Origin of the sequence: Thermococcus sp. (genome assembly GCF_027023865.1) — an archaeon.
Classification (GTDB): domain Archaea; phylum Methanobacteriota_B; class Thermococci; order Thermococcales; family Thermococcaceae; genus Thermococcus.
Genome location: NZ_JALVUC010000019.1, coordinates 268,564 through 317,702 on the forward strand (window position 1 = coordinate 268,564; position 49,139 = coordinate 317,702).

The following is a 49,139-nucleotide window of genomic DNA, read 5'->3' on the forward strand; positions in this document are numbered from 1 at the left end:
GCAGAAGCCATCGTCGTCCACCATTCCAAGAAGGGTCGTGTTGACCGGCGGTATCTGGTAGTAACCGTTCTCGTCGGGCAGAACCTTCACGATGGTCTCCCCGGTGTTCGGGTCAATGAGCCTTATGGCGCTTGGCTTCCCTTCACCGATGGCCTTTATCCACGCGCCCTTTTTCGCCCCGATTACTCCCGCGATCTGGCCGGCTCCCACGGTTCTCCCGCCCTCTCTAATGCCCCGGGCGAGGACGCCCCCGGTTCCGACCTGGTAGATCTCGATGATCTCAAGCTCGTAGCCCTTCGTGATGGAGTACATCTTCTCGACCATCTGTGGGACGTCCATCCTGGTCGTCTTCCCGTTTCCGGTGTAGAATAAGTCGCCCCTTGGGCTGTAGAAGGCCTCTATCGACTCGCCGGTGGTGGCGTTCTCCCAGTAAGCCTTCTCGACAGCGCTTATACCGACGGCTGACCTGAGGTTGAGGAGCTCGTAGTACCTCAGTCTGGCGAGGTCGTAGAGCATTGCAGTCCTCTGCCTGGGGTCTGTTTCTTTATCCGCTTTCTTCCTCAGCTCTTCCGCCTTTGCGTCCCAGTTTGAGAACTCACCATCCTTTATCTCGAAGCCGGTCTTCTGGAGCTGGGCCTTCGCATCTCCTATCGCGTTATCGTACTGGCCCACGAGGGCCAGGATTTCCTCATCGGTCGCCCTGGGGGGTTCGGTCGCTGTGCTCTCTGCGGGTGTTCCCGTCGAACTCCCGGTTTCCGGCGACACCGTCCTGGTTACGTTTCCTTGGTCAATACATCCAGATATAAATGCGCCGAGCATCACGACACTTAAAAGCAGGGCAAAGCCCGCCAATTTTTTCGCCTTCATGCTATCACATCTTTTAGCCACGAGATAGCAAAAAATCGAGAAGAACTCGTCAAGTGACTTATAGCCAGGGTTAGGCGAGGATGTTATTAACGGTTATGCTTGCAAAGTGGAAAAAATTAATCAAAAACTGCTTCACCCCTAACCGCGACGAGAACCGTGAAGGCCATCACCAGGGCTATCTCATAGGTCTCTATCAGCGCCACCGACGGCCAGTTTATGAGTGTCCCCATCACCGCCAGCGCGAAGATAAACCCCGAACCGTAGCGAACGGTCTTATCCTTTAAACCCGCCCCGTAGACGAGCATCCCCAGGAAGAACTGGACGAAGAAGTAGGTCGAGACGAAGGAGTGTGGCCTAGTGCCGGCGTGGAAAACCCCTATGAGGGCCAGGAAAAGGGCAGAGATGCTGATGTACGCCCCACCGACCGTCTGGAGCCTGTTCTCCGATGCGAGGATGAGGTAAATGGAGAAGACAAGCATAAACACCGCCGTCAAGATGAGGCCGTAGTTGTATATCCACGGCGAGGTGGCCATTTCGAGTGAACCGAGGTCGCTCAGGGCGTTGTGGAAGAAGGAAAACCACCCGTTACGGCTTATGCTCCAGGCAACGAAGAGCCAGTAGATCAACCCGGCCAGGATTCCGGAGTACTTGAGCGGCCTCAGCGGGACTTTCATTCTTTACACCACCTTTTCAACCTGTCCCTGAATGGAAAGAGAATCCCTCTCCCACGGGACTCCTTCCGTTGAAACCCTGTTGAGGTATATAAACACTGTGTAGTTTTGGGTGTGAACATATATATCTCTTCCTGGACTGAAAAAGGACGGTGTTAGGTATTTCTGGCTGTGGAAGTGTTAACCTGTCTTCTGAGCGCTAGCATTGACAGGCAACCCATTTTCAGATTTCACAGGCCTAATCCCGATTAGTACTATTGGTGTTTGACTGATCTGTCTCAAAAAAAGAAAGCTCAGAGGAGCTCCTCGACGAGCTCCGCGGTGGCGCTTCTTGCCTTGCTCCTCAGTCTCTCAAGGTGACCGCTCAGGGCCTCACCAATGCCGTGGACGAAGAGGCTCATCGCCTCATCACTGTCCAGGCCTCTCGACCGGAGGTAGAAGAGCGCATCTTCATCGAACTGCCTTACAGCCGAGGAGTGGAATGCACTCTCTATCTCTCCGGTGTCGACCTCAAGCATCGGCACGCTCACGCCGAGCGAGCCCTCGTCCATTATGGTTATATGGGACACAACCCCGCTCGATGAGTTCCTGGCGCTCTCAAAGACCTTTGCAACGCCCCTGTGAACTGTCCAGCCGTTTTCGTAGGAGAAGCCGTGAACCCTCGTCTCGCTGGCCGTTTTTTCCCCGTACTGGAGGACGTTGGTGAGGTAGTCGACAGCCGAGCCTATGGCTATCGGCATTCCCCTCAGTATCAGCTCGCTTCCCTTACCCTCAAGGGAGTAGTCCTCGCGGTGGTGGCTCATCTCCCCGGCGCTTATGACGGTAAAGGCCCTGACGCTCGCACCCTCTCCGAGGCTCGCCCTGAGGAGGTAGTGAGAAAGGCCCTCGTGCCTCCCAACGGTCAGGATCTCAAGCTCGGCGTTTCTGGCTTTCAGCTCGACCACGAGGGACTTTGCTCCTTTCCCGGCGAAATCGTAGATTATTATCGGGGCCTTAACGTCCTCGGCCTCGATGATGATGTGGTGGCTGATGAAGGCCCTCCTTGAGAGGTGGGAGGCTATGACGAGGGGCTCCACCAAGTCCCTGGTAATCTTCACCCTGTAGGCCTTTTTAAGGGCATAGAAGTGGAAGCCGAGGATCCTCGACTCCCCCGGCTGGGAGAGGCCGAGCGTCCCTTCGCCCAGTTCGACTCCATCCGGAAGGTCAAAACTCGCTTCGCTTCCCGAGAGGGTTATGTTCCCCCTTATCGGAACCTCCCCTGCTTTTGCTTCGGTTGGAAGCCTGAGCGGTGAGTTCTCCTCGAAGAGCTTCCACTTGGTGTAGCTCTTTATGGTTGGACTGTCGCCGTACTTCTGGTAGGTGAGTTTCTCAAGCGCTTTTCTCTCGATAAGCATCAGCCAACACCCCCTACCTCGCTGAACTCGAGCTCTATGACCTTCTTGAGCACCTCGACGTACTCGAAGGGCAGTCCTTCAAGGATTTCGCTGATGAAGCCGAGGACTATGAGGCTCTTCGCCTCTTCCTCGCTTATTCCCCTGGAGTTCATGTAGAACAGCTTGTCCTCGCCGAGCTTCCCTGTGGTTGCCTCATGGATTATGCTCGCGCTCGGCTCGTCACTCTGGTTGTGCGGGTAGGTGTAGGCCTTGCTCTCCTCGTCGAGGATGAGCGAGTCACAAGATACAGTCGCCGTCGAATTTTTAGCTCCCTTCAAGATCCTCACCAGGCCGCGGTAGATGTTTATCCCGCCGTTGGCACTTATGCTCTTGGAGACTATCTTCGAGCTGGTGTTGGGAGCAAGGTGCCAGGTCTTTGCCCCGGTGTCCTTTAGATACGGCCCGTTGCTCAGCGAGACGACGTACTGGGCTGTCCTCGCTCCCTCGCCCTTCAGGACGCTCGACGGGTAGGTGTAGGTTATGTGGCTCCCTATGCTCCCCTCGATCCACTCGACGTAGGCGTTCTCCTCTATTATCGCCCTCTTGTTGTTGAAGTTTATCACGTTCCTGCTCCAGTTCTGTATGGTGGTGAACTTCACCGTGGCGTTCCTGTGGGCGTAAATCTCGACCATGCCGTCGTGGAAGGAGAAGCCCTTGTACATCGGTGCGCTGCAGCCCTCTATGAAGTGGACGTAGCTCCCCTCGTCCGCTATTAGGAGGGTGTGCTCAAACTGGCCCTCCAACGCGGAGCCTATGACGAAGAAGGCCTCTATCGGGAAGGGCACCCTGACTCCCTTCGGGATGTAGACGAACGCCCCACCGCTCCAGAGGGCGTGGTGTAAAGCTGAAAACTTGTGCTCTCCAGCCGGGAAGACCCTTCCGAAGTAGCGCTTAACGATGTCCGGGTACTTCTGAACCGCTTCCTCCATCGGCACCATTATTATGCTCTTCTTCTCGAACTCCTCCTTGAGCTGAGAGTAGACACTCTCGCTGTCGAAGACCGCCGTAAGGCCCGAGAGGAACCTCTTCTCTATCTCCGGGATGTTGAGCCTCTCAAAGGTCTTCCTGATGTTCTCCGGCAGGTCGTCCCAGTCCTTAACCTCGTTGCCCACCTCGGGCTTTGAGTAGAGGGAGAAACTCTCCAGGTCAAGCTCCTCGATTCCGACCACCCACCTGGGCATCGGGAGCTTCTTGAATAGCTCCAGCGCCTTGAGCCTGTGCCTCAGCATCCACTCGGGCTCGTTCTTTATGCGGGATATTTCCCTGATGACATCCTCGGTGATCTCACCGCGCAGCTCGATTTCCTTGGGGTAGGGGACGGCGGTTCCCAGGATTTCCTCAAGCGAGCCAGCTTTGAGAATCTCCTCAAGCCTTGACTGTTGCACCATTCTCACCCACCGCCGCGAAGCCCTTCTCCTCGATGAGCTTTACAAGCTCCATCCCGCCGGAAACCACCAGTTTGCCCTCCTTGAGCACGTGAACCCTCTGGGGGTTGAGGTACTCCAGTATTCTGCCGTAGTGCGTGATGAGGAGTATCCCGGTGCCCTCTCTATGGAGCCTCGCTATTACCCCGGCTATGACCTTGAGCGAGTCAACATCGACGCCACTGTCCGGCTCGTCGAGAATGAGCAGCTTGGGCTTCACAAGGTACGCCTGGAGCATCTCAAGCTTCTTCCTCTCGCCGCCGGAGAAGCCGACGTTCAGTCCCCTTGAGAGCATCGAGTCCTCAAAGCCGAGCTCCTCGACTGCCTTGAATACCATGTCGTAGGCTTCAACCTCGTCTACGCCCCTGAAGTTCTTCAGAGCCCTCTGGAGGAAGTTTATGACCTTGACCCCCTCGACCTCGACGGGGTGCTGGAAGCTCAGGAAGATTCCCTTCCTGGCCCTCTCCTCGGGCTTTGCCCTGGTTACCTCCTCCCCGTCGAAGATTATCCTGCCCTCCGTGACGATGTACCTCGGATGTCCAGCTATCGTTAAAGCCAGTGTGGACTTTCCTGAACCGTTTGGCCCCATGACGACGTGGAGCTCGCCCGATGCGAGTTCAAAGTCCACTCCCCTGAGGATTTCCTTTTCGGCAACATTAACATGGAGGTTTTCCACTTTCAGCATGAGCATCACCGCTTTTTCTTTACCCGTGTTTGGGTAGAAAAGCACACTTTTAAAACCTTTCTTCACAGATGTGGGTAAAACGGAGCAATGTTCAATCCTTCAGCCCGGCCCCATCGAGAACCTCCAGAACCCTCTGGAACCGCTCAAGCTTCCCGCTCGTAACGACCCTTTCCGGGCGGAACGGGCAGTCGCAGTAGGGGTACTCAAGGAACGCCTGATACGTCCCTATCTTTCTCGCTATCGCCACTATCTCCTCCTTGTCCATGCCGAGGAGGGGCCTGTGAACCGGGAAGCGCACGCTCATCGTCTCGAAATACAGGTTCGAGAGGGTTTGTGAGGCCACCTGTCCGAGGCTGTCTCCGGTTACTATCCCCAGCGCACCCTTCTCCCTCGCTATCTCCGCAGCTCTCCTCAGCATCGCCACCTTGCAGACCACGCACGTCCACTCGCGGAGATGGGCCTTTACCAGGGCCGAGACGTATGGCTTCAGGATCTCAAAGTGGTTCTCCACTATCAGCTCTATCGGCTCAGGGGAGTAGTCCTCAAGTATGTCAACGACCTTCTCGACGACGCTCCTCGCGTTCAGCCCCTGGTCAAAGTGCACCGCGATGACTTCAGCCCCCCTCTTGAGCATGAGGAAGGCGGCAACCGGAGAATCTATGCCCCCGCTCAGCAGGACGACGACTTTGCCCTGCGTCCCAACTGGCAGGCCGCCAACTCCCCTGAGCTTCTCAAGGAAGACGTAGGCCTTCCCGGCTATTATCTCTATCCCGACAACGAGCTCCGGGTTTTTGAGGTCGACCTTCCAGCCGAAGTTCTCAACGATGAAAGCACCTATTTCGCGGTTTACCTCCATAGAGGTCTTGAGGAAGGTCTTGTCGAGCCTCTGGGTCTCAACCTTGAAGCTCTCCGGGTTGAGGCCTTTGAGAACCTCCTTCAGGTAGGCGGGAATCTCCTCGTAGTCCATCTCCCTAGCGGGAGAGACGGAAACCACGCCGGGCACTTTGGCGATTATTCCAGCCGCATCGTCCGGGGCATCGACCAGTATCCGCCCCCTGATTATCTTCGCCCGTCCCTCTATGCCCTTCCTCCTCAGCGCGGCGAGTATGTTGTCCCTGAGCTTCCTCTCGAACTCCCTCCTTTTGCCGCCCTTGATGCCGACCTCGCCGTAGCGCACGATTATCACTTCAACCACCCAGGTAGCGGGCGAAGAAGTTCTTGGCCTCCTTCTCGTCCTCGGCACCGCGGATTACCATTCTGCCCGTCCTGAACACCAGTATCTCGGCGTAGTCGTCCTCGAACTGGATGAACTGGCTCGTCTTCAGGTACTCGATGCCGAGCTTCTCAAACCTCTCCGCAAACTCGTCGAGGTTTATGCTCATGGGTACGGGCGGCGTCACCTGTATCGAGCCGTCGCACATGCGCTCGACCTTTATCCGCTTTTCGAGAAACGTGAGTTCCCTCCTCACACAGGCGGGACAGTCCTCCCTCCTCGGTATCCTGACCTTCTCGAAGTCCATGCTCTTGAGGTCAAAGAAGAACAGTTCGCTCTCGACCTCCTCGCCGAGCAGAATCTTCGCCGCCAGTGCCACCGCCAGCGATGCGGCGAAGCTCGGGAGGTAGCTCATTATCCCGGCTATGGCACAGGTCGGCAAAGGCCTTTCAGGGAGTTTGGGCATCAGACAGCGGAAGCAGGCGGTTTTTCCGGGGATTATCGGCATTATGTTGCCGTAGGTTGCCAGGACACCCACGTAAATCCAGGGCTTGTTGTTCTTGACCGCGTAGTCGTTTATGACCTGCCTCGTGTAGATGTTGTCCGTCCCGTCGATTATTAGGTCAGCTTCGTCTAGGAGACCCACCGTCCCGGGGTTGAGGTCTTCGAAGTGCCCCACGACCCCGAACCGCTCCTTCAGAACCTCAACCTTCGGCTTTCCAACGTCCTCCTTGGTGTATATCGTCCTGGGGAGGTCGCTCTCGTCAACGAAGTCCCTGTCGATAACGATTATCCTCCCGACACCGAGCTTGTGGAGGAAGTAGACCTCCCAGCTGCCCAGCGCGCCGGCTCCGACAACGGCAACGGTGCTCTCGCTCAGCTTTCTCTGTCCCTCGATTCCTATGATCGGGAAGTGCCTTGAAAAGTCCATTTCCACCTGCATGCTCTCACCGGAAACCCTTTCGTTGGAACTCAAAAAAGGCTTTTGAAAACCAAAGGTTCTGGACAGTTCTGGGGAGCGGCGGAAGGATATTAAACCCTCGGGAGAACTTTCCACGGTGGTGGCATGGAGTTCTTTGAAGTTCTGAGAAAGAGACGGAGTGTGAGGCGCTTTCAGGACAGGCCCGTGCCGCGTGAACTCGTGGAAAAGCTGCTTGAGGCTGCCTTTCTCTCGCCGAGTTCCTTCAACAAGAGGCCCTGGCACTTCATCGTTGTGGACGATGGAGAGAAGCTCAAGGCCCTCTCGGAGGCCAAGCTGGGGGCTTCGGGTCTGGCCACCGCGCCGCTGGTGATCGTTGTGACCGCGGACGAAGGCCGGAGCGACGTCTGGGTAGAGGACGCCAGCATAGCGGCGGAGCACATACAGCTGGCTGCCTTTGACATCGGACTCTCGGCATTCTGGGTTCAGATAAGGAACAGAATGCACGATGAAAGCAAAACCGCTGAGGATTACGTGAAGGAGCTTTTGGGAATTCCCGAAAACTACCGCGTGCTCTGCATAATCGGGGTTGGCTACCCAGCGGAGAAAAAGCCGCCCCGGGAAAACGTCACCGAGTGGGGGAAGGTGAGCCTCAACGGGTTTGGAAGGGAGTTCAGGAGGGGGGAGGATGAAGCTTAAGCTCCTGACGATTTTTCTCCTCCTTCTGCTTCTCTCCCCTCTGGTGCTCGCGGATGAAGAGGAGAACGAGTATGAAGCGGGTTATGGAGGCCTTGCAGAGGCAGGGGTTGCGCTCATAGCCGTCGGTGTTACCTACTACGCCCTAACAAAGAGGAAGATGATGATAGTCCACAGAAAATCGGGTGAATGGGGCTTTGAGATAAAACCGGAGCAGCCCTATCTGACGGTTCTCGGGCCCATCACCCCCATGGAGATACACCACGCGCTTACAGTGGCCGGTTCGCTCCTTGCATTCGTCCACTTCGTCTCGTGCGGGGTATACAGCGGTGCCGCGGGCCTCAGCGGTCTCGGAATGGGCATCACCCTCGTGGTACTCAACGTGAGCGGCTTCATTGGGAGATACATCTATAGAAGGATTGCCAAGGCAGTTCGGAGGCACGAGAAGAAGACCGCTCTGCTCTTTGTTCGGGCCCTCAGCTACTGGAAGGCCATACACATCGCAACAACGCTGCTCTTCGTGCTCTTCCTTGTGATACACATCGCGGCGGTTGATTAGCGGCCGGGGATTCGTCTATTGACGACAATTAACACGTCATTAACCGAAAAACTTTTAAGGGCGGCATTTAATTGTAATCGGTGAGCCGCATGAAAGTTCTCGTGATAATCTCAAGCGGTGATGAGAGGGCACTGCCGGGCTTTATGTGGTCTGTCAACGCGCTAAAATACGGCTGGGTCGAAGACGTTGAGGTCATTCTCTTCGGCCCGGTAGAGGAAGCCATAGCAAGAGGGGACGAGCGCTTCGTCTCGTGGATCGAAAAGCTCAGAGAGCTTGGAAAGCTGCCGGTTGCCTGCAAAAGAATAGCTGAGGAGGAGAGCTTTGAAGTCTCGCTCCAGAGGTATGCAAGGGTCGAGTATGTCGGGAGGATAATAGCCGACAGGCTCAAAGAGGGCTACGTTCCGATGACATTCTGATGAAAAAAGCTTCAAAAAAGGCTTTTAACCGCCCTTTCAATCTTTTTTCAGGTGAACCCTGTGAAAAAGGCACTCCTGATTCTCTTCATTCTTGCGTTCTTCTCCGGTGTGGCCACCGCCGCAGAGGTGAGCTACGGAAATCTGTCATTTCACGATGTTTCAAGCGAGAACGGGCTCAATGCTCTGATTAAGTCCCACGAGGGAGCTTACTTCTTCATTTTCTATCACTCCGAGAGCTGTCCCGCCTGTCAGTACATGAAAGAAAGCGTCTTTCCCACCCAAACGGCAGAAAAAGCTCTCAACGGTCTCGTTCTGGTGGCGGTTGATGTCTACAGAGGCAGGGGGATAACAACGCTCCGCTATAGGGTTGATGGCCCAGTCATAGTCATCCAGCCGGGTAACAGCGGTTATTATACGCCGAAAAAGGCCGGTGAGGAGATAAGCGTCGGCGTTCCCGGCACGCCAACAATGGTCATCTTCAAGGCCGAGAAGGGAACTATGGTGCTGAAGGGAGTTGCGGTTGGTGCCCTCAACCCGGATGGGCTGGCGTTCTTCGTTGAAAAGGCGGTTGGGAACAGCAGAATAAGCAGCACAAAGACAGCCAGACCTGAGAGGGCACAGAGGACAGGTGGCCTCAGCCTCGCAGTTCTCCTCCCGATATTCTCAGCCGGTATCGTTAGCGTCTTCTCGCCCTGCGTCCTCCCGGTTATAGTTGGTGCCCTTTCCCTAACATTTGCAAGGAGAAAGGTTGAGGTAGTAATAGCCGGAATGGTGGCTTCCTTCGCCCTTCTCGGTGCCCTCGTCGGGAGCCTTGGGAACTACGCCTCGGGAATACAGGGAGCCCTCTACCTGATTGGAGGGGCTGGCTTCATAGCCATAGGCGCGAGTTTCGTGAGCGAGCGCGTCAGTGCGAGACTTGAAAGGCTCCTCAGCTTTTCCCCCGCCGAGAGGGTTTCCTCCAAAAGAGGCCTCGCCTACGACTTCGCCCTCGGCTCCGCATTGGGAGCGACGTGGCTGGGCTGTATAGCCCCGTACGTGGGATTCGCCGTTATAACCGCCGCCCTGACCGGGGAGACCCTCAAGGGAGTAATCGTTATGGGCACCTACAGCCTCGGGATGGGCCTCACCGTCTACCTCATCACGATGTCGAAGGACCTGGCGGGTGGATAAACAGGAAACTGCTCTCTCGCGGGGTCTCGCTTGGCGGGAAAAGCTCCAGGTGGGAGCTCATCCTGGGGGCTGTCATGATAGTGCTCGGCCTGCTGATGCTCACCGAGGTGACCCCACTCAAACTCTGGAGCAGGCTCTTCGAATCACTCTCACAGCTTTGAGGAGGTGTTTAGATGTTCGGGTACAGGAGAAAGCTTGATATGGGCCTCAAGGAGGCCGAGGAGAAGTTTAAGGCAAAGCTTGAGGAGAGAGCCTACAGGGTCGTGATGGAATTCACGCCGAGCGACGTCGTTAAGGCCAAGCTCGGCGTTGAGATGGAGCCCTACAGGCTGCTCTACGTCTGCAACCCGAAGAAGTTCTACGACATGACCAAGGTCGAGTACGAGATCGGCTCCTTCGCCCCGTGCCCGATGCTCCTTTACGAGAAGGACGGCGAAGTATACATCGCGATAAACACGGCCGAGGACATTGTTGACGTTATCAGGGACGCGCTCGAGGATGTCAAAGCGGCCATTGAGGAGCCTTCATGGTCCTTTCCTTTTATTCTTGCCCCCCTCATAAAAAGGCAAACAAAAGAGAAAGGCTCAGGTAACCCTTTCCAGCCCGTCCTTCCTTATTATGTAGGTATCCTCGTGCTTTATCGCCCCCTCAGGAATCATCAATGGGGGGTGGATGATGCTTAACACCATATTCTCCTGAACCTTTTCAGCCCTCGTCTGCACTATTATCGTCGGCATAGGCGGTTCCTCAACGAGTAACCCAACTCCATGGGTATACCCGGTGAGGTAGGCGTCACCAAAGCCTTTCTCCTTGAAGAAGTCGGCGAGCTTCTTCTCGACTGTGCTCAGAGTTGCCCCGACCTTCGTCTCCTCCAGGGCGAGCTTCAGGGCTTCCTCCTTAACCTCTAGTGCCTTTTTAACCCTCTCCCCCGGGTCTCCGACCACGAAGGTCCTGGCTGTATTGGAGTAGTAGTGGTTCCAGTCCGTCCCTATGACTACCGTTACAACGCCGTTCTCCTTAACCTTAAGATCCCTAAACGGCTCTGCATGAGCCCTGGGTGTGGTTGAGACGTAGACCTTTGGATCCTCGCTCCCGTTGAGCATTAACTCCCTGACGACTTCAGCCGCTATCTCCAGTTCGCTCTTCCCCGGCGCTATTGTTTCTTCCGCGACCTTCATGCCCCTTTGAGCTATCTTTCCAGCCTTCCTGATGTTCTCAAGCTCCCAGCCGTCCTTTATCATCCTCAGACTCATGGTGAGGTTTAGGACGTCAACAACCTCCACAACGGGGTTTAACTTCTTGAAGAGATTGAGGAAGAAGGTATAGGCATCTCTCTCGACGCTGAACTCGTGGCCAACCCTCGTAAAGCCGTTCGTGGCTACCCACGTCACGATTCCGGCCATTAAATCTTCGGCGCGTTGGTATTCCTCTACGTTCTCTACCCAGCTTTTCTCCCTGAAAAGCTCTGCCTCGCCCTTGACGACGTAGACAGTCGGCTCGCCCTCTGCTGGGATGAGAAGGCTTGGGCGGAGCCATTTCGTCCCCGTAAAGTAGATGAAAGTGGAGAGGGTTCTTATAACTGCCCCGTCTATGTCGTTCTCCCTGAGGAGTTCCTGGAAGCGTTCAACCCTTTTCCTGAATATCTCCTCTTTTCCCCTCATTCCAATTCCTCCCAGTCTATCAGTCTCTTTTCACCCTCTATCTTTTTATACGGTGCGATGTCCATCGTCATCTCAAGTGTCCCGATGTATTCGCCCCTCTCATTGAAGAGAGGAACATATTTGATGTAGACGTACTTCTTCCCGAGATGGAGCCAGAAAGTGGCTTCCTTCTTCCTGCCCTCCTTAAAGGCCTGGAGTATCTTGTTCACAATGTAAACACTCTTCGGTGGGTGGCAGAGCTGGACCGGTCTTCCAAGGACTGAGAGCGTTCTGTCGAATATCCTCTCTCCCGGCGAGAAGAACCTCACGCGGTCGTCCTTGTCTATAAAGGTAACGTCCATCGGCAGGGCCTCGAAGATGATCTTAAGCTCCTCGACATTAACGTAGCCTGTCCCGAGGTCTATGTCGCCATCGCGCTTGAGTTCCGTTTTATCAAACTCAAGAGGCTGACCTTTGAGGGCTTCCTGAACTTCCTTCGGGAGGCTCAGTAGCTGTTCTACGCTCAGCTCCGGGTTGATCTCCCATGGGTGGAGCGGTTTAACATCCTCACCGGGATCCCAAGCTGGCGGATCCACCTTATAGTAACCCATCTCGTCCTCCTGCATTCTAATGGCCTTCCACTCGCCGTCGCTTAGCAGGGCCTTGAGTGTTGGGTAGTATATGTTGTTCTCCCTAAAAACCATATCGTTGAGGGCGAAGGATGCCTCGCCGGCTTTGTCCTTGAAGAGCTTAACGAACTCCTCCCAAGGCATTTCGTTCCTCTTCCTCAGGAGTTCGGCAAGGTACTTTATCATAAATCTTACCTCGTCGTGCTTCGTCCAGAGAACGGTGGCCACCGCTGTAATACCCCTCCGTTCAATATATGGAAATGTCAGCATCTCCTCTCGGTTGTAGTGGGTGAAGCCGACTTTTCTGAGGTTGTTGACTATCTCCTCCAGGACACCCAGGATTTCTTCCCTCATGCGCTCGTCATTGGTAGTTGTCAGTGTTCTCGCGTATAGGCTGAGCATTTCGGAGTCCTTCATTATCTCCTTGTTCTCGAGATAGAGGGTCTTGAGTGGGTGGCCGTCCGGCAAATCCCTCTCCTCAAGTTCATCGGTTCCTTTAACTGCCTCCCGGAAAAGCTCAACGTGAATGTCGCACATCTTGGCTATGTCCTTTGCTGAAATCCCCTCTTGGACGAGCTCTTGTTCTATAATAGGTATTTCTAGAGGTGAGATGTTGCTTAGTAACCTTTTGAACTCCTCTTTGAGCTTTTCAACGCTCTCCCCCTCGTGAATCCTCAGTAGGATTTTTTTCAGTTGCTCCTTTTTATACTCCCTGTTGTTGAGTAATTCAGTCATCCTCACCCCTCCTTAACCTTTTTTATAAGGAGATCCGTCAGCCTGAGGAACTCGTTATAATCTCCAGCGCTGGGTCTTGCGTGGATGTCCAGGGTACCTATGAGTTCGAAGTTTAATCCTTTTAACATTTCTAAAAGGGCATCATTACTCTTTCCATACCATCCATGGGAGCCGATCAACAATGCGTATTTAGCTGGTGGTCTAAGTGCTTTTACAAGATACGCCGCATAAACAGCTAGTGGATGGGCCCCTGCAAGGACGGTGGGTGCGGCAAGTACTATTGCCCTGGAATCCACAAGGTCTTTGGCGATATCGCCAATATCAGAACTCACAAGATCATAAACCTCAACCTCTATTCCCTCGGCGATTAAACGATCTGCAAGCTTCCTTGCAATCTCCTCATTGGTCCCATACATACTCACATACACTATGAGCACCTTCTCCTGCGTTTCGCCACGACTCCATTTCTTGTGGGCATCTATTATCCTCTGTGGGTTCCGATATATTGGACCGTGGCTTGGAGCGATCATATCTACATCAAGCCCCTCAATCTTTTGAAGTGCCTTTCTCACCATGGATGAGAACGGCATCATTATCTCACCGAAGTACCGCTGGGCATGGACCATAATATCGGGTACTTCATCATCATAGAGTCCATCCGCGATGTGAGCCCCAAAGAAGTCGCAAGTGAATAGTATCTTGTCTTCTAAGAGATAGGTGAACATCGTCTCAGGCCAATGCAACCAAGGAGCTTCTATAAACCTTAGTGTCTTTCCACCGAGGGAAACTTCGTCGCCTTCTCTAACAATGATTAACCTTTCATCAGGGAGGTCATAGTATGCCTTTGCAATTTCAGCCCCTTTCTTCGTTGTAACCACCGACACCTTCGTGTTTTGCTTCAAGATATAAGGGATAGCACCTGAATGATCAGGTTCTGCATGATTCATGATTATGTAATCTATATCCCCTAAATCAAGGACCTCATTTACTTTTTCTCCCAAGTTACCCTCAAAATCCTTATATACAGTGTCTATGAGGGCAGTTTTCTCATCTCCAACTATTAGATAGGAGTTATAGGATGTCCCTCTAGGTAGGGAGATAAGGGCATCAAAAACCCTCCTGTTCCAATCTTTAGCGCCCACCCAATAAACCTTTGGGGATATCTCGACGGCTTTCATGTTATCATCTCCATGACGAGTGTCATATACACATCTTATAAGTATTGCTGGTCATATTTGCTCAATAAAGTTTATATGCCGTACGTCATACCATAGATCGGTGGTGCAAAATGATGCTCGATGTTAGGGGACTAAAGGCCCCACAACCCGCTGTTATGATAGTCGAGTCCCTCGGAAAGCTGAAAACCGGAGATACACTTGAGGTGCTCGGTGATAAGCCCTTCGTTGATATGATACCGAAGCTTGAAGAAGCTGGTTACTCCATTGATATCAAGGAGATTGGCAATTTCTTCGTGCTCAGGGTTACAAAAACTGAAAACTCGAAGGAGCTTAATGTGGAGGTCAAGGAGTGTGATGATGAACTTGATGAGATAACTGAGGAAACAAACGTGGCCCAGCTATTGAAGGTCTATCCTGAATCCCTCAAGATCCTCGTAAAGTACGGTTTTTCGCCGCTTGAGAACCCCGAAATGAGAAAAACTTTAGCTAAGACAATAACCCTGGAAGGGGCCAAGAGACTCCTCGGGATGAGCGATGACAAATTCAAAGAGATGATGGCGGAGCTTAAGGCCCTTGAAAAACCTTAAATATTCCACCCGTCATAATTGGAACCATGAAGACCAACGCCTTTGAGGTGGCCTCGCGCTACGTCTACCCTTCACTCAGACGAAGGCTCGTTGAGCATCTCCGGGGGAGGGGTTTAAAACAGACTGAGATAGCGAAGCTACTCCACATAACTCAGTCCGCGGTTTCCCGTTATCTTAAGGAAGAACGCGGGAAGACGATAGATGTTTCTGCTTTTCCTGACATTGACAGAAAACTGGAAACGCTTGCCGAGAGGATAATCGCAGAGAGGCCCAGTGAGTACGAGATACACACCGAGCTCGTGAAACTCTCCCTTGAATTCCTTGGCAAAGGTTACGGATGCTCTTTTCATGCGGAGATTGATCCTGAAATAGATCCAAAAAAGTGTGGAGTCTGCCTTGAACTTTTTGGAGAATCTCAATCGAACAACCGCTTGTAGGCGATGTAACCGTATCTTCTAAGTCCATCTCTCGGAATGAACCTCAGCGACGCGGAGTTTATGCAGTAGCGCTTTCCGGTTGGTGTTGGCTCGTTAAAGACGTGGCCTAAGTGGGAATCTGCGAATCTGCTCCTCACTTCCCTTCCGCATAGAAAGCCCTTGCACTCATCAGCCTCGATAACTGCCCATTCTTCAAGCGGTTTGGTAAAGCTCGGCCAGCCCCTCCCCGAATCGTACTTATCGAGCGAGCTGAAGAGCGGCTCCCCCGAAACGATATCCACATAAATACCGTCCTCATAATTATCCCAGTACCCGTTCCTGAAAGGTGATTCAGTGTCGCCAAGCTGGGTCACTCGATACTGGAGTGGCGTTAAGAGGCTTTTAAGTTCCGAATCATCCGGCTTAACATAACCCAGCCAGTAGCGCTCCCTCTCCGGGAAGATTCTGAAGTAACGGTTCTTCTCCCAGGCCTCTTTGATGAAGTCAAGCCTTCCAGAATAGCGCTTGTAGTGTTTGTAGTTTGTCTCAAAGCGGAGGTAATAACTCTGGTGGTAGTCCTCGGCGGGATAGAACTCACTTGCAGGTAGAATCTCCGTGACTATCTGCCCTTTAAAGATTCCCGAGAGTTCAAGCCTCCGCCTGGACTCTTCCGCCAACTTCTTCTGTTCCTCATTGAAGTAGAATATTGCCGTCCTGTACTGCTCTCCCCTATCGGCGAACTGCCCTCCAGAGTCGGTGGGATCGATGTTCTTCCAGAAGACCTCCAAAAGACGTTCATAGGAAATCTTCTCTGGGTCGTAGATCACCTTAACTGCCTCGCGGTGACCGGTCTCACCCGTGGAGACCAGCTCGTAAGTTGGGTTCTCAAGTTGGCCACCGGTGTAGCCCGAGACCGCTTCAATGACCCCGGGCAGTCTCTCAAAGGCCTCCTCCATGCACCAGAAGCAGCCACCGGCGAATATGACAACCTCCTTCATTTACAACACCGTATAAAACCCAAAGCGGGAAGTGATTAATCTTTAGGTTCGGAGTGATAATCCCTGGAAGGTGATGGGGCCAATGGAGACACCCCAAGGTTTAGAAAACCATATATACCGGGTAGGCTCAATTCATGTCGCAGTACACTCTTTGGTGGTTGGAGATGGCCGTTAAGAGGAAAATGACCCGGAAGTTTCTTGAAGATGCTTTTGCGGGCGAAAGCATGGCCCACATGAGGTACCTGATCTTTGCCGAGCAGGCGGAGAGGGAAGGCTTTCCGAAAATAGCGAAGCTCTTCAGAGCCATTGCGTATGCCGAGTTCGTCCATGCGAAGAACCACTTCATAGCCCTTGGGAACCCTGGCAAGACTCATGAGAACCTCCAAGCGGGAATTGACGGTGAGACCTACGAGGTCGAGGAGATGTATCCGGTCTTCAAGAACGTCGCCGAGTTCCAGGGGGAGAAGGAAGCCGTCAGGACGACATATTATGCCCTTGAGGCCGAGAAGATACACGCCGAGCTCTACGCGGAGGCCAAGGAGAAGGCTGAGGAGGGCGAAGACATTGAGATAAAGAAGGTCTACATCTGTCCGGTCTGCGGTTACACTGCGGTGGATGAGGTCCCCGACCGCTGCCCGATATGCGGAACGCCAGGGGAGGAGTTTATAGTCTTTGAATGATTCTTTTGTTTTTCCACTTCACAGGTTTGAACCACAAACCTTATAAGGACGACTTAATAACACCAAGTAGGTGAAAGAAAATGGCAAAGTGGAAGTGCATAGTCTGTGGGTATGTCTATGATGAAGACGAGGGTGACCCCAACAGCGGGATGGAACCCGGCACCAAGTTTGAAGACCTGCCCGAGGACTGGGTCTGCCCGCTCTGTGGCGCTCCTAAGGACATGTTTGAAAGGATAGAGTGAGGTGGTTGAGATGCTTAGCGGAACCATAAAGAGTGGAGACTGGAAAGGGGAGAAGCACGTCCCCGTTATAGAGTACGAGAAGGATGGCGACCTTGTCAAGGTCGAGGTCAGCGTCGGCAAGGAGATACCCCACCCGAACACTCCGGAGCACCACATCGCCTGGATACAGCTCTGGTTCCACCCAGAGGACGGAGCCTTCCCAATACTCGTCGGCAAGGTCGAGTTCAGCAACCACAGCGACCCGCTGACCGAGCCTAGGGCTGTCTTCTTCTTCAGGACCGAGGAGAAGGGCAAGCTCTACGCCCTCAGCTACTGCAACATCCACGGCCTCTGGGAGAACGAGGTTCAGCTCGAGTGATTTTTATTCTCTCTTTTCCTTTACCCCATAGGTAGGTTTATTAACCGCCGGAGGGACTCTCTCTATCTTCGCTGGTGATGGTTAAAATGGAAGCGTATTTTCAGATCATGACCTTTGGGGGTGTTCTATCCCTTTTGGGCATATTCCTGACTTGGAATTTGGCGAGAATCGTTGAACACCGCCATCTTCGGAAGAAAGGTCTTTCATGGCTGGTTCTTGTCGGAGGACTTGTGACTGCCGCAGGGTTTTTACCTGGAGCCTCCTCTGGCGGGGATGCCATTGAATGGGCCATACTCCTCGGCCCGGTTCTCATAGGCTACGCCCTCTCGGAAAGCGGTCTCGTCAGGGCGAACATAGAGATGCTCCTCCAGACGGCGGTTGTGGGCATGGCCCTGGTTCTCGGTGGGGGAAGCCGAACCCTCGTGGTTGAGTCGTTCTCTGTCGTCTCGACTCTGCTCCTCATAAATGCGCTTGCCTTCTACATGTACATACCCTCCTGGGTCTCACGGGTTCCCAGGACCGCGGCATGGATTTTCATGACCTTCTTTCTCCTGAACGCGATTTACGGCGGCGACTTCTACGTGTCACTGCTCTATCTACTCTCACAGCTCCTCTGGATCTCAGCCCTTATCCGCCTCCATCTGGCGGATGGTGTGCTTCACACTTCTGCCCAGGAAGGCTTATAACCGTGCACTCTTAAAAAAGAACGGTGAGAAAAATGAAGGTTTACATACCAGACCGTGAGTGGCCGGAGCACTACAAGCCGGTCCTTGAAGAGCTTGCCAGGGTAACCGACCCCGTCACCGGGGGGGACGTCTTGGACTCGGGCATCATAGCCGGACTGGAGGTTGCGGAAGACACGCTCAAGGTCTGGCTCAACTTCGAAAGCCATGCAGAGTACAATATAACTGGCGAGAGCGCGATAGCCTACTCCAAGATAATCGGCGACATAATGGAGCGCTTCGCCCTCATAAGGTTCCAGAACGTCTACGTCTACGACCTTAAGAACAACATTGTCGGCATCTTTGAGAACAAGAAGGGCTACAAATGGGAGGACATAAGCGCGGAGAGGGCCTGAGATGGGACTTCTCGGCATCTTCAAAAAACCCGCCAAAAGGCCGAAGAGGGGTCCCAGGGAAGATCTCCCCCCGGAGGTAAAGCGGGTCGTTGAGGTTCTCCGCTCCGTTAAGGATCCCGAAACGGGGCTTGACATAGTGGACGAGGGTCTGCTCTATGGGCTCACCGTCGAAGGTGGCAAGGCTCAGGTCTTCCTCCTTCTCGCCCGCTCAACACCCAAATGCCACTTCTGCCAGATGCTGGCGATAAACGTCCAAAGGGGAATTCTAAGGGATATCGTTGAGGTTCTGCGGAAGGAAGGGTTTAAGAGGATTGAAGCGTATAACGAAATCGGGCTTCTGCTCGAAGAATGGGGTGATGAAGATGGTTCCACCGGAGCTTGAGGAGGGACTCCCCCTCGAGAGGGTTAAGGAGTTCTCACTTGAGGAGCTTTTGGGGATGGCTGTAAAGGCCGAAATTGGGGCAAGGAACTTCTATGAAAGCCTTGCTGAGAGGATAGAGATAAAGGAACTTAAGAACAAGATAACGTGGCTCGCAGGAGAGGAGAAGAAGCACGAAGAACTTCTGAGGAGGATTTACGCCAACACCTTCCCTGGGAAGGAGATCGTCTTCCCCAAGGAGCACATAGGGCCGGAGCTTCAGCCGGTAGTAAGGCAGCTTCATGGTGTTGAGGACATAATAGAGCTGATCAGGTGGGCCATGAAGGCCGAGGAGATGGCGGCTAAGTTCTACGCCGAGCTTGAGAAGATGGTTGACACCGAGGAGAAAAAGCGCCTAATGCGCTACCTCAGCGACATGGAGTGGGGTCACTACTACAACCTCAAGGCCGAGTATGAACTCCTCCTCGACTGGGCAATGTACAGCCAGATGATGAACGTCGGGCCGTGAGGCCTTATCTTCTTCCGTTTTTGAAAAGTTAAAGCAGAGAGAAGAGGTCACTCCGTGTACTCTGCTATCAGTTTCGCTAGGAGCCTGTGGTGTTCCCTCTCGTTCTCCACTATTGCCTCTGCCAATCCTCTAAAGAGTGGGTGGGTCATCTTCTCCGCCATCTTCTGATAGGTATCTATCATATCCTTCTCTATATCGAGATGCATCTCTGCGAAGCGCTTCACCAGGGCCTTCTGCTCGGGGGAAAGCTCAACGTCTCTAACCTCCGAGAGTGGCCCCTCGCCGGCGAGCTTCTCAAGCTCCTTCTGCGCATCGAGGATTGCTTCCATAAGATGCTTGTGGATGACGGTGTCAACGGCTATCCTTCCGACTATCTCCTCAACCTTTGTATACCTCAATCCCTGCCCCCGTATGAGTCCTAAACCGTCGGTATAGCTGGAGGCAGCCTTCTTTTCGGTTTCATAGGCGTGTTTAACGAGTGGTTCAGACATAGACATCACCGTAGTTATGTGTGCCATTAAGCCTAATAATGATTTCCCTTGAACAAAGGAAAGGGTCAAAGATTGACCTTTATCCCGGTTTCCTCTTCAACTTCCCCAAAGCCTTCCTTCATGTACTTTGCGAGTTCTTCATCGACCTCGAAGAGCGCCGCAAGGAACTCCCCGAAGTGCTCCTTCTCCTCGTTTGCAACATCGTGGAAGATACCTTTTATCCTCTCGTCTTCAATACCGGTAGCTAACTGCTCGTAGATGCTCATAGCATCAAGCTCAGCTTCGATAGCCCAGCGGAGGGCCTGTGCTATCTCGGTCTTGGTTAGGGGCCTGTCCTTGGGGAGTTCAAACGGATATTTGGCCAACATGGTATCACCACTATCAACTCACTTTCTTCTTCCCTAATAATGTTTCTCTTTTGAAAAGCCTCACCTGAGGAACTTCGAGACGCAGGGGCTTTCACCTGGTTTACTCCTCCGGAAGTGGCCGCTCGGCTTTCCGGTCAGAAGCTCCTCGAACCAAGCCTCGTGTTCTATCTCCTCGTGGAGGATGGCCAGAGAAAGGTCATAGGTCCTTGGGTCTTTGCCCATCGTGTAGTTGCATATCTCCGTGTAGACACCGACGGCACAGCGCTCCGCCTGGAGGAGAACCTTCAGTATCTCCTCAACGGTCGGGTTCTCGGGCAGGTAGGCGTCGCTGCACCAGGCCATCTTTGAGAAGTCCACAATGTCCCTGGAGAGCTCCCCACCGAGTTCGTATATCCTAGGCACAAGGACTTCGAAGTGATTCCTGTCCTCAAGGCGGGCATCTTCAATGATTTCTTTTATTGTTTCACCGTCCATACCCGCTGCGTGGTTCCTTAGAATCGTGTAGTAGTAATAGGTTGTAAACTCAGCCGCGGCCGCCTTCAGTAGCATATCCAAAAGTTTCTCAACGTCTATACCGGCTCGCTTCACGAGCCGTCTGTTGTGTTCTGACATAAGTTTCACCAATTTTGGTAGTTACTTATATTTAATAAACTTTTCTATTTAGAAATTATTTCTATTTAGTAAGGCTTATAAAGACTTGGCCCTAACCTCAACCATGTGGAAGGAAGAAGCCTTGGGGGAGCTCAGGAAAAACGGCTACAAACTCACGCCCCAGAGGTTGAAGCTCGTTGAGATGCTCGATGAAAAGGGGGCGGAGCATCCATCCCTCGGGGAAATGCTCGGAGAGATACGAAAGGTTTTCCCGACGATGAGCTTCTCGACCCTCTACTCAAATGTCCTCATCTTGAGAGAACTTGGGCTGGTCGAGCTCTTCTCCCTCGGGGGTGAGACGAGGATTGAGATAAACACAGAACCCCATATCAACCTCATCTCCGGTAGAGAGATAATCGACATCGACGACCCCGATATAATCGAGGCCATAGTGCGGAAGACCGGAAAGAGAGTGAGGCTTGTAAACGTGCTCGTGGAGGATGAGTAATCTGGTGACGTAGTTGGCCGTGTTTAAAGTGGTTGATGGTTTCATGCAGGAGAAGTTAATCTGAAAAAATCAAATTAAAACTTTGAAGATTCCCTTAAAATCTGAAAAAAAGTTCGAAAGGCAAAATTTAATAACCCAGAATAACATAAAGACGTTCCAGAGGAAGGAGGTGAAAACACATGGCACAGCAATTTGAGGAGGTCGTCTTTGAATACTTGAAGAGCATTAAACCGGGGGAAGACATCCTAGTCGAGTTCACTTCCAACGAACCGATCCATCTTCTCCTTGACGTACTCCTTAGGTATCTCCACCGAGAGAACATCCCGGTGATAATCATTGACGTCCTTGATCACCTTAACATGTTCAAAGCCCAGCTAGGGGTAGTCGGGATAGATACAGCACTCCTCGAGAATGCTTACGTAGTAAAGATAGGTGGGCTGTCAAAAACTGGGAATGTTATGGGTGAAATTCCCCCCACAGAGGAGCTTCCAATTGGAGTTAAAAAGCTTCACGAACTTTTCAAAAAGGTTCCGGAAGACTTTGTTTTCAGGGTAACACTCGGGCTTGACAAACTCTTAAGGTATTATGAAAAAGAGGGCTCCCTTGAAGCGTTCATGGGGCACTTAAGAAAAGATTCCGGCGAGAGTGGGAGGATAAGAGTATTCGCCGTGAACCGGGATATCGCTCCCGAAGAGGCTCTTAGTGAGATGAGAGAACTTGCTTCAAGGGTCTTTGATGTTGAGCTTGAGGAAGGGAGAATAAAGTTGACTATTGTCAAGTCTCCAAACTTCGCGGAGTACGGGGAGAAACTCACAGTGTTCGCCGCGGGACTCCAGGGTCACCTGCGAGACCAGAGAGAGGTAAGCGACAACTTGATCCTGACGTAGAGCTATGTTTCTGTCTCAATCCATTTTGTTAGTAGGTTGCAGGAAGGGAATTAAGCGTAGCCGTTGGGCAGGTAATACTGTACCTCAAACGTGGAAGGATGAAAACACCGTTTAGGATAGCTTAATGTGGGTGAGTTTCGGGGTCAGGTGGTTCAACCTGCCGGGGGGCTGTTCTTAAAAGTTGAAAAAATTAAGGAAAAATCAGTCGAGAAGGGGAGAATCCTCACTGACGGCAGTTGTTGAGTTGAGCATTCTCTTCAGGTCCTCCTCCGGCTCACCTATGGGCCTGAGGTCAAACTTCTTCCTGATGGTCTCAAGGACGTTTGGTGTGAAGAACTCCGGAGCCTTTGGACCAAGGTAGATGCCCTTAATCCCGAGGTAGAACAGGCTGTAAAGGATTCCTACTGCCTTCTGCTCCATCCAGCTGAGGACTATGCTCACCGGGAGGTCGTTGAGGCCGACATCAAGTTTCCTCGCGAGTGCTCCTGCAATCTGGATTATGGAATAGACGTTGTTGCATTGGCCGAAGTCCATAAAGCGGGGTATTCCCTCTATCTCACCGTAGTCGCGCCTGTTGTAACGGAACTTACCGCACGCGGCCGAGAGGATTATGGCATCCTTGGGGACCATCGCGGTGAGCTTCTCATAGTAGCTCATCTTCGGATTGGGGACGTCACAGCCGCCAATTACGAAGACGTGCCTTATTTTGCCCTCGTTGATGAGTTCAATGAGCTTGTCCATCAAGGGGAGAACGTTGGTGTGGTGGAAGCCCGTAACTACGTGGCCATCTTCCTTTCTCTCCATCCTTGGGGTTTCAAGGGCGCGTTTGATTAGGGGCTCGTAGTCGTTTTCAAGGTGTGGAACACCTTCGAGACCCGCTATGTCAGTTGTGAACATCCTGTCGGCGTAGCTCTTCGGTGGTTGTTGCACACAGTTGCTGGTTCCCAGTATGGCACCAGGAAACGCGGTGAACTCCTTCCTCTGGTAGACCCAGGAACCGCCCCAGTTGCCGTAGAGGGACTTGAACTTCCTGAACTCTGGATAAGAGTGGGACGGAAGCATCTCCGAGTGGGTGTAAACTCTGATTTCATCCTCAAGTCCCATCTCCCTGATCTGTTTCAGTAGTTCATAAAGCGCCCGGTAAGTGTGGCCGGTTACGAGTATTCCATGTCCTTCGTCGGTTCCGGTTGGGACCTTAACCGGCTCCGGGTTTCCGTAGGTCTCGGTGTAGGCTTTATCAAGGAGTTCCATTGCTTTGAGGTGTATCCTTCCGTTCTCTAGGATAAGCTCAAGGAAGCGGTTTTTATCGAAGTTCACATTGGTGAGCGTTGAGTACAGGGCCTTGCTTAGGAAGAAGCCGATTTCACTGTCCTTATATCCTAACTCGTAGGCGTGGAAGTAATAGGCGGCAGTTCCCTTAATACCGTAGATAAGGGCCTCCTGAAGGGAGTTCAGGTCCGGATCCTTACCGCAGATGCCTCTAAGCGTACATCCCCCTGGCTGGCTCATGGAGCATTGGTCACACCTCATTAAAATTCCTGCCTCTTTTCCATTCTTTGGAACCTTCGCGGCCATATTGTCACCTCCATATGACACTTGTCATATGAATATTGTGTCAATTTGTTTAAATCTTTTTCTCCATGAAACGTCATAGAAAAATTTATGAAAATCAAAACTCTGAAAAAAAGCCTTGATCGTTCTACGAGGCATAGATTGAACCATAAAAGGCTGATGGCCCTAGCCATCCGCTGTTTTTGAGTTATACTCCCTTACTCCAAAAGGCGTGTTTTTAGGAGAAAATGTGACGGGGAGAAGGGCCTTCCAGGAGATGAACTCCCATTCCCTCGTGGGTGAAACCCCCCACTATTCAATAGGAAGATGACATCGAGTACCAGTATCTCAGCTTTCATAATCCACGTGTCCTGGTGCTCGTCGTGGGTTCCCTGTAGTCCTTCAATCAACCTCAAGGCTGAAGTCCTGGTAGTCCATCCAGATACCCGTCTTCATGATGGAATCGTACTGCGCCTTGAGAAGCTCGTAGTGGGACTTCTCTATCCTCGCGAGCTCCTCAAAGAGCCTTCTGACTGAGTCGTGCTCCGCCTCCTTCGCGGCCTCTTCATAGAACTCCCAGGTGAGCTTTTCCTGCTCCATGCCGATTCTCACTGCATCGATCTCGCTGAGGTTCTTCTCATCGGCTTCAACGACCAGCTTCTCAAGCATCTTCCTATCCACCGCCGGAAGCTCGCACTTCTCGGCCACTTCCTCGAGGAACTTCCCCTCAAAGAGGTCCCAGTGCTCTGCTTCTTCCTTGGCTAGAAACAGGAACATCTTCCTTGCCCTCTCATCCCGGGCTTTGCGCGCCAACCTTATGTAGAACTTAAGTTCTGTCTTTTCAACCTCAAGGGCCAGTGCAATGGCCTCTATCTCGTTCATGCTATCACCGAAGGATTATTATGCCTCCAGAGGTTATAACCTTTGGGGATTGCGATGAAGGGAGAAATCCTGAGGGCTGGGAGGCCCGTTGAACTGAAAGATGAACTGTTAATGTTCGCGTTCGGCGTTTACAGGGATACAGGAGGAGCCTATCCAGCTCTCGAATGGGTTGAAGAGAAGCCCTCTCCGGACGATTTTGAAGGATTCAAACGGGTGTATGAGCCGTTCCTTGAGTTCCGCCTCAAAGATGAGTTTGACGAACTCTACATCCTGAGGGAAAACGGAAAGATTACGGGAACGGTGGCCCTCATCTACACCTTCCAGGGTAAGGATATTCCGTGGGTTCCGGAGGACATAAAAAACGGGAGAACCGGTCTGATAGAGTTCCTCATGGTCGACCCTGAGCACCAAGGGAGGGGCTACGGCTCCGAACTGTTGAATTTCGCCGTGAGAAGACTGGGGAAGCTTGGAAGGGACGCCTACATTGTGACCTTTCCGGAGCTTGAGGCTTACCATTACTACATCCGCAGGGGCTTTGTTGAGGTTGAGCGCTACGGGGACTTTGTCCTCCTTAGGTTCGCCCCAAACGGTCTTCGAGCTTGAGGTAGAAGAACAGCACTATCATAAAGATGGTGATGTAATAGCTCCACTTGAAGGGTATAAGGCCAATCACCCCAAGGGTGTAGATCACAGCCAGGAAGATGACCAGAACGAGCAGGATGCGGTAGAGACTTTTCTTTTCCATTATACCACTGAAGAAAAGAGAAAATGGAAGCTTATAACCTTTGGGTCAGCCCGTCGGGGAGGTCACATTGCAGGCCAGTGGCTGGACCTGATAGTGGAAGACACTCGGATGCAGGAGTTCTGCTATCTCCTCCAACCCGAGAACTACCCTCGGACCCGGCCTCACAACGAGGTCCTCATCACTCAGCACGTAAACGCGGCCGTTCTTAACGGCGTTAACACTCGCAAGCGGCCCATTGCAGAGGTTCTTCGGTTTTATCCCCGCGTTGGGGGAGATTATGATGACATCGGGGTTCCTGGCTATTATCTGCTCCTCGCTCACCGCCTTCCATCCTTTTATGTCGCTGAAGATGTTCTCACCGCCGGCGAGGTTTATGAGGTCGTTGATGAAGGTGCCGTTTCCTGCCGTCCAGTAACCGTTGTAGTAGCTCAGGAGGAAGAATACCCTCGGCCTGGGCTTCCCCCTCACCATCGATTCAACGTAGGCTACCGTCGCCTTCATGTCGGCAACCACCGTCAGCGCGGCCTCTTCCCTGTTAGTGACCTTCCCGAGAAGCTTAATCTGCCTGTAAACCCCGCTGAGGTTATTTGGAGAGACTATTATCACGGGTGCTATCTCTTCGAGCTTGTTGAGAATTGGAAGGGAGTAACTGTCCGCTATTATGAGGTCTGGTTTAAGTGCCGCAATCTTCTCAAGGTTCGCGTACTTACCGTAGCCACCAACGCGTGTTATGTTCTTCACCGCCGGCGGGAAGTCCGCGTAGTTTGTGACACCTACAACCTTATTACCTGCCCCTATGTAGAACAGGGTCTCGGTGATGCTTGGTGCGAGACTGACTATCCTCTGAGGTTCCTTCTCAATAATTACCTTTCTTCCCTCAAAGTCCACGATGGTCATTGGGTACTTGGCCTTGAACGCGTCCGGGTGGAGGAGCTTTGCCACTATCTCAAGACCATTGACCACGCGCGGGCTTGGGTGGATGAGGTCGCCCTCGTTCTCTATCATGTAAACGCGCCCATCCTTAGCGGCGGTCGTGCCTGCCAGCGGCCCCTTGTAAACGTCTTGGACGGTCATCCCGCAATGGGGGGTTAGGATTATGACCTGTGGGTTTCTCTTTAAAACCTGTTCAATGCTCACGCTAGGCCAGCCCTTTGTATCGTTGAATATATTTATCCCCCCAGCGAGGTTTATGACGTCGCTGATGAACGTATTCCCCCCTGCCGTCATGAGGGGTTTGTTCCAAACCACATAGAAGACCTTAACTTTCGGTTCGTCCTTGACCGCTGAGGCTATGGCATCTATCTTTGCGTTGAACTCATCAATGGCCTTCTTCGCGGCATCCTGAGCGTCAAAAACCTCTCCAAGGAGTGTCAGTGCCCTGGGAATGCCCTTCAGGGAGTGCGGGTCAACGATGAGAACGGGTGCTATCTCTTCGAGCTTGTTGAGAATTGGAAGGGAGTAACTGTCCGCTATTATGAGGTCTGGTTTAAGTGCCGCAATCTTCTCAAGGTTCGCGTACTTACCGTAGCCACCGATTCTGGTGACGTTGGCAACAGCAGGGGGAAAGTCGTCGTAGTTCGTAACTCCCACGACCCTGTTGAAGAGTCCGAGGTAGTAGAGGTCCTCGGTTATGCTGGGGGCGAGGGTTACGACCCTCTTCGGCTCGGCTTTTATAGTTACGGTTCTGTTGGCAAAGTCCTTGACGGTTATCGGATAGTAAGCTTTCTGGCTTTGGGCCACGGTCTGCTGTGCAATGGATGACGTGGTTTCGGTGGTGCTTGAACTGCTTGAAGCATGAAGGCCAGCGCTTGATGCCACTGTGGTGGGCGTTGTGGCTGTCGTGCTTCCTCCCCCGATACATCCGGAGGCAACGACGGCACCAAGGAAGATGAGGACAAGCAAAACCGCCGTCTTCTTCATTTCACTCACCTGGATTATTTGTCCATTTAAGGTCAGAAGAGGGGTATATAAGGTTGTTGGATATTTTCTCCGTCAGTCCTTGGACTTGGTTATACGGAATATATCCACACGGGTTATTATTCCGGTTACCCTGCCCTCTTTGTTCTGGACGAGAACGGCTGGATTGTCTTCCAGGAGGTATTTAACGACCTCTAAATCCTCGTCTTCGTTTACTATTGGAAATGGCTCTTCCATTACCTCCATAACCTTCCGGCCGTAGATGTCTTCATACTCAAGGCTCTGCCTCACGAGGGTTCTCTCCGTGACGGAGCCTACCACCTTACTCCCGCTTATAACTGGTATCTGGGAGATATTGTGCTCGTTCATTAGTTTAATGACGTTCTCAACCGTCTCATAGGGCTTTACAGAGAGAACCGGTGATGACATGACGTCCTTTGCTGTGAGCTGGGCGTGTTTGTACTCGTGGAGGGCCTGGAGAATCCGGTTGAGGGTGGAGAGCCTGGGGTCAACCTTCCCCGTCTCGAGCTTTGCTATGTATGCCTGTGTTACCCCCGCCCGTCTGGCAAGCTCCTCCTGAGTTATTCCCAGTTCCTTTCGTACCTTCCGTATCTCCGATGGGTCTATGGGGCGGGGTATTATCACCACAATAACCACCGGTTATTGGTCAGTTCCGGGTATTATAAACCTTCCTCAGAAGAGCATCGAAGTGTGGGCCGGGTACAGAGACCCGCGTTCATTCCCTCGCACGGGTGGATGCTCCCGGTCCTGTGGGCTCGGCGTGAGCACGCTCCGCTCACTGAACCCGATACCTCGCGGAGGCGGATTGACCGAGCCCATGAGGAGACTGTTGTCCCCTCACTGTCGGCGTTTTAGTGTAAGGTTCACGATTTAAAAACCTGCTCATGCAGAGATAAGGATCACTCCTGAAACGGCCAGCAGGAGGCCGATCAGTATCCTCCCATTGGGGGGCTCCCCGAGAATGAGTACCGCCAGGGCCGATGATATTATCGGGTTTATGGCAGAGACAGGTGCTGCTATCTGGGAACCAACCTTTCCAACGGCGTAAACGAAGAAATACTGCCCCACGAGGAGACCGCTGAGTGCGACGCCGGTCAGAACGGCGAGTTCCTTAAGGGTTAATTCTCTGAGTTCACCAGCGTATTTTGGAAGGATAGGGGATATTCCCAATGCAGCGGACATCATCCTGAGGCCCGCGAGTGGGAGAACCGGCACATGTGATGTGAGCCAGTCCATTAAGAGTATCGCGAGGCTCCATGATACCGGCGCTAGAATCGCAAAAAGGAAACCTCTTGGGTTGGAGTGCTCGCTTTCCTCAGCCCTTTTTACGATTACCACCGATGCAACGACCAGAACCACCCCAAGGAGCATCCTAACGCTAATATGCCTCCCTAAAAAGAGAAAGGCCCACAGCATAACCCAGAGGGGATAGGTCGATGTTACCGGAACCGTTCTTGAAACTCCCATGTCGTTGAGGGCGTGGAAGTAGAAGTAGTCTCCGACAACGAAGCCTAGGATTCCGGACAGAAAAGCTACCCCAAAGAGTTCCGGCTTGAGGCTCAGGATTTGACCGAAGGTGCCGCTAAAGGTGAATATAACCAAGAACATAGCAGAGACTATGTAGAGCCTGACGATGTTGACGGCGACGGGACTTTTGTTCCTCATGCCCACTTTCACCAGTATTGTCGAGACGGCCCATGAGAAGGCCGAGGTTAAAGCCGCCAGCACGCCGAGGGTGAATCCGTCCATGATGGAGGAGAGACCAGTTAACTTAAAAACTTAACGTTAAGATTTACAACGAAATGTAGCTTATTAACCCTTTCACTCAAGAATAGGCGATGATGATCTCGGCAGAGCTGACGCAAGGATGATGACGATCTTGAGTACTGAACTCCAGCGGGACACCTGCTAGAGGCATAAAAGAGAGAAATCAGCGGAGGATTATGCTGAGCTTCCTGAGGGTTATTCCTATACTGTATTCCCTGGCCACGTCACGGATGACGCGTTTGATCGTCTCCTCTATGTCCTGTTTTATCCTCTCTTCGGATACTCCCGAGAACGAGCCGAACAGTCCACCGACGTTCTCATGTAGGAAGCTCGCCTCTATATCAACGTGGACCGTCGAACCCATGATCTCGTGGTTGAGCTTGAGCCACTTGAACGTAACCCTGGGAATGAGCTTGAGCTCCGCGTGTATTCTGTTCTTGAGAGTTTCAATGGCGGGCTCTATGCGGCTCTTCAGTATTGTATCCTCGCTCTCCTTCTTCTTGGCCTCTGTCAGGACGGCGAGCTCGTCTATGCCAGCCTGCTTGAGGAGTTGCTCTACTTCCTCCTCAAACTGTTCCTTCTTGGCGAGTATTTCGGCTGCCTTCCCACTTGAAACAACGGACTTCTGAGCCGGTGTAGCTGTCTGGGCAACGTTGGGGGTCGTTATGAACTCGAGGTCGATATTGCGGACGCTTGTATAGTGGTTAATGCTCCTTCCAAGTTCCTTGGCGTGCCTGCTGAGTATATCTCCAACCGCCTTTTTTGCTTCATCGGGAACCAAGTTAGTCTCGACTGCCGCCGAGAGATTTACCTCGAACTCCCTCCTACCGCGGATGTCAAAGTAAGCCTTCGTGATCTTTATTCCAGCTCCTTCGATTTCGCCTACAACCGTTCTTGCGAAGTTGCTGAAGTAGGGCCACACGTCCTCGAGGACGGAGAGGGTTATCCTGCCGTCCTTGGTCACGTTCCCGGTTTTTTTCTTGTCCCTGTCAACTATCTCCTGAGGCTTGATCTCCCGGCCATCTATCACAACGCTGACATCGCGGATTATGGGTTTGATTTCGGCCTCACGGAGTATAACCGGGGCGTATTTGCTGACGGAATGAAGCAACCTCTTCTCCGCGACCTCTACCTCCCGTGAGCTCCCCGATGAGCTACCGTAGACGTGGACGTTGAGGTAAACAACGCCCTCACCGACGTTGGCATCGAACTCAATTCTGTTGATTGTAAGCCCGCGTATCTTCTTTGCATCCCTCATTACGTACTCGGCATAGGTCTGAAAGGCATTCTCAGGAATGTGCCCCCCATGTAGATTAACAGTGACCTCTGGCTTTTCGGGTTCCCCCTTCGGGACGACATTTGTGGGCTGGGGGACCTGCTCCACGGGCTTGGTGGGAGGGAGTTTTTCCTGTGGCACCTTCTTTGAAACAGGGGCAGGTGTCTCCCGGACGGCGGGAGGTTCCTTGCCTTTAAAAAGCTCCTCCAGTTTGATCTTGGGGGTTTGAGAGTATGCATCAACGTTTTCCGCTATCGAGAGCTTGAGTTCTATTTCATCGAGGGGATAAATGTCAACGACCATGGGGCTTCGGAGGACTGACTTTAGAGCCGTTATTGCCTCCTCACCGATGAGTGACCTCTTGGTGTCGATTACAAGGCCCTCTGAAGCGAGCAACTTTGTCCTGTCAATGAGCAGGGTGATGTAGTACTTGCCCTCCTTACCCTTCGCGAATACCTTGAGAAAAGCCCCGCTTCCCTGTTGAAGTGCATTTTTGACTGTCCCCACCAAGTCATCAGCTGACGTAACGACTGCGTTCTCCACCATGGGGCTTTTGTCGGGCAACTGCATTGTCACCACCATTAGCTATATATATCCCTCGTTCAAAGAACCCTGAGAGGAATATCACCGTCTTAGTATAATGGCGCTTGTATTTAAACATTATTGTGCAGAAAGGTGAGCATCATGCGGGTGCTGGTGTTGGGAGGAGGCGCCCTCGGGCGTTCGGTCGCCGAGTCACTTAGGGGCGAGTTTGAGGTAACGATAATCGAGAAGGACGAGGTAAGGGCAAAAGCACTTGAAGAGAGCGGATTCAACGTCGTTCACGGGGATTTCTCGTACACTGCGACTCTACTTAAAGCGGGCATAGACCGGGCGGAACTCGTCATAATAACCACGACGAACATTGAAACGGTTAAAAAAACAGTCTACGTGGTCAGGAGCAACAACCGAGATGTACCAGTACTCATCGTTCTCCCAGATGAGGTGAGTGTGGAAAGCCTACTCGAGGAGATAAGAGAAGCCTACGAAGCGGACGTTAAGGTGGATTATGCGGTTTCTCCCAGGAATGCCCTGAGAGATGCAATCATAAAGAGCGTTGAGAGAATAGGGGAGAGCAAAAACGCAAAACTCCTCGTAAGGAAGCTCAAGGAACTCAAATCCAGGGGGGACTCCCTTCTAATTCTCATGCATGACAATCCCGACCCCGATGCTATAGCTAGCGCCGCAGCACTGAGCGCTATAGCCGGGACCATAGGGCTGAAAACGCAGATAGTCTACGGCGGGGAGGTAACCCATCACGAGAACAGGGCTTTTGTGAATCTCCTGGGGGTGGACATCAAACGCGTCTCCCCGGGTTCCTACGAGCTTAAGCGTTACCCGTTCATAGCGCTGGTCGACTGCCAGCCGAACGGAAACCTCACGACCCTTGAGCAGCCTGACTATGAGAGGATAAAGATAATAGTTGATCACCATCAGAGTCTCCAGCACCTACAGGAGCTTATCCCCGAGGACGCGTTCATAGATATACGGCCAGACGTTCATTCCGCCGCCGCGATAATGGCCGAGTACCTGCGGACACTCAACATGCCCGTTTCTAAGCTCCTCGCCACGGCGCTCTTCTACGGCATCTATGTGGATACGAAGAAGTTCTCGAAGCTCAGCCACGTTGACCTCAAGGCGATAGAGTTCTTAGCTGGAAGCGTCGACTACGAACTCCTTGACAAGATAGAGCACCCAGATATCAGCACTGAAACCGCGGAGATACTCGCCAAGGCGATAATGAACAGGCGCATCTACAAGAACGTGGTCATAAGCAACGTGGGCTTCATAACCAACCGCGACGCGGTAGCAGAATCCGCGGACTTCCTCCTCCGCCTTGAGGGTATAAACACGGTCCTCGTCTTTGGAATCGTAGATGACCGGATAGAAATATCGGCCAGGACACGCGACGTTAGGGTCAACATAGGCACGGCACTTAGGGGGGCCTTTGGTGACATAGGAAGCGGGGGAGGGCACTCGCAGTCCGGCGGAGCGAGGATACCCCTAGGTCTGTTCAAGCTTGCAAAGGACAAGAACTCGCTTCTGAGGCTTGCAGAGGAGGCAATAACGGAGAAGTTCCTCGAGGCGTTAAAAGTTAAAGAGGGTTGATCACTCCTCCTTTGCCTTCACTAGGATTATGTCCCCTATGGCGGTGACCCGCTCGTAGGGAACACCGACTTTTTCCCCGGGCAGACCTAGGGCCAGAACCCTTCCGGCTCCACGGTTAATGTCTATGAGTATTTCATCAACGTAACCCACGTAGTGGCCCTTTGTGTTGTAAATCTGCTTGCCGTAGAGCTTTGAGAGGCGCGTTACCATTTAAATCACCGGGATAGGTTACTGACGAACGTATTTAAACATTACCTCCACCAACCTTTCCCTCGGCCAGTCTCCTCGCGAACCCATAGCCCCATCTTGCCAACGAACCGAAGAACGCCAGTGCCGTGGCACTGCCTGAGACCTGAAATATGATTGGTATCACGAACTCGTTCCCGGCGAGTGGCGGGTAGTCCTTGAGGGTCAGCACCACGAGGACAAAGCCTCCTAAGTAAGCCATGGGGACGGTCACCACATCTGAGAATGAAGGGGGGCGGATGAACATCATAACCCCCAGCGTCAGGCCTAGGACGAGGTAGAGGGGTGTCATACCTGCATTCCCAGGAACCCACCATATAATTAGGAGAAGCGAAGAGAGAGCCCCGAGGGGAAACGAAAATGCAGAGGCGTTGAAACGTTCAAGTTTCTCCCCTCTCAGGCCGAGGAAGGTGCCGCCCAGGAACCCCACGTATATCAGGTAAATCATGTTCATCTGCTCCAAGGGTTCATAAAGCAGGATTGCGACCACGAATCCGAGAAAGGATCCCATGCCGGCGAACACCGAAATCCTCTTCCAGTCGATCCTCATCCTCTCACAACCTTTAGTGTTATCCTAGAGCCATCCGCCAGCCCGAGCGCCTCGCGGAGGTAGACCGGTGCAACAACCTCGGCTATCTTCGGGGGATGAATCGTCCTTGAAGGTATCACAACCGCGCCCTCAATCCCGTCTATTCTTACCCGATAAGCCTTAACATCGCCGAAGGTGCGCCCGTTCCTTACAAAGCCCGGCAGGATAACCGGCTGGACGTTGTAGAATGCGTCGAATATCGTTCTTGGAAAGAGGACCTTCACGTTGAGGGTTCCGGGGTAGGGTTCAAAGCCCAGATACCCCCTGATTATTGGCGCGTATTTCCTAACGTAGTAAGCCCCCTCACCTATGCCCGAAATGACCTCTCCGACCATGGTGCCGTTGTGGATGGCCGAGAAAACCCTGCCGCAGAGCTCTTCTAGGAACGCTAAACCATTTGGAGTTATCTCCACGTAGGTCTTCTTGCCCTCGACGGTCTTTTCCACCAGACCTTCCTTCTCCATTTCGTCCAGGAGTCTCATAGCTGACTGAGGAGAAATCCCGAGTTCGTCCCCGAGACCCCTCATCGTAATCCTTGTTTTTTCCCCGACGGCACCGTTCTCTGCAAGGAGCGTGAGCAGTTCAATCTTCTTCATGTTCTCACCTTTGAAAGTCTGTCTGCGATTTTAAGGGGTTTGGGATAGCCGCTTTTGAGCAGTTTTTTGACTATTTCAACGGCCGACCCCAAGTCGATTAGATTTCCCACGCTTACATAAGTTTTTCCCACCTTTTCCAGGAGGTCGAGAGGAACGCCCCTCAGCGGTCTTTTTGCCACCCCAATGGTTGGCCTCCAGAGGAGAAGACCTATGTGGGATGCCAGACCGTAGCGCCTAGGGTGAGCTTTCCCATGCCCTTCAACAAGGAGAACGTCGAATTTCTCCCCCCTAACCGCCAGCAGAACCGGCCTCGTCTCACGGAGAAAAAAGTAGGTAGGAATGTAAGGTGCCCTGATCTCCGTCTCCACAGTCCTTGTCTTCAAAAGTTCGCACTCCAGGAATGAGCAGAGGACGAAGGCAACCTTTGCTCTGTTGTTTCGGTAGGAGACATCAACCGCAGCGACAGTCTTCACCTGGGAAACATCAAGGGGCCTTTCCAATATCCTCATGGAGAGTTTTTCCTGCGCCCGGGCCAGCGCGATTAGCCTTTCGGGGAGAACCTCAACGTTTTCTGAACCACTTAATTCATTAATCATTTGATCACCTAATTATGTAATTAATCCTCCACTTGACCCTCCAGTACCTCAACCGCACTCCTCAGCCGGGACTCAAGCCGGGCGTTGAGCTTGGCCCTCGTCAAATCCTCCAGGGTTCTCTCAAGGATCCCCCTAGCCTGGTCCTGCTTCCCCCTCACGTTAACGAGGCCCTTCGGGTACTCCAGCGTCATAAGCTCCTCATAAACGCTCTCCATGAAACGGTAGGTCTCCTCGGCTTCGTCCAGCTTTCCATTGAGCAAAAGCAGAAGAAAGTGTCTCCTGAGTTCCCCAATGAGGTCACCTATCCCAAGGGAATAATCGGCGTGTGGAACGCCAAGCTCCTCCGGTGCTGGAAACTCCCCCCCGGTCATGTACGCGAAGAACAGGCTTGCCTCCACGAACTCCTGGTGGGCGCTCTGGACATAGCCGGTGTGATAAAGGTCAGGGTGCCCCCTGAGCTTCTCTTTCAGCTCCTTTATCTTTAGATGGGTGATCTCCAACCTCTCACGGGCCTTTTCGGTCTCCCCTCTGTGGAGGGCTTTTATCGTGTCCCCGCTGAGCCTCACAATCTCGCGTGTCAGCTTAAGGGCCTCCTCGCGAAGGGAATCCTTCTCATCAAGGACTTCTCTAATCTCAGCTATTATCTCCCTCAGTTTCATGCTCTCACCGGAGGAGTTTAGAGGGGAAGCTTAAAAATGTGGGCCTCTTATCCCCTTCTTCATTGAAGGCCGAACACTCTCAGGCAGTTAAAAGGGGGTCCTGTGCCGCCCGGAATCGTCGCACCCGCTCATGGCCGGCTTATATAATTTTCAGCATGCTTAAACCACTCCCTGTCCGGGCCATCGGGCGCAGTCAGATGCATACGAAGGATTTTCGGGGAAGATTCTAAGACTTTTGAGATTAATAACCAGTAGGAATATATAACAGTTTTTTTCATGCCGAAAATTATATAAGGGTGCCGCCGAAGGGTCTCTGCTCAACCGGAAGGTGGTGACGCTCATGAACGAAAAGGTGAGGAACATAGTTGTTGAGGAAATGGTAAGGACTCCCGTTGAGATGCAGAAAGTGGAACTCGTTGAGAGGAAGGGCATCGGCCACCCGGACAGCATTGCCGACGGCATAGCCGAGGCGGTCAGCAGGTCACTAAGCAGGGAGTACATAAAAAGGTACGGTATAATCCTCCACCACAACACTGACCAAGTTGAAGTTGTCGGGGGTAAGGCCTACCCCCAGTTCGGCGGCGGCGAGGTCATAAAGCCGATCTACATCCTCCTCTCTGGGAGGGCAGTCGAACTTGTTGATAAGGAAATCTTCCCGGTCCATGAGGTTGCCATAAAGGCCGCCCGCGACTACCTAAAGAAGGCCGTTCGTCACCTCGACCTCGAGCACCATGTCGTCATTGACTCCCGCATCGGTCAGGGAAGCGTCGATCTCGTTGGGGTTTTCAACAAAGCCAGAGAAAACCCAATTCCTCTGGCGAACGACACCAGCTTCGGCGTCGGCTACGCCCCGCTTAGTGAGACTGAAAGGATAGTCTACGAGACGGAGAAGCTCCTCAACGGCGACGAGTTCAAGAAGAAGTGGCCTGCCATCGGTGAGGACATTAAGGTAATGGGGCTTAGAAAGGGCGACGAGATTGACCTCACGATAGCGGCAGCGATAGTTGACAGCGAGGTTGACAACCCTGACGACTACATGGCCGTTAAGGAGGCCATCTACGAGGCCGCGAGAGGGATAGTTGAGTCCCACACCGAGAGACCGACCAAGATCTACGTCAACACCGCGGACGACCCGAAGAAAGACATCTACTACATCACCGTCACCGGAACGAGCGCTGAAGCTGGAGATGACGGAAGCGTTGGAAGGGGCAACCGCGTAAACGGCCTGATACCACCCAACCGGCACATGAGTATGGAGGCCGCCGCGGGTAAGAACCCGGTCAGCCACGTCGGAAAGATTTACAATCTCCTCTCAATGCTCATTGCTAATGACATTGCTGAACAGATAGAGGGTGTGGAAGAGGTCTACGTCAGGATTCTGAGCCAGATAGGCAAGCCCATCGACGAACCTCTCGTTGCCAGCATCCAAGTTATCCCAAAGAAAGGCTACCACCTCGAGACCATCCAGAAGCCGGCCTATGAGATAGCGGACGCCTGGCTCTCGGACATAACCAAGATCCAGAAGATGATACTCGAGGACAAGCTCAACGTTTTCTGATTCCTTCCCTTTTCTCCTTCGTTATCCAACGTTCAGAACCGAATCGAAGAAAGCAGTAAATTCTAGAAGAAGGTAAGGGCCTCACAGGGAGGGCGTCCCCTGCTTTAGGGCGCGGAGGAGCTTTGCCTCCTCAAATGCGAGGGCAACTTTCTCCTTCTTAACCTTAGCGAGCTGGACCGCCTTGACCTGCTTCTGGCGGGCGAGCCTCACGAGCCTGGCCTCCTCCTTGAGGAGTGACTCCTTCCTCTTCTTAACGACCTCAAGCCTCCTCTCGAGAAGTGTGGATTTCAACCTCTCCATATGTATCACCTGCTCTATTAAGGGTATCCAAACCTTATAAGCTTTTCGCCAAATGCTATGAATACCTTCGTCAATCGCCGAGGAACACGCCTATAAACTAGGAGAACGAAGGGATACACCGGTGGAAAGATGATAATCGCCGTGACAGGGACCCCTGGTGTGGGAAAAACGACCGTTTCAAAGCTCCTGAGCAGGAGGCTGGGCTACGGGTACGTCGGAGTTAAGGAGTTCGCTGTTGAGAACGGTATAGGCAGACCGATAGGAGAAGAACTGGAAATAGATGTTGATGAACTTGCGGGGAAGATGGAGAAGGCGTTTAGCGGAAAAAACGTCGTTATCGATGGCCATTTGAGCCACTTCGTCCCTGCAGACCTCGTTATAGTCCTCCGTGCTCATCCAAAACTCGTCGCTGATAGGCTGAAAAAGAGAGGTTACTCAAGGAAAAAGCTGTCAGAGAACGTTGAGGCCGAATTCATAGATGTCATCCTCGTCGAGGCCCTCGAGGAGAACGAACGCGTTATTGAGGTTGATGCGACTGGAAAAACCCCGGGGGAGATCGTTGAGGAGATAATTGGCCTCCTAGCGAGGGGAACCCAAAAACGCGTCGGAGTAGTAGACTGGAGCGATGCATACGATGAGGTGATTCCCTACCTGGACCTTGGAGGTGATTGAATGAGAATCCTGGCCATCACCGACGTCCACGGACGGGTTTCAGAGGTTGAGAAGCTCACCGAGAAGGTTCTGGAGATAGAGCCAGGCCTGATTCTACTTGCCGGGGACATAACCCACTTCTCAGGAAGGGACTCGGCCAGAAAGGTTCTCAAACCGTTGCTCACCCTTAACGTACCCATTCTCGCAGTTCACGGCAACTGCGACGGACGGGACGTTCCGGTTCTCCTTGAGGAACTTGGAATCGGCCTCCATAACAGGAGGGTCAAGTTTAAAGGTACTGGGATAGTGGGAATCGGCGGTTCCAATATCACCCCCTTCAACACCGTCTGGGAGCTAACGGAGGACGAGATGAGAGCGATACTTGAGAAAAACTACCACGATGGAGATGTAGTCCTTTCCCACACTCCGCCGAAGGATACAAGGGCTGATAGAGTTCACTCGGGACTCCACGTCGGTAGCCTATCGCTCAGGGAGTTCATTGAAGAGAGACAGCCCCCGCTCGTCGTCTGCGGCCACATCCACGAGGCGAGAAGCACTGACAAGATCAGTGAAACGGTCATTGTAAACCCCGGCCCACTCTTTAAGGGTTACTACTCGGTAATAGAGTTTGATGAAAGGGAGAAAAAGGTGAGGAATGTGGAGCTGACAAGGCTCTAGTTCAAACCAGCTTCTTTTCCTTTAGGACTCTCTCCATCCTGTCCATCGCTTCCTCGAGCTTCTCATACGCTGTAGCATAGCTTATCCGGATATAGCCCTCGCCGGCCTTCCCAAAAGCGCTTCCCGGAACCACCGCAACCCTCGCATCCTTGAGCATCAGCTCGCTGAATTGATGATCGGTTAGACCCGTATCCCTGATACGCGGGAGGATGTAGAAGGCCCCCCTAGGCTTGACCGTCGGGAGTCCCATCTCGTTGAGCCTCCTCCAGACGAGGTTCCTCCTCCTGTCGTACTCCCTTCTCATCCCCTCGACTGCCTTCCAGCTCCTCTCGTCGTCAAGAGCTTTAGCTGCCGCGTACTGGGTGAAGGTAACAGGGCAGGTTGCGTTGTACATCTGGAAGCGGGTCATCCTCTCGATTATCCAGGCAGGGGCCGCAACGAAGCCGAGCCTCCATCCGGTCATTGCGAAAGTCTTCGAGAACCCGTTAACCGTTATGGTCCTTTCGAACATGCCGTCAAGGGAAGCGATGCTGTGATTCTTAACGCCGTCGTAGACGAAGTGTTCGTAAACCTCATCGCTAAAGATCATGAGGTCGTGCTCCACCGCGAAGTCCGCTACTTCTTTAATGTCTTTCCTCATCAGAACCGCACCTGTCGGATTGTTTGGTGTGTTTAGGATAAGCGCGCGGGTTTTTTCAGTAACGTGCTTCTCCAAGTCGTCAACCGAAAGGCGGAACTCGTTCTCCTCGTAGGTTGGCACCTCCACGGGCTTCCCTCCGGCGAGGATAACTGCAGGAGCATAGGTTACAAAGGCGGGACTTGGGATGAGAACTTCCTCACCATCCTTAAGGAAGGCCGCAAATCCCATCAGAAACGCCTGGTTTGCTCCCGCAAGAACCATTATTTCCGTCTTTGGATTTGCTTCAATGCCATTCTGCTCCTTGAACTTCTTTGCGAGGACCTCACGGAGCATCGGAAGTCCCGCGTTGGGGCCATAGTGGGTCATTCCCTTATCAAGGGCCTCCTTGGCATACTCCATAATATGCTTGGGTGTTACAAAGTCCGGTTCACCTATTCCCAGGGAGATAAGGCCCTCAATATCCTGGGCGAGATCAAAGAGCTTCCTTATCTCAGAAGGATTGACGAGTTTCAGCCTGTCGCTCAGCGCCATGAGGATCACCGACAACCATTGGAACCAATGCTTATAACGTTACCTCAACGAAAAAATGTTCATCGAAGTGCTGAATGCTACATTAAAGCAAGTTATTACATTTCTCTTTGTGAAATATTGCACTCGAGCTGATCTCTTCCCTGCTTTTAAGGTGGGCTTGAAAAGAAAATCTCCGTTTTCTTGTACTCTGACTTTTTCTTTTTGCAAGCCTCGCCCTTCAGGGTGGGGGGGAGGTCATAAGCTGTAATCCTATAAAGTTTCAGAACTAGTTAGTACCTTGAGACAAGGAAAATGTGAGGCAACGCTTAACGTTGAGGCTAAGCTGGAATGCCGATGGATTTGGTACGTACTCTTACACAGTTATCTTTGCTTTAACGGGAGAAAAATCTACACTCTGTAGATAGAAAACAGTGAAACATTCGGGAGATTCTAAGTTTGGAGGTCACTGGCAATTTACACTCTTATACACCTCTTTAACAAAAGATTTTTCTCTGGTTTTCAACAACCCTCGTCCTTCAGGATCTTTCCAATGTCTCTTAGGCTCATCCTGTACTTTTTAGCGAGCTCCCTCGTTGAGAGGCTCCTCCGGTAACCCCCATTATCCTCTCAGCCAACTCCACTCCCCCACCTCCTTGATACCCTGATACCTTGATACCATGTTTCTACATTTTCACTTTTTCTACTCACTTACACTTTTACTCTCTTCACGTTTACACTCTAACTCCTTTTTCACTTCTGCACTTTCACTCTTTCTACACTTTTACACCTCGACAACGCGTGAGAAACTCACGCATATTATTCATATGTATAGAGTAAAAGTGTATTTCGAAGTGAAAATAGTGAAAATGGTGTAAACGTCACAGCGCCCGTGCGCCACATCACAATAATGACATGTGCCCACCACACCCCACACTTTTACAAAAAAACCACCTTTTTCGATAGTTATTTGTAGAAATTGTTTTTTCGTCCACTTCCACTTTCACTATTACCTACGCTTCTACCGTAGTTTTTTGAACGCTTTTTCCGTATATAATTGTGAAAATTGTAGAAGAGTCTTATTGCAACCTCCGCTACCGCCCTCTCAAGAGAACACTGACCTCCTCCTTTTCACAAGCCTCGCCCTTCAGGGTATGACTTTCAATTCTCCTAGAGTCTTATTGCAACTCGAACCTGCCCCTGACGGGTATTAGTGCTTACTACAGTTTCAATTCTCCTAGAGTCTTATTGCAACACCCTTATTACAACTTCACCCAGCCCACCAACACCGAGTTTCAATTCTCCTAGAGTCTTATTGCAACTGGGCTGAACTACATAATAATGAACAAACTGATTCCAGGTTTCAATTCTCCTAGAGTCTTATTGCAACCTTGTCAGCAGGGCAAAGGAGCTTTACCGTGCCCTAAGTTTCAATTCTCCTAGAGTCTTATTGCAACGTGCGTCCCAAGTAGTTGATCGAGAAAGTCCTCGACGTTTCAATTCTCCTAGAGTCTTATTGCAACGCATACGAGGCCGAGTTCAGGCTCAAGGGGCTTAAAGGTTTCAATTCTCCTAGAGTCTTATTGCAACAACGTGGCTAAAAGAAAAAACTCCAAAATTCATATGGGGTTTCAATTCTCCTAGAGTCTTATTGCAACCGTGTGTGGATACAAAGCACGGATAATTTAATCATCATGTTTCAATTCTCCTAGAGTCTTATTGCAACATAAACAAAAAATAAAAAGGGTTGTCATGGAAACATAGTTTCAATTCTCCTAGAGTCTTATTGCAACATAAACAAAAAATAAAAAGGGTTGTCATGGAAACATAGTTTCAATTCTCCTAGAGTCTTATTGCAACAGCTTTTTCGCCTCAAAGTCTTCCTGCCACCGCTTCGTTTCAATTCTCCTAGAGTCTTATTGCAACATGAGTGTGGCCATCAGCTGGTCGTTGGAGCTTCCAGGTTTCAATTCTCCTAGAGTCTTATTGCAACAACCTTAGCCCGCCCAACGCCAGCATCCGACGTCACGTTTCAATTCTCCTAGAGTCTTATTGCAACGCCACGAATACGAACCCGGAGGTATCGCTTTGAAGAAGTTTCAATTCTCCTAGAGTCTTATTGCAACAGGTCGACTTTTTCTTCCATTTGCTCTATGGGACGATAAGAACTCTCAAATCTTATAAACTTTTTCCCAGAGGGGTCTTGGGAAAGCCCTGAGATAGATGGATTTCCGCCCATTGGATGGTTGGGTTCAGCAGATAACTTCATGCCATAAGGGCGTTTCTGGGGTGAACTTTTATGTACACGAAACCTCCAGAGGGGAAAATGCTCTTAAACCGACTAAAACACTCTTTAAAACCCTTAATTCAAAAACATGTTGATTTCTACTGGGGTACCAGAGATTTCCACTCCTCACAACCCTCCGTTCAAAACTTTGAAAAAATTTCGTTACAAGTTACGTTAAATTATGTAACTTATTGTTAGACAATAACTAAAAGTTACTAAAGACTTCCAAAACCTCCACTGAGGAGGTTTCCCAAAAAGTAGTCCTCATAAATACTAGCTTTGTGATTAAGACCGTCTAAGGTTGATACGGAAAAGGCCTAAAAGCTAGGAGTCATAATTCTGGTGGTGGTAGTGTGTACATTGTCATCGTCTACGACGTCTCGGTCGAGCGGGTTAACAAGGTGAAGAAGTTCCTCCGCCAGCATCTTCACTGGGTTCAGAACAGCGTCTTCGAGGGAGAAGTAACCAGGGCCGAGTTCGAGCGTATAAAGGCCGGCCTGAAAGACCTCATTGAGGAGGATGAGGACTCCGTCGTGATCTACAGACTCCGCTCGATGCCCCAGCGAGATGTAATGGGGGTGGAGAAGAACCCGCTGGAGGACATCATCTAGACTTCTCCCATGGTCTGTCTACCGCGCTGCATATGGGTTTGAATAGGCATGACTCGCATTCAGTATGATAACGTGGGATTATCCACGCCGGGAACTTTCCCTGCTCAAGGGCCTCCACGCCATTTATCACGACCCTCGCGCGCCCCAGCATCTTGCTGAATGCCTCTTCGTCCCTCTCCACTTTGAAGTGCCTGAAGTCGAGGCCGTCCCTGTCGAAGACGTAGATGTAGCCCTCATCCAAGCCGGCCATGTTAAGGTAGGCGTTGAGCTGCTCCACCCATATCTTCGAGGGCTCCTCCATCTCGTCGAGGCTTCCGAGCCCGTTCTCCTGGTTGAAGCCCTTGAGCTTGAACTCCAGCACCCTGTCCCCAAGTATTGCGTCCGCCCTCCCCACGAGAATCCAGCCGTCGGTGATTCCGTACTCCAGCGGCACCTCAAACTCTATCTCCTCCAGGTCAACGTTCTCCTGCACCCATCTGTGGAGCAGCGTCCCGAGGAGCATCTCCCCGGTGCGCTCGTACTTGAATGTCCCAAGGTAGGTCGAGAGCGCCGCCCTCCTGAGGCAGAAGCTCAAAGAGGTCACCCATATCCTCCTCGGCGATCTCTTTCCTGCTATCTTGTTCCTTATCTCCCGGTTGAACGTTTCGAGCCTGTCGGGATTTTCCATTTACATCACCTCAGAACCATACCACCAGTAGTTTTTTATGTAGCCATTTGTTATTCTGCAAGGAATAATGCTAACTTGACTACCAAGTTCCTTCTCCAGTACGGTGGCCTCTCCGCACCGTATCCAATTTTGGAGTCTAAAAGAGAGAGCTTATTATACCCTATATCTTTTGGCGGTTTTGTCATAATCTTAGCAATTTTTTCTGGTGAAATTGGCCTCCATGTTTCCAAGAATCTTGACTCTCCTTGTGTGTGAAGGATATAATCAGATGTTATATTCTTGTTCTCTAACTTATAGCTCTGGTACTCCAGAAGGTCACCCCACCCCATATTGCGTTTCTTGCCTATCCCAAATTTCCCCAAGATGCGTAGGAGTTCATCAAGCTTTCTTTGAGAAATACCGTTAACAATTGAGGCCCACATTAAGTTTGGAGTATATAACCTTAGTGAATAATCCACGGCCTTATAGGGGCCGCTCTGGGAACTTGGGAGTCCCTTGGTTTTCTTTGTTAAGCTAACCCCCATGGAGTTACGCAAGATTTCGACTTTGATTGTATCATCTCTCCGTCCAAGTCGTAGGAATATTTGAGACGACTCCCACTTTTTAGGGCGTTGCCCCTCTGAGAACTCATAACGAGCTTCGTCATCAACATTAAATACTGCCTTGAATCCCATAGGCGTTGTTATTGTGAGAGTCTCCTTGTTTACAGTGCAGGGCAACAAATACGAACTTCTGATATCGGATACCCATTCCAATTCTTTTGCCGTTAAGACGTCTTCTAAGTATTTAGCTCTCCAATCTGGGTCGTTTGAGAGCTTTGTTTTATAGTACTCTGTGAATGCTAAAGGACCGTCTAATGGTATCAATTCCTGAGAAAGCTCATTTGGGTTAGAAAGAGAGAAGGACAGAGGATAAGCTCTGAACCTTAGAGTTACCAGATACATCACTGCACCTCCGGCGAGTCTTTTAAGTTCCTCATGCCCCTGAACCTTTTCCGTCGGTTCCTGCAGTTCCACTAGAATTGGAGGAACTCTTGAAGAAGCTGTTGGGATTTGTCTCTAATGCATTTAGTATCGTGTTTAGGTTGTCCTGGATGTTGTTAGTATAAGCCTTAATAAAGTCCTCCCGTTTTTTGTCGTCAATCCCAGATAGCTCGATTTTTACTTTCCCAAGACCCCCTGCAACACGACCACCAATTTTGTCCAGACGTTCGAGGGTCTTTAGAACGAGCCCCCATTCTGCGTCTGTCATCGGAATTATATCTTCAACATAGCTGTAGAATACTGTTCCCGGAACAACCACCTGCCTGTATAACCTCTGTTGTACTGCGCTGTCCCCAGCTTTGGCCTCTTCAATTTTGCCCTGAACGTTTAGCAGTTCCTTTAGCTGCATTACTTTGTTCGTATCGTCTTTGCGGGTTATTAAAACCGAAGAGGTAATCTCTGAAAGAGCAGGGGTACTCTCGTTGAGGGAAACCCCGAGATCAGTTAGCAAAGACTTTGTTTCTTTAGTAACTGGATATCCAATTCCAACCTTAATCCTCCCCGGGATGATTATTTTCTTTAGGGCAACCCCCATTATGGAGAGTGGCAGGAGAGGGTAGATGTAATTCTCCATTATCTCTTTGATGTTGGGCATGCCTTGGGATTTCTCTTCACCGCTAAGTATCCCTCCACTAAATAGAGACATGAGTGTTCCAATGTGTGCATTTAAAGACTCCTGTTTTTCTGGAGCTCCAGTTTCCTTCTTCGATTCCGTTAGGGCACTTTTCACATCCTCTAGGAACTGGAGCGCCATCTGATCTCTCAAAACTCCCCTAAGGCTGTTGCCTGGAATCACTGGAACCTCGAGTGCAGTGCCATCTTCCTTAACTATTGGTAGGGAATAGAGTAGAGTCTCTATTCCTATGGACTCATACCCAACACTTATAGGCTCAAGAGCCTTCATCTTCAGTACTACTCTCATTTTTGCCACCTCCAGATATGCTTTCAACATACGCTGCATAAAGAACCGTGCTCAGGTAAGGGTAGGCCTTTAGAAACTTGAGAACTTCCCCCTCGTGCTCTTTTGCTTTCCTGTATACTTCTTTGAAGTTTTCTCCTTTTTCTCGTGAAACAAAGAGGGAATCACCAGCTACCTGGTTGAGTAGTTTCTCAACAAATTCGTTGAGGTCATTGGAGCTCTTGGCGACTACTGCTATCCTCTTTGCAAGGATCGAATACTTTTTTCTGCGAACTTTGTCCCCCATAGACCCCCAGTCTACGAGGCCATCTATAGCACCCAACAAGGAAACAACTAAATCCTCAATTTTTTCTTGCACGGGAGCCACCTCCTTTTTGTATAGCAACTTTGGGAACCCCAAAAATCGGATTATAAACACTCCTGATCCTCTGAACAAGATTCGGACCGGTATTTGGATGAGAACTGTAAAACTTCCTTGCTATTGCGAACTCTTCAGAGGTCATGTCCTTTTCATTCCCTGGGAACACAACTCTGGAGTGAATGCCGCTTTGAAGAACAAACTTCTTCTTTGAATAGCGTAAGGCAACACTTAGAACTTGGGGAGTCATATCTGCGATGTATGGATAAATGACCACTTTGGGATTTAAGTAAAATGCTGTTGCCCATTCGTTTTTCTTAGTTATTTTTTGCAACTCTTTGGATCTATGGAGGGAGTAATACACCTCACTCAGTAACTCAAGCCATATTTTTGAGGATATGCTCCGCAGGAGGTTCTCACTTCTGAAGATCGGAACCTCAGTAGATATGAGACGCATTTCTAATACCGCTTCCTCAGCGAGATACTTGTTCACCCCTTGGGCTCTAAATAGTTCTTCGATTTCAAACCCAAGCTTACATGCAGGACATACGCTCGCTCCATGCGTTAAAAGAAGCCATGTATCTGTGAACTTATTTGCCATAATGCTTTTCACTTTTTCATTGTTACTGATAGATTCTCCAGGTTCGCCACAGAAAATACACATGGTGTCGCTCTCAAATTCGCCAGTTAAAGATCTTGCAATTTTTGATATATCAATGCTATTAAATGCAGTTTCCTGTTTGTTCTTTGAGAGAGAGCGCTTGAGGTCTTCAATTAACGTACCAAGAAGAGTATCTAAGGGTAGTAAACCATTTCCAGCATCAACATAGACCAAATAGGCGTCTTGGGTCCCAGCAAAATATATAGTAGATAAAGCCATTCCGAATGGCACTTTAACGCCCCGGATCATCTTTGCTTTTGTGTCTATATCGAGCACTATCTCCGATCCCTCGTAGTATTCGAAGTAGAAAGCTTCCTTATGGAACTTGGAAGGTAGGGGTATAATCATCGTGTTTTCTTTAATTTCAATTTTCCAGTCGTTTTCCTGTATTAGCTTCCCCACGTCTTCTATTCTTTTAAGATATGGGATAGGTCTATACTCATACCGAATTCTTGAAACACCCAGTATCTTTTGAAATCTTTCCGCGTACCTACGGCTTAACTCCTTAGAAAGCATCTCTTTCAGCAAAGCTAGTAGGAACATCCTATACTTTCCAGGAACTCGTAAGTGCTGGATAATTACATAATCATCTCTCTGTGGCAAAGCGAAGGGTAAGCTAGTTTCTAATGCAGAAATAAGCTTGCTATTTTCGATTTGACATATTTCATTGCACCCTCTCGTTTTATAGTTCGGATGGTGCCATTGAGATATCCTAGCAACGTTAAAAACATTAATCGAGTCCTTAAACTCAGACAACAGTTGAACGTATGTCTTCTGGTTTGTTATATAGTGATACCAGCCCCACCGGTTTTTTCTTGTGTTCCACCTAAAGTCGAATACCGGCTTGTAATAGTCATGAATTAAAGCCGCTAGTGTTGTCTCTGGCGAATTGAACTTCAAAGATGCTGTGGCAACTGATATCAGGTGGTGAGTCAACTCGTCTAAGTGGGGCAACCCACTTACCCGATCTGTTCTAGCTATTGTGCCCTTGATTAAAGCGAAACTTGATTCTTGGTTTAACGTTTCTGCCTGTTGGGTACGGGAAGACATGACAGACTTGTCTTTTGATTTACGAGAGTTGCGTTTTATTGTCAGGAACTCATCAAGCCTCTTTTCCCTTCCGATCTTTTCCACCTCCCCTCCAGCTCTTCTTCACCCTCTGCCTTCTCCCATCAACCTTCACCATCCCGAAGCCTATCGAGTTCTTCTCCCCGAAGCCGGCTAGATAACCGGCCCTGAGCAAACCTTCGTCGCCCTTCGCGCGGAAGACCAAATGCCAGGCGGTCTGGAAGATGCCCGGCTTGACCTCGAAGCGCTTGGGCTTTGCACTTAACACCTTCATCTCGAACTCCTCCGGCGGCCTGGCCCCGTGGAGGTGCATGTACTTCTCCCTGAGGTTCTCCCTCATCAGCTCGTAGAACTCCGGCTCCGCGGGGGAGAGGTCGTAGCTCTTCGGCCTTCCGAACTGGACCCTCCTGGTAGTTACCGCCACCGGCGAGAGCGTCACGAACTTCCTACCGCTCAGCTTCTCCGGCTCGTACAGGGCTTTAACCGTCTCCGCTGTGAAGCGCTCATCCCAGAGCTCCACTTCAGGCCGCTGAAGTAGCCCTCCTATGAAGGCCTCCGCTATCTCAGGGACGGCGGTCGAGAAGTAGAAGAAGCCGTGTCCGTGGCTGAGCAGTCCGCTCCTGTCCTCGGCAAGCTCCCTCCTCTCCGCCATGAAGAGCGAGTACGTGAAGAGCTTTGGGACCTTTGGGGAATGGAGACTTAAACTAAGGTCAGGGTTAATCCGGCCGATACTGCGGTATATGAGCCCCTGGAGGTGGTGCTGGTGGCTGAAGGGGATCCTAAAGGGCTCGTTCTCGGGCAGGAGTCTTATTAAGAACCGCAATCCAACCCCTCCGGTGTATGACTTGAAACAACCGGGGGCGGTACGATTCAAAACCTTATAAGGCTTGCCCCTATCAGGAGTGTAAATCAAAATATTACAAAAAGTTCCATACTACGAGATTGAAAGGAGTAACCTGCTTCTGCTGGAGGCTCATCAAAGGCCCGGGAAGTTCGGTAGGAAGTCTTTGCGTTCTATGAGGGATACGATAACCTGCTATTATCTACGACCCAATTTAGGGTTGTGGTAGATGAAACCATCAGAGAAACGATCGCTGGAAAGCATAAACTGACCTTCTCCCCGCCGTGAAGGGCGAGGGTTCCAACGAGCTAACCCCTCGCTAAGGGTGGAGAGGTTTGAGGGGCTTCATTAAAACCCAAACCAAAACGGGCTTTCAGCCCCTCTGGCCGGGTCTTCGGCCAGTTACCCCTCCCTTGAGCGAACAAACCGCCCAAGTTCGGGGTTATGGTTTTTACCGCTTTTCTCAAAATGTTAAAAGCACCAACTAAATCCGCGTTAAACACAAGCCCCGTTACGGGACACTTAAACAATCCTCGAACAAAGCGAGCCCCATAGTGAGGCTTCCCGCAGACAGGGCAGGTCTTAGAAGTGAAAGCCTCATCAACGACATCAACGCTAATACCATACTCCTCGGCAACCTCCCTGAGGCGTTGAATCACCGTGTTAAACCGCCAGACGTGAGAAAGAAGGAAGTTTTGCCTCGTCCCCTTATCAGAGTTTCTACTGATGCCTTTAGGATAACCGACCACGATCCTTGAAACTCCGAGGTGATAAAGCCTCTCGACGGTCTGCCTCACGGCAGTGTTAATGTAGTGCTTGGCTTGGAGTTTGGCCTTCTGATGAAGAGCTTTGAGTTTTCTGCTCTTTTTAGTCCCGCTCTTGTTGAGTTTTGACTGATAGTCAACAATCTTCTTCCGCCAGTAGAAGGCAATGCTCTTGAGTGGTCTTCCGTTCACGAGAAAACTTTCTCCATTCTCGACATAGACGGCCATTAAATTGTTCACTCCTAAATCAATTCCAGCAGAGAGGTT

The 49,139-nt window shown here is 51.3% G+C and carries 56 protein-coding genes, 1 pseudogene and 1 CRISPR repeat array (1 of these 58 running past the window's edge); of the genes and pseudogenes, 22 read left to right on the forward strand and 35 right to left on the reverse strand.

Features of this window, described 5'->3' with window-relative positions; translation table 11 throughout:
* From MV421_RS07110 to MV421_RS07140, 7 genes are all read right to left on the reverse strand, one after another.
* Positions 1-867 carry the 5' portion of a hypothetical protein gene (locus MV421_RS07110; RefSeq protein WP_297419505.1) on the reverse strand. Its footprint begins 798 nt before the window's first position, so only the first 867 of its 1,665 coding nucleotides appear in the window; its start codon is at positions 865-867; its stop codon lies beyond the left edge, outside the window.
* Positions 868-983: 116 nt separating this feature from the next.
* Positions 984-1,541 carry a DUF998 domain-containing protein gene (locus tag MV421_RS07115; protein ID WP_297419502.1) on the reverse strand — a complete coding sequence of 186 codons (558 nt, stop codon included), beginning with the start codon at positions 1,539-1,541 and terminating at the stop codon, positions 984-986.
* Between the two features lie 290 nt (positions 1,542-1,831).
* Positions 1,832-2,932 carry a SufD family Fe-S cluster assembly protein gene (locus MV421_RS07120; RefSeq protein WP_297419499.1) on the reverse strand — a complete coding sequence of 367 codons (1,101 nt, stop codon included), beginning with the start codon at positions 2,930-2,932 and terminating at the stop codon, positions 1,832-1,834.
* Positions 2,932-4,359: a Fe-S cluster assembly protein SufB gene (gene sufB / locus MV421_RS07125; RefSeq protein ID WP_297518057.1), complete on the reverse strand. Its 1,428-nt coding sequence runs from the start codon at positions 4,357-4,359 to the stop codon at positions 2,932-2,934. Before sufB ends, MV421_RS07120 begins: the two co-directional genes overlap by 1 nt.
* The gene (gene sufC, locus MV421_RS07130) at positions 4,337-5,080 is read right to left on the reverse strand and encodes a Fe-S cluster assembly ATPase SufC (RefSeq protein WP_297503893.1); all 744 of its coding nucleotides are present in this window, start codon (positions 5,078-5,080) and stop codon (positions 4,337-4,339) included. Before sufC ends, sufB begins: the two co-directional genes overlap by 23 nt.
* A gap of 91 nt (positions 5,081-5,171) precedes the next feature.
* Positions 5,172-6,266 carry a tRNA uracil 4-sulfurtransferase ThiI gene (gene thiI, locus MV421_RS07135; RefSeq protein ID WP_297419492.1) on the reverse strand — a complete coding sequence of 365 codons (1,095 nt, stop codon included), beginning with the start codon at positions 6,264-6,266 and terminating at the stop codon, positions 5,172-5,174.
* Between the two features lies 1 nt (position 6,267).
* Entirely contained in the window at positions 6,268-7,236 is a 969-nt protein-coding gene (locus MV421_RS07140) for a ThiF family adenylyltransferase (RefSeq protein WP_297419489.1), read from the reverse strand.
* A gap of 123 nt (positions 7,237-7,359) precedes the next feature.
* Here MV421_RS07140 and MV421_RS07145 point away from each other — a divergent pair, with 123 nt between their 5' ends.
* The 5 genes from MV421_RS07145 (at position 7,360) to MV421_RS07165 (ending at position 10,736) form a co-directional block, all read left to right on the forward strand.
* Positions 7,360-7,911 (forward strand): nitroreductase family protein, encoded by a 552-nt coding sequence (locus MV421_RS07145; RefSeq protein ID WP_297503882.1) that lies wholly within the window; start codon positions 7,360-7,362, stop codon positions 7,909-7,911.
* On the forward strand, positions 7,901-8,467 hold the full coding sequence (locus MV421_RS07150; protein WP_297419483.1) for a hypothetical protein: 567 nt from the start codon (positions 7,901-7,903) through the stop codon (positions 8,465-8,467). Before MV421_RS07145 ends, MV421_RS07150 begins: the two co-directional genes overlap by 11 nt.
* An 89-nt stretch (positions 8,468-8,556) precedes the next feature.
* Positions 8,557-8,883: a hypothetical protein gene (locus MV421_RS07155; RefSeq protein WP_297419535.1), complete on the forward strand. Its 327-nt coding sequence runs from the start codon at positions 8,557-8,559 to the stop codon at positions 8,881-8,883.
* 51 nt (positions 8,884-8,934) lie between these two features.
* Positions 8,935-10,053 (forward strand): cytochrome c biogenesis protein CcdA, encoded by a 1,119-nt coding sequence (locus tag MV421_RS07160; RefSeq protein ID WP_297419480.1) that lies wholly within the window; start codon positions 8,935-8,937, stop codon positions 10,051-10,053.
* Between the two features lie 173 nt (positions 10,054-10,226).
* A complete protein-coding gene (locus MV421_RS07165; protein WP_297419476.1) occupies positions 10,227-10,736 on the forward strand; it encodes a DUF302 domain-containing protein in 510 nt (169 codons plus the stop codon).
* On the opposite strand, the gene MV421_RS07170 is transcribed toward MV421_RS07165, so the two are convergent.
* The 3 genes from MV421_RS07170 to MV421_RS07180 are packed head-to-tail and all read right to left on the reverse strand — an operon-like array spanning position 10,638 to position 14,235.
* Positions 10,638-11,714 carry a Xaa-Pro peptidase family protein gene (locus MV421_RS07170; RefSeq protein WP_297419473.1) on the reverse strand — a complete coding sequence of 359 codons (1,077 nt, stop codon included), beginning with the start codon at positions 11,712-11,714 and terminating at the stop codon, positions 10,638-10,640. The two genes, MV421_RS07165 and MV421_RS07170, sit on opposite strands and share 99 nt — an antisense overlap.
* Positions 11,711-13,057 carry a DUF438 domain-containing protein gene (locus tag MV421_RS07175; protein ID WP_297419470.1) on the reverse strand — a complete coding sequence of 449 codons (1,347 nt, stop codon included), beginning with the start codon at positions 13,055-13,057 and terminating at the stop codon, positions 11,711-11,713. The genes MV421_RS07170 and MV421_RS07175 overlap by 4 nt, the downstream gene beginning before the upstream one ends.
* A 2-nt stretch (positions 13,058-13,059) precedes the next feature.
* Entirely contained in the window at positions 13,060-14,235 is a 1,176-nt protein-coding gene (locus MV421_RS07180; protein ID WP_297518060.1) for an FprA family A-type flavoprotein, read from the reverse strand.
* Between the two features lie 113 nt (positions 14,236-14,348).
* Between MV421_RS07180 and MV421_RS07185 the strand changes: the two genes are divergently transcribed.
* Together MV421_RS07185 and MV421_RS07190 are read left to right on the forward strand one after the other, a co-directional pair.
* On the forward strand, positions 14,349-14,822 hold the full coding sequence (locus MV421_RS07185) for a DUF1858 domain-containing protein (protein WP_297418063.1): 474 nt from the start codon (positions 14,349-14,351) through the stop codon (positions 14,820-14,822).
* Positions 14,823-14,848: 26 nt separating this feature from the next.
* A complete protein-coding gene (locus MV421_RS07190) occupies positions 14,849-15,259 on the forward strand; it encodes a helix-turn-helix domain-containing protein (protein WP_297418059.1) in 411 nt (136 codons plus the stop codon).
* On the opposite strand, the gene msrA is transcribed toward MV421_RS07190, so the two are convergent.
* Complete coding sequence (msrA, locus tag MV421_RS07195; RefSeq protein WP_297418056.1) at positions 15,238-16,236, reverse strand: peptide-methionine (S)-S-oxide reductase MsrA; 999 nt, start codon at positions 16,234-16,236, stop codon at positions 15,238-15,240. The two genes, MV421_RS07190 and msrA, sit on opposite strands and share 22 nt — an antisense overlap.
* Before the next feature lie 164 nt (positions 16,237-16,400).
* On the opposite strand from msrA, the gene MV421_RS07200 reads away from it, so the two are divergent.
* The 7 genes from MV421_RS07200 to MV421_RS07230 all read left to right on the forward strand — a co-directional run bounded on the left by MV421_RS07200 (position 16,401) and on the right by MV421_RS07230 (position 19,481).
* On the forward strand, positions 16,401-16,916 hold the full coding sequence (locus MV421_RS07200) for a rubrerythrin family protein (RefSeq protein ID WP_297418053.1): 516 nt from the start codon (positions 16,401-16,403) through the stop codon (positions 16,914-16,916).
* Between the two features lie 80 nt (positions 16,917-16,996).
* Complete coding sequence (rd, locus tag MV421_RS07205) at positions 16,997-17,158, forward strand: rubredoxin (protein ID WP_297418050.1); 162 nt, start codon at positions 16,997-16,999, stop codon at positions 17,156-17,158.
* A gap of 10 nt (positions 17,159-17,168) precedes the next feature.
* Complete coding sequence (locus MV421_RS07210; RefSeq protein WP_297418047.1) at positions 17,169-17,516, forward strand: desulfoferrodoxin family protein; 348 nt, start codon at positions 17,169-17,171, stop codon at positions 17,514-17,516.
* 77 nt (positions 17,517-17,593) lie between these two features.
* On the forward strand, positions 17,594-18,202 hold the full coding sequence (locus tag MV421_RS07215; RefSeq protein ID WP_297503874.1) for a hypothetical protein: 609 nt from the start codon (positions 17,594-17,596) through the stop codon (positions 18,200-18,202).
* Positions 18,203-18,234: 32 nt separating this feature from the next.
* The gene (locus tag MV421_RS07220) at positions 18,235-18,594 is read left to right on the forward strand and encodes a hypothetical protein (protein ID WP_297418085.1); all 360 of its coding nucleotides are present in this window, start codon (positions 18,235-18,237) and stop codon (positions 18,592-18,594) included.
* A gap of 1 nt (position 18,595) precedes the next feature.
* The gene (locus MV421_RS07225; RefSeq protein WP_297418041.1) at positions 18,596-18,976 is read left to right on the forward strand and encodes an iron-sulfur cluster assembly protein; all 381 of its coding nucleotides are present in this window, start codon (positions 18,596-18,598) and stop codon (positions 18,974-18,976) included.
* Positions 18,957-19,481 (forward strand): ferritin family protein, encoded by a 525-nt coding sequence (locus tag MV421_RS07230; protein ID WP_297503890.1) that lies wholly within the window; start codon positions 18,957-18,959, stop codon positions 19,479-19,481. Before MV421_RS07225 ends, MV421_RS07230 begins: the two co-directional genes overlap by 20 nt.
* A 47-nt stretch (positions 19,482-19,528) precedes the next feature.
* Here MV421_RS07230 and MV421_RS07235 read toward each other — a convergent pair whose 3' ends face one another.
* From MV421_RS07235 to dps, 3 genes are all read right to left on the reverse strand, one after another.
* Positions 19,529-19,972 (reverse strand): ferritin family protein, encoded by a 444-nt coding sequence (locus MV421_RS07235; RefSeq protein ID WP_297518064.1) that lies wholly within the window; start codon positions 19,970-19,972, stop codon positions 19,529-19,531.
* Between the two features lie 65 nt (positions 19,973-20,037).
* Positions 20,038-20,340, reverse strand: a complete 303-nt coding sequence (locus MV421_RS07240; RefSeq protein WP_297418035.1) for a ferritin family protein — start codon at positions 20,338-20,340, stop codon at positions 20,038-20,040.
* Between the two features lie 60 nt (positions 20,341-20,400).
* The gene (gene dps, locus MV421_RS07245; protein ID WP_297503888.1) at positions 20,401-20,952 is read right to left on the reverse strand and encodes a DNA protection during starvation protein; all 552 of its coding nucleotides are present in this window, start codon (positions 20,950-20,952) and stop codon (positions 20,401-20,403) included.
* A gap of 103 nt (positions 20,953-21,055) precedes the next feature.
* Here dps and MV421_RS07250 point away from each other — a divergent pair, with 103 nt between their 5' ends.
* Entirely contained in the window at positions 21,056-21,439 is a 384-nt protein-coding gene (locus MV421_RS07250; RefSeq protein WP_297518069.1) for a transcriptional repressor, read from the forward strand.
* A gap of 179 nt (positions 21,440-21,618) precedes the next feature.
* Positions 21,619-22,326 (forward strand): DUF257 family protein, encoded by a 708-nt coding sequence (locus MV421_RS07255; RefSeq protein ID WP_297518073.1) that lies wholly within the window; start codon positions 21,619-21,621, stop codon positions 22,324-22,326.
* 201 nt (positions 22,327-22,527) lie between these two features.
* On the opposite strand, the gene hcp is transcribed toward MV421_RS07255, so the two are convergent.
* Together hcp and MV421_RS07265 are read right to left on the reverse strand one after the other, a co-directional pair.
* On the reverse strand, positions 22,528-23,901 hold the full coding sequence (gene hcp / locus MV421_RS07260) for a hydroxylamine reductase (RefSeq protein WP_297418027.1): 1,374 nt from the start codon (positions 23,899-23,901) through the stop codon (positions 22,528-22,530).
* Positions 23,902-24,279: 378 nt separating this feature from the next.
* Complete coding sequence (locus MV421_RS07265; RefSeq protein WP_297418024.1) at positions 24,280-24,759, reverse strand: ferritin family protein; 480 nt, start codon at positions 24,757-24,759, stop codon at positions 24,280-24,282.
* A gap of 54 nt (positions 24,760-24,813) precedes the next feature.
* Between MV421_RS07265 and MV421_RS07270 the strand changes: the two genes are divergently transcribed.
* The gene (locus MV421_RS07270; protein WP_297418022.1) at positions 24,814-25,362 is read left to right on the forward strand and encodes a GNAT family N-acetyltransferase; all 549 of its coding nucleotides are present in this window, start codon (positions 24,814-24,816) and stop codon (positions 25,360-25,362) included.
* Here MV421_RS07270 and MV421_RS07275 read toward each other — a convergent pair.
* From MV421_RS07275 to MV421_RS07295, 5 genes are all read right to left on the reverse strand, one after another.
* Complete coding sequence (locus MV421_RS07275) at positions 25,331-25,504, reverse strand: hypothetical protein (RefSeq protein ID WP_297418019.1); 174 nt, start codon at positions 25,502-25,504, stop codon at positions 25,331-25,333. The genes MV421_RS07270 and MV421_RS07275 overlap by 32 nt on opposite strands.
* Positions 25,505-25,549: 45 nt before the next feature.
* Positions 25,550-27,424, reverse strand: a complete 1,875-nt coding sequence (locus MV421_RS07280) for an ABC transporter substrate-binding protein (protein ID WP_297418017.1) — start codon at positions 27,422-27,424, stop codon at positions 25,550-25,552.
* Between the two features lie 72 nt (positions 27,425-27,496).
* Positions 27,497-28,069 (reverse strand): CBS domain-containing protein, encoded by a 573-nt coding sequence (locus MV421_RS07285; RefSeq protein ID WP_297418076.1) that lies wholly within the window; start codon positions 28,067-28,069, stop codon positions 27,497-27,499.
* Between the two features lie 255 nt (positions 28,070-28,324).
* Positions 28,325-29,191: a DMT family transporter gene (locus MV421_RS07290; RefSeq protein WP_297418014.1), complete on the reverse strand. Its 867-nt coding sequence runs from the start codon at positions 29,189-29,191 to the stop codon at positions 28,325-28,327.
* Between the two features lie 181 nt (positions 29,192-29,372).
* On the reverse strand, positions 29,373-31,055 hold the full coding sequence (locus tag MV421_RS07295) for a hypothetical protein (protein ID WP_297418011.1): 1,683 nt from the start codon (positions 31,053-31,055) through the stop codon (positions 29,373-29,375).
* Between the two features lie 114 nt (positions 31,056-31,169).
* On the opposite strand from MV421_RS07295, the gene MV421_RS07300 reads away from it, so the two are divergent.
* Positions 31,170-32,633, forward strand: a complete 1,464-nt coding sequence (locus MV421_RS07300; protein WP_297418008.1) for a DHH family phosphoesterase — start codon at positions 31,170-31,172, stop codon at positions 32,631-32,633.
* On the opposite strand, the gene MV421_RS07305 is transcribed toward MV421_RS07300, so the two are convergent.
* From MV421_RS07305 to MV421_RS07325, 5 genes and pseudogenes are all read right to left on the reverse strand, one after another.
* A complete protein-coding gene (locus MV421_RS07305) occupies positions 32,634-32,843 on the reverse strand; it encodes a PRC-barrel domain-containing protein (protein WP_297418006.1) in 210 nt (69 codons plus the stop codon).
* Between the two features lie 34 nt (positions 32,844-32,877).
* Positions 32,878-33,429 carry a hypothetical protein gene (locus MV421_RS07310; protein ID WP_297418003.1) on the reverse strand — a complete coding sequence of 184 codons (552 nt, stop codon included), beginning with the start codon at positions 33,427-33,429 and terminating at the stop codon, positions 32,878-32,880.
* Positions 33,426-34,064 (reverse strand): CTP-dependent riboflavin kinase, encoded by a 639-nt coding sequence (locus MV421_RS07315; RefSeq protein WP_297417998.1) that lies wholly within the window; start codon positions 34,062-34,064, stop codon positions 33,426-33,428. The genes MV421_RS07310 and MV421_RS07315 overlap by 4 nt, the downstream gene beginning before the upstream one ends.
* Positions 34,061-34,660 (reverse strand): endonuclease V, encoded by a 600-nt coding sequence (locus MV421_RS07320; protein ID WP_297417995.1) that lies wholly within the window; start codon positions 34,658-34,660, stop codon positions 34,061-34,063. The genes MV421_RS07315 and MV421_RS07320 overlap by 4 nt, the downstream gene beginning before the upstream one ends.
* 20 nt (positions 34,661-34,680) lie before the next feature.
* Positions 34,681-35,322 (reverse strand): annotated as a pseudogene (locus MV421_RS07325) (haloacid dehalogenase); the annotation flags it as partial.
* 337 nt (positions 35,323-35,659) lie between these two features.
* Between MV421_RS07325 and MV421_RS07330 the strand changes: the two are divergent.
* Positions 35,660-36,877 (forward strand): methionine adenosyltransferase, encoded by a 1,218-nt coding sequence (locus MV421_RS07330; RefSeq protein ID WP_297417992.1) that lies wholly within the window; start codon positions 35,660-35,662, stop codon positions 36,875-36,877.
* 81 nt (positions 36,878-36,958) lie between these two features.
* On the opposite strand, the gene MV421_RS07335 is transcribed toward MV421_RS07330, so the two are convergent.
* A complete protein-coding gene (locus tag MV421_RS07335; RefSeq protein ID WP_297418073.1) occupies positions 36,959-37,177 on the reverse strand; it encodes a hypothetical protein in 219 nt (72 codons plus the stop codon).
* A 129-nt stretch (positions 37,178-37,306) separates the two neighbouring features.
* On the opposite strand from MV421_RS07335, the gene MV421_RS07340 reads away from it, so the two are divergent.
* Together MV421_RS07340 and MV421_RS07345 are read left to right on the forward strand one after the other, a co-directional pair.
* Positions 37,307-37,849 (forward strand): adenylate kinase family protein, encoded by a 543-nt coding sequence (locus MV421_RS07340; protein WP_297417989.1) that lies wholly within the window; start codon positions 37,307-37,309, stop codon positions 37,847-37,849.
* Positions 37,850-38,506 carry a metallophosphoesterase gene (locus MV421_RS07345; RefSeq protein WP_297417986.1) on the forward strand — a complete coding sequence of 219 codons (657 nt, stop codon included), beginning with the start codon at positions 37,850-37,852 and terminating at the stop codon, positions 38,504-38,506.
* Position 38,507: 1 nt separating this feature from the next.
* Here the strand turns inward: MV421_RS07345 and MV421_RS07350 are convergent, their stop codons facing one another.
* Positions 38,508-39,677 carry a pyridoxal phosphate-dependent aminotransferase gene (locus tag MV421_RS07350; RefSeq protein ID WP_297418070.1) on the reverse strand — a complete coding sequence of 390 codons (1,170 nt, stop codon included), beginning with the start codon at positions 39,675-39,677 and terminating at the stop codon, positions 38,508-38,510.
* A 1,134-nt stretch (positions 39,678-40,811) separates the two neighbouring features.
* A CRISPR array of direct repeats spans positions 40,812-41,779; the repeat unit is 30 nt; unit sequence GTTTCAATTCTCCTAGAGTCTTATTGCAAC.
* Between the two features lie 514 nt (positions 41,780-42,293).
* Here MV421_RS07350 and cas2 point away from each other — a divergent pair.
* The gene (cas2, locus tag MV421_RS07355; RefSeq protein WP_297421677.1) at positions 42,294-42,551 is read left to right on the forward strand and encodes a CRISPR-associated endonuclease Cas2; all 258 of its coding nucleotides are present in this window, start codon (positions 42,294-42,296) and stop codon (positions 42,549-42,551) included.
* Here cas2 and MV421_RS07360 read toward each other — a convergent pair.
* From MV421_RS07360 to MV421_RS07390, 7 genes are all read right to left on the reverse strand, one after another.
* Positions 42,544-43,218 carry a PD-(D/E)XK nuclease family protein gene (locus tag MV421_RS07360; RefSeq protein ID WP_297421675.1) on the reverse strand — a complete coding sequence of 225 codons (675 nt, stop codon included), beginning with the start codon at positions 43,216-43,218 and terminating at the stop codon, positions 42,544-42,546. The two genes, cas2 and MV421_RS07360, sit on opposite strands and share 8 nt — an antisense overlap.
* A gap of 50 nt (positions 43,219-43,268) precedes the next feature.
* Complete coding sequence (locus MV421_RS07365; protein WP_297518075.1) at positions 43,269-44,162, reverse strand: hypothetical protein; 894 nt, start codon at positions 44,160-44,162, stop codon at positions 43,269-43,271.
* A gap of 31 nt (positions 44,163-44,193) precedes the next feature.
* Positions 44,194-45,183 (reverse strand): RAMP superfamily CRISPR-associated protein, encoded by a 990-nt coding sequence (locus tag MV421_RS07370; protein ID WP_297518078.1) that lies wholly within the window; start codon positions 45,181-45,183, stop codon positions 44,194-44,196.
* Positions 45,152-45,538 carry a hypothetical protein gene (locus MV421_RS07375; protein ID WP_297518081.1) on the reverse strand — a complete coding sequence of 129 codons (387 nt, stop codon included), beginning with the start codon at positions 45,536-45,538 and terminating at the stop codon, positions 45,152-45,154. The genes MV421_RS07370 and MV421_RS07375 overlap by 32 nt, the downstream gene beginning before the upstream one ends.
* Positions 45,522-47,333, reverse strand: a complete 1,812-nt coding sequence (locus tag MV421_RS07380; protein WP_297518084.1) for a hypothetical protein — start codon at positions 47,331-47,333, stop codon at positions 45,522-45,524. Before MV421_RS07380 ends, MV421_RS07375 begins: the two co-directional genes overlap by 17 nt.
* Entirely contained in the window at positions 47,302-48,090 is a 789-nt protein-coding gene (gene cas6 / locus MV421_RS07385; protein WP_297518087.1) for a CRISPR-associated endoribonuclease Cas6, read from the reverse strand. The genes MV421_RS07380 and cas6 overlap by 32 nt, the downstream gene beginning before the upstream one ends.
* A gap of 326 nt (positions 48,091-48,416) precedes the next feature.
* A partial coding sequence (locus tag MV421_RS07390; protein WP_297518091.1) for a transposase occupies positions 48,417-49,139 on the reverse strand: 723 nt, incomplete at its 5' end.

Excerpts from the sequence above, each read along its gene's own strand:
- MV421_RS07115 (WP_297419502.1), bottom strand. The coding sequence starts at position 1,541 with ATGAAAGTCCCGCTGAGGCCGCTCAAGTACTCCGGAATCCTGGCCGGG.
- MV421_RS07120 (WP_297419499.1), bottom strand. The coding sequence starts at position 2,932 with ATGCTTATCGAGAGAAAAGCGCTTGAGAAACTCACCTACCAGAAGTAC.
- sufB (WP_297518057.1), bottom strand. The coding sequence starts at position 4,359 with ATGGTGCAACAGTCAAGGCTTGAGGAGATTCTCAAAGCTGGCTCGCTT.
- sufC (WP_297503893.1), bottom strand. The coding sequence starts at position 5,080 with ATGCTGAAAGTGGAAAACCTCCATGTTAATGTTGCCGAAAAGGAAATC.
- MV421_RS07140 (WP_297419489.1), bottom strand. The coding sequence starts at position 7,236 with ATGCAGGTGGAAATGGACTTTTCAAGGCACTTCCCGATCATAGGAATC.
- MV421_RS07145 (WP_297503882.1), top strand. The coding sequence starts at position 7,360 with ATGGAGTTCTTTGAAGTTCTGAGAAAGAGACGGAGTGTGAGGCGCTTT.
- MV421_RS07150 (WP_297419483.1), top strand. The coding sequence starts at position 7,901 with ATGAAGCTTAAGCTCCTGACGATTTTTCTCCTCCTTCTGCTTCTCTCC.
- MV421_RS07155 (WP_297419535.1), top strand. The coding sequence starts at position 8,557 with ATGAAAGTTCTCGTGATAATCTCAAGCGGTGATGAGAGGGCACTGCCG.
- MV421_RS07165 (WP_297419476.1), top strand. The coding sequence starts at position 10,227 with ATGTTCGGGTACAGGAGAAAGCTTGATATGGGCCTCAAGGAGGCCGAG.
- MV421_RS07170 (WP_297419473.1), bottom strand. The coding sequence starts at position 11,714 with ATGAGGGGAAAAGAGGAGATATTCAGGAAAAGGGTTGAACGCTTCCAG.
- MV421_RS07175 (WP_297419470.1), bottom strand. The coding sequence starts at position 13,057 with ATGACTGAATTACTCAACAACAGGGAGTATAAAAAGGAGCAACTGAAA.
- MV421_RS07180 (WP_297518060.1), bottom strand. The coding sequence starts at position 14,235 with ATGAAAGCCGTCGAGATATCCCCAAAGGTTTATTGGGTGGGCGCTAAA.
- MV421_RS07185 (WP_297418063.1), top strand. The coding sequence starts at position 14,349 with ATGCTCGATGTTAGGGGACTAAAGGCCCCACAACCCGCTGTTATGATA.
- MV421_RS07190 (WP_297418059.1), top strand. The coding sequence starts at position 14,849 with ATGAAGACCAACGCCTTTGAGGTGGCCTCGCGCTACGTCTACCCTTCA.
- msrA (WP_297418056.1), bottom strand. The coding sequence starts at position 16,236 with ATGAAGGAGGTTGTCATATTCGCCGGTGGCTGCTTCTGGTGCATGGAG.
- MV421_RS07200 (WP_297418053.1), top strand. The coding sequence starts at position 16,401 with ATGGCCGTTAAGAGGAAAATGACCCGGAAGTTTCTTGAAGATGCTTTT.
- rd (WP_297418050.1), top strand. The coding sequence starts at position 16,997 with ATGGCAAAGTGGAAGTGCATAGTCTGTGGGTATGTCTATGATGAAGAC.
- MV421_RS07210 (WP_297418047.1), top strand. The coding sequence starts at position 17,169 with ATGCTTAGCGGAACCATAAAGAGTGGAGACTGGAAAGGGGAGAAGCAC.
- MV421_RS07215 (WP_297503874.1), top strand. The coding sequence starts at position 17,594 with ATGGTTAAAATGGAAGCGTATTTTCAGATCATGACCTTTGGGGGTGTT.
- MV421_RS07220 (WP_297418085.1), top strand. The coding sequence starts at position 18,235 with ATGAAGGTTTACATACCAGACCGTGAGTGGCCGGAGCACTACAAGCCG.
- MV421_RS07225 (WP_297418041.1), top strand. The coding sequence starts at position 18,596 with ATGGGACTTCTCGGCATCTTCAAAAAACCCGCCAAAAGGCCGAAGAGG.
- MV421_RS07230 (WP_297503890.1), top strand. The coding sequence starts at position 18,957 with ATGGTTCCACCGGAGCTTGAGGAGGGACTCCCCCTCGAGAGGGTTAAG.
- MV421_RS07235 (WP_297518064.1), bottom strand. The coding sequence starts at position 19,972 with ATGTCTGAACCACTCGTTAAACACGCCTATGAAACCGAAAAGAAGGCT.
- MV421_RS07240 (WP_297418035.1), bottom strand. The coding sequence starts at position 20,340 with ATGTTGGCCAAATATCCGTTTGAACTCCCCAAGGACAGGCCCCTAACC.
- dps (WP_297503888.1), bottom strand. The coding sequence starts at position 20,952 with ATGTCAGAACACAACAGACGGCTCGTGAAGCGAGCCGGTATAGACGTT.
- MV421_RS07250 (WP_297518069.1), top strand. The coding sequence starts at position 21,056 with ATGTGGAAGGAAGAAGCCTTGGGGGAGCTCAGGAAAAACGGCTACAAA.
- MV421_RS07255 (WP_297518073.1), top strand. The coding sequence starts at position 21,619 with ATGGCACAGCAATTTGAGGAGGTCGTCTTTGAATACTTGAAGAGCATT.
- hcp (WP_297418027.1), bottom strand. The coding sequence starts at position 23,901 with ATGGCCGCGAAGGTTCCAAAGAATGGAAAAGAGGCAGGAATTTTAATG.
- MV421_RS07265 (WP_297418024.1), bottom strand. The coding sequence starts at position 24,759 with ATGAACGAGATAGAGGCCATTGCACTGGCCCTTGAGGTTGAAAAGACA.
- MV421_RS07270 (WP_297418022.1), top strand. The coding sequence starts at position 24,814 with ATGAAGGGAGAAATCCTGAGGGCTGGGAGGCCCGTTGAACTGAAAGAT.
- MV421_RS07275 (WP_297418019.1), bottom strand. The coding sequence starts at position 25,504 with ATGGAAAAGAAAAGTCTCTACCGCATCCTGCTCGTTCTGGTCATCTTC.
- MV421_RS07280 (WP_297418017.1), bottom strand. The coding sequence starts at position 27,424 with ATGAAGAAGACGGCGGTTTTGCTTGTCCTCATCTTCCTTGGTGCCGTC.
- MV421_RS07290 (WP_297418014.1), bottom strand. The coding sequence starts at position 29,191 with ATGGACGGATTCACCCTCGGCGTGCTGGCGGCTTTAACCTCGGCCTTC.
- MV421_RS07295 (WP_297418011.1), bottom strand. The coding sequence starts at position 31,055 with ATGCAGTTGCCCGACAAAAGCCCCATGGTGGAGAACGCAGTCGTTACG.
- MV421_RS07300 (WP_297418008.1), top strand. The coding sequence starts at position 31,170 with ATGCGGGTGCTGGTGTTGGGAGGAGGCGCCCTCGGGCGTTCGGTCGCC.
- MV421_RS07305 (WP_297418006.1), bottom strand. The coding sequence starts at position 32,843 with ATGGTAACGCGCCTCTCAAAGCTCTACGGCAAGCAGATTTACAACACA.
- MV421_RS07310 (WP_297418003.1), bottom strand. The coding sequence starts at position 33,429 with ATGAGGATCGACTGGAAGAGGATTTCGGTGTTCGCCGGCATGGGATCC.
- MV421_RS07315 (WP_297417998.1), bottom strand. The coding sequence starts at position 34,064 with ATGAAGAAGATTGAACTGCTCACGCTCCTTGCAGAGAACGGTGCCGTC.
- MV421_RS07320 (WP_297417995.1), bottom strand. The coding sequence starts at position 34,660 with ATGATTAATGAATTAAGTGGTTCAGAAAACGTTGAGGTTCTCCCCGAA.
- MV421_RS07330 (WP_297417992.1), top strand. The coding sequence starts at position 35,660 with ATGAACGAAAAGGTGAGGAACATAGTTGTTGAGGAAATGGTAAGGACT.
- MV421_RS07335 (WP_297418073.1), bottom strand. The coding sequence starts at position 37,177 with ATGGAGAGGTTGAAATCCACACTTCTCGAGAGGAGGCTTGAGGTCGTT.
- MV421_RS07340 (WP_297417989.1), top strand. The coding sequence starts at position 37,307 with ATGATAATCGCCGTGACAGGGACCCCTGGTGTGGGAAAAACGACCGTT.
- MV421_RS07345 (WP_297417986.1), top strand. The coding sequence starts at position 37,850 with ATGAGAATCCTGGCCATCACCGACGTCCACGGACGGGTTTCAGAGGTT.
- MV421_RS07350 (WP_297418070.1), bottom strand. The coding sequence starts at position 39,677 with ATGGCGCTGAGCGACAGGCTGAAACTCGTCAATCCTTCTGAGATAAGG.
- MV421_RS07360 (WP_297421675.1), bottom strand. The coding sequence starts at position 43,218 with ATGGAAAATCCCGACAGGCTCGAAACGTTCAACCGGGAGATAAGGAAC.
- MV421_RS07365 (WP_297518075.1), bottom strand. The coding sequence starts at position 44,162 with ATGTATCTGGTAACTCTAAGGTTCAGAGCTTATCCTCTGTCCTTCTCT.
- MV421_RS07370 (WP_297518078.1), bottom strand. The coding sequence starts at position 45,183 with ATGAGAGTAGTACTGAAGATGAAGGCTCTTGAGCCTATAAGTGTTGGG.